Here is a 54916-nt window from a genome sequence, read left to right as displayed (position 1 = left end):
CGAGCTGCGCGGTCCCCGGGGTGAAGCGCTCGGTGTTGAACAGGACGGTACGGCCGTCCGGGGTGATCGCGCAGCCGTCGTCCGGGTGCGCGTCACGGGTCAGGAACGTCGTGGCGCCGGTGGCCGGGTCGACGAGCGCGACGTCCGTCGTCCAGACCCCGTCGACCGTGCGCTCCCCCACGATCGCGGCGAGCGCGCTGCCGTCCGGGGCGATGCCGTGCAGGTAGTACTTCCGGACGACCGGCAGCACGGCCGCGGTGTCGGTCAGGCGCTCCGCCGAGCCGCCGTCGGGCAGGGGCACCCGGTACAGCTCACCGTCGCGGGCGCTCACCACGACGGAGGTCCCGGAGGGGTCGAGCACGTGGTCGTTGTTGATCTCCGTGACCCCGGGCATCGGCACGCGGACGAGCGCGGACTCGTCGAGCACGACGTCGCTCCCGGGGTCGGGCAGGCGCAGCAGCCAGAGGTCACCGTCGCCGTTCAGCACGAGGGTGCGCTCGTCGAGCACGTTCGGCGCCTCGACGAGCACGGTCCGCGACGCGAACACGGGTCGGCTCGTCCGCGACGCGAGGTCGTACACGTGCACGCGGCTCGTCTGTCCGGGCAGCAGCTGCCGCCCGCGGGTGGTGTCGGTCATGCGTCCATCCTGTCGTCGTCGTGGAACGAGACTCGGCCCGGCGGACGGTTCCGCGGCCCTCAGGCCACGAAACCGTCCGCCGAGCCGAGTCTCGGGCAGGCGGGCAGCCGCCCCTACTTCACCGCACCCGCGGTCAGGCCGGCCACGAACTGGCGCTGCACGATGAGGAACGCCACCACGACGGGGATCGAGACGACGAGCGACGCCGCCATGATCTGGTTCCAGTACACGTTGGTCTGCGTCGAGTACTGCTGCAGACCGACCGCCAGGGTGGACCCGTTGCCGTTCGTCATGACCGAGGCGAACAGCACCTCACCCCACGCCGTCATGAACGAGTAGATGCCGACCGCGACCAGACCCGGACGGGCCGAGGGCAGGATCACCCGGAACAGGGCACCCATCGGACCCGAGCCGTCGACCATCGCGGCCTCGTCGAGCTCCCGCGGGATGGTCTCGAAGTACCCCGCGAGCATCCAGATCGAGAACGGCAGCGTGAAGGTCAGGTAGGTGATGATCAGGCCGGTCCACGACCCGACGAGCTGGATGCCGAGCGCGTTCCCGAGGTTCGTGAAGATCAGGAACAGCGGGAGCAGGAACAGCACACCGGGGAACATCTGGGTGGAGAGCACCGCGGTGGTGAAGGTGCTCTTGCCCGTGAAGTTCCACCGGGAGACCCCGTAGGCGGCGAACGTCGCGATGATGAGCGAGAACACCGTCGCGACCGTGCAGACCACGAGCGAGTTGATGAAGTACTGCCCGAGCGGCACCGTCGACCACATGTCGATGAACGGCTGCAGGGTGATGTTCGTCGGGATCCACGTGAAGTCGTTCTGGACGTCGCCGAGCGGCTTGATCGCCGTCGTGATCATCACGTAGAGCGGGACGACCGTGAACAGGGTCAGCAGGACGAGGGTGACGACCTTGAAGGACTTGGCGCCGAATGTCTCACGCACGGACGGACCTCCGGTTGGTCACGGCGAGGTAGATGCCCGTGACGATGAGCAGGAAGATGAGGAGCAGCACGCTCATCGCGGCACCGGAGCCGAAGTTCCAGGTGATGAACGACGCGTTGTAGATGTGGAAGCTGAGCAGGTCGGCGGCCGGCGGCTGCGCGGTCGAACCGAACAGCACGAACGGCGTGTTGAAGTCGTTGAACGTCCAGAGGAACATCACGAGCACGAGCGTCACGTTGACCGGGCGGACCATCGGCAGCGTGATCGAGCGCCACTGCCGGAACGGCTTCGCGCCGTCGACCGAGGCGGCCTCGTAGACATCGTTCGGCACCGACTGCAGGCCGGCCATGAGCATGAGGAACGCGAACGGCCAGGTCTTCCAGATCGCCACGACGACGACCGAGACGAAGGCGTTCGACCCGATCAGCCAGAACGGCCCCTGCCCCATCAGGTGCAGCTGGTCGACCAGGATGTGGTTGATCGCGCCGGAGTCACGCTGGAACATGAACTTCCACGTGATGATGCCGGCGTACATCGGCAGCGCGTAGGGCACCAGGAACAGCGTGCGGAACAGGCCGCGACCCTTGAAGGGCTTCTGCAGCGCGACCGCGGCGGCCATGCCGAACGTCCACGAGAGCCCGACCACCAGGACGGTGAACCCGCACGTGATCAGGAACGAGTTGAGGACGCCCTTGCCGATCGCCTGGTCGAAGTCGACGACGACCGAGTAGTTCCGGAAGCCTGCGAACGGTGCGGCGCCCCAGTTCGCGATGAAGTACTTGGTGAGCTGGATGAAGGAGATCCAGATGCCGACGAGCATCGGCACGATGTGGATGAGCAGCTCGAACAGGATCGCCGGTGCGACGAGCGCGTACGGCAGCCAGTGTCGCTTGGGCTTACGGCCGGGCTGCGGCCCCGACAGGGTCGGCGCCTTCGTGTGCGTCAGGTCGATGCGCTCGGATTCGGGCAGGACCGAGGTGGTCATGGGTGGTGGCCTTCCGGCGAGGATGGGATCGGGTGCTTCGCGTCTCGTGACCGCGGTGGCGGTCGGGCCGTGGCAGCGGCCTGGAGGCGCGGCATGCGTGAGCCGATCGGCTCACCCCCGGCACGCGGCCGGGTGCGGAGGGGCGGGGCCCGGGACGCGTCCTGCGGACGCGCCCCGGGCCTCCAGGCCGACTAACCGGCCGCCTGCGAGACCTGGTCCTGCGCGGTCTGCAGCGCCGACTTGATGTCGCTGTCCGACACCGTCGAGCCGGTGGCGATCTTGGCGAACATGTCGTTCATCGCCTTGCCGACAGTCGACTCGAACTGGTCCTCGGCGGGCACCAGCGGGAGGGGCTTCGCCTTGTTGTTGTAGATGTCGAGGAAGGTCTTCGTCTGCTCGTCGGTAACCGAGTCCGCAGCCGAGGCCAGCACCGGCAGGGCCGCGTACGGCTTGTCCAGCGTGGTCTGGGTCTCCTCGCTCGTCATGTACTTGACGAACTTCAGGGCGCCGTCCTTGTTCTTCGTGTTCTTGAAGATCGACAGGTTGATGCCGGCCGGGAAGGACGCGATGTCCTTGCCGTCAGCGGTCGTCGGGAAGGGGACGACACCGAACTCGTCGGTGGTCATGCCCTGCGACGTGATGGTGGCGTTCGCGTTGTTCTGCGTCAGCATCATCGCGGCCTTCTTGTTCGCGAAGTCCGAGACCGCCTGCGTGCCGTTGTCGTACTGCGCGTTCGACGGGTTGACGACCTTGTCCGACTGCATCAGGTCGAGGTAGCGCTTGATGCCGTCGACGTTCGCCTTCTCGGTGAAGGTCGGCTTGCCGCTCTTGTCGAACCACTCGCCGCCGTTCTGCGCCGAGGTGATGAACGCGAAGTGCGAGTTCTCGGTGTACGAACCACCGGCGATGGTGAAGCCGTACTTGTCGCCCGAGGTGAGCTTCTTGGCGTCCGCCGTGAGGTCCTCCCACGTCGTCGGCGCCTCGAGACCGGCGTCCTTGAACATCTGCTTGTTGTAGTACAGGCCGTAGGCGAGGCCGTAGAGCGGGACGCTCGTGACGGTCTTGCCGGGCGCACCACCGGTGGAGAGTGCGACCTTGCCGAACTTGTCGGCGCCGCCGATCGCCTTCATCTCCGAGTCACCGAACTCCTGGAAGGCGCCGGTGGCCTGGAGCGAGGTGGCCCAGGTGTTGCCGATGTTGACGACGTCCGGGCCCTGGCCCGAGGTGACGGCGGTCTGGATCTTGTTCTGCAGGTCGTTCCAGCCGATGACCTGGAGGTTCACCTTGATCCCGGTCTCCTTGGTGAACTTCTCGAGGACGGGGGTGAGCACCTCCTTGTCGTTCTGGAGCGACGTGCCCTGGTTCGACGCCCAGTACGTGAGCGTCTTCCCGTCGCCGGAGGAACCGGACGACCCGGATGAGCAGGCCGCCAGGCCGGTCACGGTGAGTGCCGCGGCCGCGGTGATGGCCAGTGCGCGGATGGCAGTGCGCATGACTCTCTACTTTCTCGTCGTTGAGATGGTGCTGAGGGTGGTGCGTGTCGGGTGCTGCTGTGTGGGTGCGGGCCGGCCGTGTGGCCGACGCGCGGGCCGGAGCGGGCCCGTCCTGGGGTCAGGACAGGGTCTGCTCCGCGGGGTCCCAACCCTCGGGGAGGGTCGGGGAGGGCTCGACCGTGCTCTCCACGAGCACGGTCTCACCACGTTCGGCCGCCTCGGCGATGGAGACCATCACGTCGAGGACGTGGAAGGCGAGGGCACCGGGGACCCGGTTGCCCTCCCCGGCGCGGAGCGAGCGGGCGAGGTCGACCACGCCCGTGCCGCGCGAGTAGGTGGAGCCGACCGCGGGGATCGTCTCGGGGCCGTCGGCACCGTGCGCGTACAGCTCGGTGTCGCCGTCGAAGTTGTTCGGGTCCGGGAACACGACCGTGCCGGTCTCCCCCGCGATCTCGACGAAGCCGGTGCGCCCGCGGTCCGACTCGAACGAGAAGACGCTCTGCGCGCTCCCGCCGTCCTCGAACTGGATGAGCGCGGAGTGGTTCGTCGGCACCTCGACCGGGAAGTCCGTGCCGGCCTTCGGGCCGGAGCCGATCGTCCGGGTGGCGCGGGACTTCGACGCCGTCGCGGTCACCTTGGCGACCGGGCCGAAGGCCTGCACGAGCGTCGTGATGTAGTACGGGCCGATGTCGAACAGCGGACCGGCACCGTACGCGAACAGGAACTCGGGGCTCGGGTGCCACGACTCCGGTCCGGGGCTCTGGAAGAGCGTCAGGCCGTTGAGCGGCGTGCCGATGCGGCCCTCGCGGATCGTGCGGAGGGCGGTCTGCAGCCCGGCGCCGAGGAACGTGTCCGGGGCGACGCTCACGGTCCTGCCCGCGGCGGCCGCGGCGTCGCGGAGCTGCGCGGCGCTCTCCCGGTCGAGCGCGTAGGGCTTCTCGCCCCAGACGTGCTTGCCGGCGGCGAGGGCCTGCAGGGCGACCTCGACGTGCGCGGCCGGGATCGTCAGGTTGACGACGATCTCGACGTCGTCGTCCGCCAGGAGCTCGGCGACCGAGCCGGAGCCGGGGACGCCCCACTTCTCGGCCTGTGCGGCGGCGCGCGGCTCGTCGATGTCCGCGATGAACCGGACCTGCAGGTCGGGGAACGCGGTGAGGTTCGACAGGTACTGGTCGGAGATGACCCCGGCGCCGATGACGCCGACGCCGACGCCGACGGGACCGGTGCGGCGGGCGCTGTCGGTCGACGCGGCTGCGGTCGTGGTGGTGTCGGTCATGCTCGGGCCCCCTGGAGGAACGTGTAGGAGTCGGCGACGGCCTGGAACACGTCGCCCTCGTGGTCGTCGAGCTCGACGACGTGCTGGGCGTCGGGAGCGGCGGCGACGATGTCGCGGATCGGCATGATGCCGTTGCCGACCGCGACCTGCTGCTTGTCGTCGTGCGAGCCGTCGCCGTCCTTGACGTGCAGGAACTGCACCTTGTCGCCGTACTTGCCGAGCACCGCGACGGGGTCGTCGCCACCGACGGTCACCCAGTAGGTGTCGAGCTCGAGCACGACGTCGTCGGAGAGCGCGTCGGCGAAGACCTCGTAGGCCGAGACGCCGTCGATGCGGTTCGAGAACTCGAACGCGTGGTTGTGGTAGCCGAGCGTCAGACCGTGGTCGGCCGCACGCGGGGCGAGGGCGCTGAGCTCGCGGGCGATCGCCTCGACGTCCTCGCGGGTCGTCCAGCGGGCCTCGTCGATGTGCGGGTCGATGAGCGTCCCGAGGCCGATCGTGGTGCTGGCGTGGAAGATGCGCTCGAGGTCCTGCTCACCGGCGTCCAGCAGTCGGGCGTGGCCGCTCGGGGAACGGAGGCCGGACTCGCCGAGTGCGTCGCGCAGGGCTTCGGCGCGGTCCACGAAGCCGAAGGCCTCGACGTCCGTGTAGCCGATGCCCGCGATGCGCTGCAGCGTGCCGAGCAGGTCCGCCGAGAGCGCGTCGCGCACCGTGTAGAGCTGGACCGAGAGGGGTTGCGTCACCAGGGGTTCTCCTCGTCGAGATGGTGGATCGTCACTGACCGAGCGTCACACTATGACCGCTTCTGTCGGCGGTCAAGCAAAAGTTGTGACTTCGTCGACGATCTTCGTTGCGTGGCGCGATCGATGTGTGGTTCACTCCCGACATGGTCGACACGACACGGACGGCAGCGTCGCCTCCGGTCGGGACGAGCGAGCTGTTCCAGATCCTCCGCGACGGAGTGCCGCGGACCCGCGGGGAGCTCGCCGCCCTGACGGGACTCGCACGCTCGACCATCGCCGTGCGCCTGGACGCCCTCATCGAGGTCGGACTCGTCGGCCCCGTCGAGACCGCCGCCTCCACGGGCGGCCGCCCACCCGCGCAGGTCGCACTCGTCCCCCGCGCCCGACTCGTCGTCGCCGCCGACCTCGGTGCCTCGCACGGCCGGGTCGCGGTGACCGACCTCGTCGCCACTCCGCTCGCCACGCGCGAGGCCGCGATCGACATCGCCGCCGGCCCCGTACCGACCCTGACCTGGCTCGTCGAGACCATCGACGCGCTCCTCGACGAGGTCGGCCGCGCCCGCGAGGACGTCATCGCGATCGGCATCGGCGTCCCCGGTCCCGTCGAGTTCTCCACCGGGCGTCCGGCCAACCCGCCGATCATGCCCGGGTGGGACGGCTTCGACGTCCCCGCGTGGCTCCGCGCGCACGTGCCCGCCCACGTCCTGGTCGACAACGACGTGAACATCGCCGCGCTCGGCGAACGCGGACACGGCTGGTCCGGCGTCGACCACCTGCTCTTCGTCAAGGTCGCGACCGGCATCGGCTCCGGCATCGTCTCCGACGGCGCACTGCAGCGCGGCGCGCAGGGCACCGCGGGCGACATCGGCCACGTGCGGGTGTCCCGCGCGGAGGACGTGCCGTGCCACTGCGGCAACACCGGGTGCCTCGAGGCCGTCGCCTCCGGTCCCGCGATCGCCCGTGCCCTCCGGGCGAAGGGGCACGACGTGCACACGAGCGGCGACGTCATCGACCTGGTGAACCGCGCGGAGCTCGACGCGATCGGCGCCGTGCGCCAGGCCGGGCGCGACATCGGCGAGGTGCTCGCGACCTGCGTCTCCCTGATGAACCCGTCGGTGATCGTGCTCGGCGGGTCGATCACCCGCGCCGGGGAGCACCTGCTCGCCGGCGTCCGCGAGGTCGTCTACTCCCGCTCGATGCCCCTCGCCACCGAGCACCTCGTCATCGCCCAGTCGCACGCGGGATCGCTCGCGGCACTCCACGGCGCCGCCGCCCTGGCGATCAACTACGCCCTCTCCCCTGCCGGGGTCGACGAACTCGTCGTCTTCGCGGAGCGCCGGGCTCTCGTCTCCTGACCGCGCGCTGCGCGCGTCGGTCATCGCGCTGTCGCCGGGCGCCGCGCGCGTCGGTTACCGCGCTGTCGGCGCGCGGGGTGAGAATCGTCAGGTGACGATCGTGCAGCCCACCCTGTGGGGCGACCTGGACCCCGGCCTGGAGGATCGCCCCGCGTCCGCCACGCCGGTCGCCCCGGCCGCGGCGGCACGACACGACGCCTTCACCGCGCTGCGAGGGCACACCGAGCGGATCGTCGCGCACTCCTCCGACCGGGTCGCCTGGTTGCGGGCGCGCGCGATGGGCATCACCGCGACCGACGTCGCGCGGCTCGCGTCACCCCGCGCGGTCGAGGCGGTCGTCACCGACAAGCGCTACGGCTCCCGGTTCTCCGGCAACGCCTTCACCGAGCACGGCAAGGACCGCGAACCCGTGATCGCCGCCTGGGTCGCCGCCACGCACGGCATCGAGCCCTCGGCACACCTGTTCCACGCGAGCACGAACCGCGCACACCTGGCCACCCCGGACGGTGTCGGGTTCGATGCGTCGGAGCGACTCGTCCTCGCCGAGATCAAGACCACGGGCAAGGCATGGCGGAGCATCCCGCGGCACTACCTGCGGCAGGTCTGGTGGCAGCAGTACGTGCTCGGCGCCGACCGCACGCTGTTCGTCTGGGAGCGCCACGACGGGTTCGTCCCCGTCGCCGACGAGCCGGAGTGCCGGTGGATCGACCGCGACGACGACCAGATCCGCGGCCTCGTACAGCTCGCCGATCTGGTGCTGGACAAGCTGCGGGCGTTCCGCACCTGACCGGCGTCAGACCTTCACGATCCGCAACCTGCTCATCCCCACCACCAGGATGCCCATCAGCCCGATGAAGACGGCGACCCCGAGGCAGTACAGGCTCACCACCCCGTAGCCCTGTTCCGGGTTCAGGAACGGGTACGGCACCCACCCGTCGGTCGCGCCACGGATCAGGACGACCGCGAGCCACACGGCCGGGTAGACCAGGAACCACCAGACGTGCCGTAGCAGCAGGCGCGCCCGGTCCGAGAAGAGCAGCCAGTCGAGCACCGCGTACAGCGGGATCCACTTGTGCAGCAGGTCGTTGGACCACGGCACCGTGTTCTCGACAGCTGCCCCGACGAGCAGCGTGTTGTAGACGACGCCGGTCGTGGCGATGTAGACCGTCGCCGCACCGCGGACCCCGCTGACGAGGACGTCGCCGCGCTTCCGGCGAGCAGCGGCGACGAGCGTCAGCGCGAGGGCCACCGCGATGAGGATGTTCGACTGGATCGTGAAGTACCCGAAGAAGTTCCAGAACAGGTAGTCGTGGGACTTCGAGCTGACGAGCCACTGGGCCAGCACTGCCGCCACGATGGCGATCACGGCGATCAGCCGGAGCGAGTTGACGATGGTCCGCACGACACCACGCTATCCGGACCCGGGCCGGAACGCAGGAGACCCGCACCGGAAGCGGTGCGGGTCTCCTGGTCGATCAGATTCAGATCGCGTCGACGTCCAACGGGATGGCCTGAACCAGCCCTGTGCCGAAGGTCGTCAGATCGCGTTGACGTCCAGCGGGATGGCCTGAACCAGCCCTGTGCCGAAGGTCGTCAGATCGCGTCGACGTCCAGCGGGATGGCCTGAACCAGCCCTGTGCCGAAGGTCGTCAGATCGCGTTGACGTCCAGCGGGATGCCGGGGCCGAAGGTCGTCGAGACGGCGCCCTTCGTGATGTAACGGCCCTTGGAGGCGGACGGCTTGAGACGGACGATCTCCTCGAGCGCGGTCGAGATGTTCTCGTCGAGCTGCTCCGGCGTGAACGAGGCCTTGCCGACGACGAAGTGCACGTTGGCGTGCTTGTCGACGCGGAACTCGATCTTGCCGCCCTTGATGTCGTTCACGGCCTGGGCCACGTTCGGCGTCACGGTGCCGGTCTTGGGGTTCGGCATGAGGCCACGCGGGCCGAGCACCTTGCCGAGTCGACCGACCTTGCCCATGAGGTCCGGGGTCGCGACGGCCGAGTCGAAGGCGGTGTAGCCCTCGGCGACCTTCGCGATGAGCTCGTCGCCACCGACCTCGTCGGCACCGGCGGCGATGGCGGCCTCGGCCGCAGCGCCCACGGCGAAGACGATGACGCGGGCGGTCTTGCCCGTGCCGTGCGGCAGGATGACCGTGCCGCGGACCATCTGGTCCGCCTTGCGCGGGTCGACGCCGAGCTTGAGCGCGACCTCGATGGTCGAGTCGGTCTTGGCCGACCCGGTCTCCTTCGCGAGGGCGACGGCCTCGGTCGGGGTGTAGAACTTGTCGGCCTCGATCTTCGCGGCCGCGGCCTGGTAGGCCTTGGACTTCTTCGCCATGGTGTTCTCCTCAGGAGCTACGTGGTTGACGAGCCGGCGAGGCTCTCCCACGGAAAGGTTGGGGTGTGTGTGGCGCTGAGGCTCAGGCCTCGACCGTGATGCCCATCGAACGAGCGGTGCCGGCGATGATCTTCGCGGCCTGCTCGATGTCGTTGGCGTTCAGGTCGGCCTGCTTCGTCTCGGCGATCTGACGGACCTGGTCCATCGAGATCTTCGCGACCTTGACCGTGTGCGGGGTCGAGGACCCCTTCTGCACACCCGCAGCCTTCTTGATGAGCTCCGCGGCCGGCGGGGTCTTGAGGACGAACGTGAACGAACGGTCCTCGTAGACGGTGATCTCGACCGGCACGACGTTCCCGCGCTGCGACTCGGTCGCGGCGTTGTACGCCTTGCAGAACTCCATGATGTTCACGCCGTGCTGACCGAGCGCCGGACCGATCGGCGGGGCCGGGTTGGCGGCGCCCGCGTTGATCTGCAGCTTGATCAGGCCCGTGACCTTCTTCTTCGGTGCCATTCTTCGCTTTCCTCCTGGAATCGAACGCACGGGGACCCGTGCACTCTCCCGCTGGTCCGGCGGATCCGGACCGCGGTGAAGCCCCGCACGCGTCAGCGCACGGGGCCAAACCTCAGTAGTCTACCCGATCTCGCGGATCGGACTAGAGCTTGGTGACCTGGTCGAAGCTGAGCTCGACCGGCGTCTCGCGCTCGAACAGCGAGACGAGGACGGTGAGCTTGCCGCTCTCGGGCTTGATCTCGGAGATCGAACCGGGCAGACCCGCGAACGAGCCCTCCTTGATGGTGATCGTCTCGCCGATCTCGAAGTCGACCTCGGCCTGCGGCTGGGCCTGCGCGAAGCCGCTGCCCTTGGCGCCACCCTTGGTGGGGGCCGCCTCGGCGACCTGCACGAGGGACTTCAGCATGCCGAACGCCTCGTCGAAGCGGAGCGGCGTGGGGTTGTGCGCGTTGCCGACGAAGCCGGTGACGCCCGGGGTGTGGCGGACGACCGACCACGAGTCCTCGTTGAGGTCCATGCGGACGAGCACGTACGAGGGGATCCGGACGCGGGTGACCAGCTTGCGCTGTCCGTTCTTGATCTCGACGACGTCCTCCATGGGGACCTCGACCTGGTAGATCGAGTCCTCCATCGACATCGAGACCATGCGGTTCTCGATGTTCGACTTCACGCGGCGCTCGAAGCCCGCGTAGGAGTGGATGACGTACCACTTGCCCGGCTTCATCCGCAGCTCGGCCTTGAACGCCTCGTACGGGTCGACCTCGGTGTCGTCGTCAGCGTCGAGGGCTTCGTCCGCGGCGATCGTCTCGTTCGCCTCGGCGGCGGTCTCCGCCTCGAGCTCGGTCTCTTCCTCGTCCTCGACGGCCTCGACGGCGGCCTCGGCCTCGTCCAGGGTGTCGACGTCGAGTGCGTCGTCCACGACAGCGTCCGCCTCGGGGTCGCGGGACTCCTGCAGCGCCGTGAGCGCCTCGTCGATGGAGGCGTCGACCGTGCCGTCGTCGGGCTCGTCGCTCAGACCGAGGGAATCGTCGTCCTCGTCCTCGTCCTCGACGGAGATCGCACGCTCCTCGGCGGACTCGACCGAGCGGCCCTCGCTCGTCTCGACGTCGCCTTCCTGGTTCTCCTCGACCTCCGAGGACTGCTCGGCAGCCGTGGCGAGGTCGATGTCGTCGCGGGAGTTGTCAGACACTGCGGTTCTTTCCGTTCGGTGGTGCGGATCGGGTGTGCGGTCGGAGCGGTGCGCGTCCGGTTCCGTCTCGGGCGACCGTACTCCTGTCGGATGACGCCCAGACCAGCCGGACGCCCGCAGGGGCCCGTCGGATCAGACCGTCGGACCGTTGCCGAAGACGTAACCGACGCCGAGACCGAACACGAAGTCGAGGATCGACACGAGGATCATCATCACGATGACGAAGACCAGCACGACGCCGGTGTAGCTGAAGAGCTCCTTGCGGGTCGGTGTGACGACCTTGCGGAGCTCGCCGATGACCTGGCGGATGAAGAGGGCGATGGCGGCGAACGGACCGCCGCGCTGAGCGCGATCGGCCTTGGCCTTCGCGACGACGTCGTCCGTCGTCGTCTCCATGTCCTTGCTCGCCAACTTCACACCTTCCAGACTTGCAGGGCGGACAGGACTCGAACCTGCAACCTGCGGTTTTGGAGACCGCTGCTCTACCAATTGAGCCACCGCCCTAGGGGGAACACCCCGTGGCCACGTTCCGCAGAGCGTTCCGTGCGCCGGTGGTCGAGTGTACGGGAGTCCGTCACACGCTGTCCACTTGACGGATGCTCCGGCGCGCCGCGTCGGTAGGCTGGGGGCCGTGAGCACCGCAGCCCCCGGCCCCGAGTCCACCACCCCCGAGCCCGCCGCGCAGGCGGACCGACCGCGCATCGCCTCGCGCGTCGCGGCGATCGCCGAGTCCGCCACGCTCAAGGTCGACGCGAAGGCCAAGGCGCTCAAGGCCGCCGGCCGCCCGGTCGTCTCCTTCGCCGCGGGTGAGCCCGACTTCGCGACGCCGCAGCACGTCGTCGACGCCGCCGTCCAGGCCGCGCAGGACCCGAAGAACCACCGGTACACGCCGGCGACCGGACTCCCCGAGCTCAAGCAGGCCATCGCCGACAAGACCGCGCGCGAGTCCGGCGTGACCGTCGACCCCGCGCAGGTGATCGTCACGAACGGCGGCAAGCAGGCCGTCTACCAGGCGTTCCAGACGATCGTCGACGCCGGCGACGAGGTCCTGCTGCCCGCCCCGTACTGGACCACCTACCCCGAGGCCATCCGGCTCGCCGGCGGCGTCCCGGTCGAGGTCTTCGCCGGCAGCGACCAGGACTACCTCGTCACCGTTGAGCAGCTCGAGGCCGCCAGGACCCCCGCGACGAAGGCGCTGCTGTTCTGCTCGCCGTCGAACCCAACCGGCTCGGTCTACACCGCCGAGCAGACGAAGGCCATCGGTGAGTGGGCCCTCGAGCACGGCATCTGGGTGATCAGCGACGAGATCTACCAGGACCTCGTCTACGACGGCGTCCGCTTCACCGGCATCCTCGAGGCGGTCCCGACCCTCGCCGACACCACGATCCTGGTGAACGGCGTCGCGAAGACCTACGCCATGACCGGCTGGCGCGTCGGGTGGTTCATCGGCCCGGCCGACGCCGTCAAGGCCGCGTCGAACCTGCAGTCGCACCTGTCCTCGAACGTGTCGAACGTGTCCCAGCGCGCCGCGATCGCCGCACTGACCGGCCCGCAGGAGCCCGTCGCCGCGATGCGCGATGCGTTCGACCGCCGTCGCCGCTCGATCGTCGACGGCCTCAACGCCATCCCGGGCTTCGTCACGCCGACCCCGCAGGGTGCGTTCTACGTCTACCCCGACGTGACGGCGCTGCTCGGTCGCGAGTGGGCCGGTTCCACCCCCACGACGACGCTCGAGCTCGCCGACCTGATCCTCGAGCACGCCGAGGTCGCGGTCGTCCCCGGCGAGGCGTTCGGCCCCTCCGGCTACCTGCGACTGTCCTACGCCCTGGGAGACGACGACATCGCCGAGGGCGTCCGTCGCCTGGCGGCGTTCTTCTCCGCCTGATCGTCGCACCCCGTCGACGACGTCGCGCCCCGCTGCAGCGGGGCGCGACGTCGTTCCGGGGGCGCGGTCCGTCAGACCGGTTGCGGGACGGCCGGGAGGATCGTGGCGATCAGGCGGTCAGGTCACCGACCACGACGGGCTCGGGCACGAGCGCGACCCCGAAGCGGTTCAGGACGGTCGCCTGCACGTAGCGCGCGAGCTCCGCGACCTGCGCCGCGGTCGCGTCGCCCCGGTTCGTCAGCGCGAGGGTGTGCTTGGAGGAGATCCCCGCGCGGGACCCCGGGACCGCGTAACCGCGGTGCACTCCGGCGTGCTCGATGAGCCAGGCGGCGCTGAGCTTGACGTCGTCGCCGGCGGGCCAGCGCGGCGCCTCCGGCGGGAGCGTCTCGGCGAAGGCGGCGGAGACGATCGGGTTCGTGAAGAACGACCCGGCGCTCCACGTGTCGGGGTCGGCGTCGTCCAGGACCATGCCCTTCGACGCACGGAGCCGCAGCACGGTCGCGCGGATCGTCGCCGGGTCGACCGGCGTGCCGAGGTCGACTCCCAGCGAGCCCGCGAGCTGGGCGTACCGGACCGGCACCCCGGCCTCGGGAGCCGAGCCGAGACGGAACTCGACGGCGAGGACGACCCCGCGCCGGCCGTGCTTGAGCGTCGACGTGCGGTAGCCGAGCGCCAGCTCGGCGGCCGGGACCCACGCGCGCTCCCCCGTCGACGCGTCGAGGAAGTCGATCGCGGTGAGCACGTCGGACAGCTCGACCCCGTAGGCGCCGATGTTCTGCACGGGGGCGGCGCCGACCGTGCCCGGGATGCCGCTCAGTGCCTCCAGTCCGGTCCATCCCTCGGCGACGGTGGTGGCGACGAACGCGTCCCACGGCTCACCGGCCGCGACGCGGACGGTGACGCCGTCCGAATGGGATTCGGCGGTGACGCCGCGGGTGCGGACCAGCACGACGGTGCCGTCGAAGCCGTCGTCGGCGACCAGCAGGTTGCTGCCGCCGCCGACGACCAGCCACTCGTCGTCCGCCCAGGCCGTGTGCGCGTGCGCGACGAGCTCGTCGGCGGTCTCGGCGGTCAGGAGCGTCCTGGCGGGACCCCCGACGCGGAACGTCGTCAGGTCGGCGAGACGCGTCGACCCGGTCAGCGGAGCACCACCGTGACCTGCGCCTTGCCGAGCACGGTCTGCCCGCCGGCGGTCACGGTGAGGTCGATGCGCTGGGGGCGACCGTCCGCGTCGACCGTGCCGACCTTCGCGACGACGGCGACGTCGGCGCCCTGTTCCGGGTCGACGACGACGGGGCGGGTGAACCGCACGCCGTAGCGCTGGACGGTCCCGCGGTCTCCGAGCCACTCGGACACCGGCTGGACCGCGAGACCCATCGTCAGCATGCCGTGCGCGAGGACACCGGGGAGACCGACCGAGGCGGCGACGTCGTCGCGGTAGTGGATCGGGTTGAAGTCCCCGGAGGCCCCGGCGTAGCGGACGAGCGAGTCGCGGGTGAGGTGGACCGTGCGCTCGGCGACGACGGTGCCGACCTCGACGGCGGTGAGCGGTGCGGCGGTCATGCGTCGTCTCCTCGGACCACGAGGGTGGAGGTCGCCGTGACGACGTGCTCCCCGGTGGCGTCCTGCATCGTGCTCTCGGCGGTGACCATGGCGTTGCCGCCGAGGGACTTCACGCTCGTGACGGTCAGCGTCGCGGTGAGCTCGTCGCCCGCGACGATCGGCCGCTCGTACGTGAAGGACTGCTCGCCGTGCACGACGCGCGAGAAGTCGATCCCGGCGTCGGGCTCGGCGAGGAGCTGCGCGAGCGTGGCTTCCTGCACGACGACGGCGAAGGTCGGCGGTGCGACGACGTCGGCGTACCCGGCGTTCCGGGCGGCGTCGGGGTCGTGGTGGATCGGGTTCGTCGCGAAGACGGCCCGCGAGAACTCGCGCACCTTCTCGCGACCGACCAGGTAGGGCTGGGCCGGCGGGAACGTCCTGCCGACGAGCTCGGGGTTCACTGACACGTCCGGGAGTCTACCGACGCCCCGCGACACACTGCCCGGAACTGAGACGGTTTCGGCTATGCTGCCGCGAACGGCTTCGGGGGAAGTCGTCGGGTCGCTGTGCCGACCCCGGGGGTGGGGAGGAACGATGGAGACGACGACCGAGTTCGCGGTGCACACGGGTGACCGCTGCACGGCCATGGAGGTCGCGGGCGCCGCACTGCGCCAGGCCGGCCACCGCGTGGAGTCCACCGGCGGCACGCTCACCGCGACGTCGGGCAGCCGCGCGCTGACGATCCTGCTCGGGGCCCTGGTGCACCCGTCGCGGCAGTTCCGCCGCTACGAGCTGTCCTCCACCGTCACGGGGACCTCGACCACGATCACCCTGCGGCACGCCGTGCACGGCACCGCGGTGTCCGGCGGGAGCATCGGCGCCGGACGACGCCGCTCGGCGTGGCAGCAGGTGAACGCGACGCTCGAGCGCTCCCTGCGCGCGGCCGGCCTGCTCACCGCTCCCCCACGCTGACCCGAGGCCGATCCGCGTGTAGGAGGCCGATCCGCGCGTAGGAGGCCGTTCCGCGCAAGGCAGGTCGTCCTTTCCAGCGCCCTACGAGCGGATCGGCATCTCATGTCGAGCGTGATGGGCAGGAACGCGCACCCGTACCCGGCAACATCGGGCATCCCTGGTGCTCCGGGACGACCAGGGATGCCCGGAACGACCAGGCGCGCGGATTGGCGTCACCGGAGCGCGCAGCGGAACCAGCACAGCCCGAGATCAGCACGGCCCGCGACAGGCACAGCCCGAGACAGGCACAGCCCGACACCAGCACAGCCCGACACCAGCACAGCCCGGGAACGACGAAAGCCCGGCGAGCGGATCGCCGGGCCTGTGGTAGCGAGGACGGGACTTGAACCCGTGACCCCACGATTATGAGTCGTGTGCTCTAACCAACTGAGCTACCCCGCCAGAGATCCGGAGCGCACAGCTCCGGGTCGGAGCCCCGAGTCAGGATTGAACTGACGACCCCTTCCTTACCATGGAAGTGCTCTACCACTGAGCTATCGGGGCGAGTGCCGCTCGGCGGCACCAGACGAGAGTAGCAGACCCGCGACGGTGGTCGGGAACCGGACGTGACGCCCGGGCGTGCCGCCGCTGGACCGCTAGTTCGCGTTCGCCCGGAGCCACGCCAGCGGGTCCACGGGGACTCCGTCGACGTGGATCTCGAGGTGCAGGTGCGGCCCGGTCGAGTTGCCCGTCGAGCCGACCTGGCCGAGGACCTGACCGACCTCGATCTGCTGGCCGCGGACGACCTCGAACGTGTTGTCCTTCATGTGGCCGTAGACGCTGACGAACTGCTTGCCGTCGACGTCGTGCTGCACCCAGACGTCGTTGCCGAAGCCGCCGTCGTGCGCCTGCACCTTGATGACCGTGCCGGCGGCGACCGAACGGATCGGGGTGCCTTCGCCCGGGGCGAAGTCGACGCCCATGTGGTTCGTCGAGCAGAAGGAGCAGCCCTCCACCTGGCGGCCGCCGAACCCGGACGTGATCGGGACACCGGTGAGGAACGGCCACTGGATGGTGCCGTTCGCGTCGTTCGTGAACGAGGACGCGTCGACGTTCTTGTACTGCGCAGCACTCGACACCGAGTACTGGTCGCGCGTGGTCTCCGCGTCGGTCGCGCCGTCGCCGACCGCGAGGGTCTGGGCGGCGCCGCTGCCGGTACGCTCGGCCGTCGTGCTCGTCGGGACCCAGAGCGCCTGCGCCGGGAGCGACGTCGACACGACGAGTCCGGCGGCGAAGAGCAGGGCACCGACCGCGGTGATGCGCGACGCGGTCCGGCGGAAGGACGAGCCGGTGGACGCGGTGGCCGCAGCCGGGGCAGCCGGGACCGCGGGGATGTGCCTGGTCGCCCGGTCCGCCGTGGTGACGACGGGACGTGCGGCACGACCGGCCCTGCGGACGGCAGCCTGACCGACGACCGGCGAGGTGGGAGCCGGCGGAGTGACCGCGCCGGCAGAGGGCTCGGGACGCACGGGCGACGCGGGTGCCAGGTCGATCGGCGACGCCGGCGCGGGCGGGGTCACGGGCGCGGCGACCTCGGCACGGACCGGGGCTGCGACCGGTCCGCCTGCTGCTGCCGCTCGTCGCTCGGCGGCGATGCGCTCGCGTCGGGTGAGGTGGACGACCGGCTCGGGAGCGGCGTCGACGTCGGCGGTGCGGGTGGGCGTCACGGGAGCGTGGGGCATGCGTTCGGGGCTGATCCTGGTTCGGCGGGAGTTCGGGGCACGGAGCGCTCGTGGGTCGGGAGCACGAGCGTGGGGCAGGGCTCCCGTTGGTAACGAGCAGGTAACGGGACTGGAGCACGCTAGCAGGACGTACAGCTCCTCGCCAGTCGCGTGCACGTCCGTGCAGGTCGCCCGGAGCGCTCAGCCGCCGAGCACCTCCCGCTCGAGCCGTCGGACGAGTGCCTCGAGTCCGTCGGCCACCGCTGGCGCGGCGAACAGGAAGGACCGGGTCCCGCCCGCGTCCCAGATGCGGACCGTGGCGCCGGCCTCGGCCGCGACGACCGCGCCGCCGGCCATGTCCCACGGGTTGATCCCCCGCTCGTAGTAGGCGTCGACGGTCCCGGCGCCCACCGCGCAGCAGTCGAGCGACGCTGCTCCCCCGCGTCGGACGTCCCGCACCTCGCCGATGAGCCCGGCGAGCACGGCGACCTGCTCCCGACGACGGTCCGCCGTGTACCCGAAGCCGGTGGCGACGAGCGTCTCGGCGAGCGACGCCGGCGCCGCCACGCGGAGCGGCACCCCGTCGCGGGTCGCCCCGGCGCCGACCGCGCCGCGGAAGACGGTGCCGGTCGCGGGCTGCACCACGATGCCGGCGACCGGCTCCCACGTCGTCGGGTCCGGCTCCCCGCGGACGACGCCGATGCTGACGCCGTACGCGTCACTGCCGTAGAGGTAGTTGACGGTCCCGTCGATCGGGTCGACGACCCACGTGTAGCCGGACGTCCCGGTGCCCGAGCCGGACTCCTCGCCGTGGAAGCCGTCGTCGGGACGGGCCTCGGCGATGCGGCGACGGATCAGCTCCTCGACCTCGCGGTCGGCCGCGGTGACGACGTCGACGATGCTCGACTTGCGGTCCGCGACCTCGACCCCCTCGGCACGACGACGGGCGGCGAGGGCAGCTCCTTCGCGTGCGATCGACTCGGCGAGGTCGGCGAACTGGACTGGGGTGAGCGCGTCGGACACGACCCCAGCATGCCGGAACGCGACGCGTGCCGGAACGCGAACGGCCCCGTCCGAGGAGGACGGGGCCGGTTCATCGAGTGGCGAGTGAGGGATTCGAACCCCCGAAGGCTACGCCGGCTGATTTACAGTCAGATCCCTTTGGCCGCTTGGGTAACTCGCCATGTGCGCACCCGGCTCGTGTGATCACCAACCGAAGGCGCTCCAAGAGCATAGCGGATCACCGGGGGTGGTCGTGACCACCGCCCACCGCAGCCGGCGTGCCGGACCCGAACCGTGCCTCCCGTCCGCCGTTAGGCTGTCCGGCATGGCAGACAGTTCCTTCGACGTGGTGAGCAAGGTCGACAAGATGGAGGCGGAGAACGCCGTCAACCAGGCAGCCAAGGAGATCGAGCAGCGCTACGACTTCAAGGGCGCCGCGGCCTCGATCGCGTTCAGCGGCGAGGACGTCCTCATCAAGGCGAACTCCGAGGAGCGCGCGAAGGCCGTCCTCGACGTCCTGCAGACCAAGGCGATCAAGCGCAACATCAGCCTGAAGAGCCTGGACGCCGGCGACCCCTTCCCCTCGGGCAAGGAGTACCGCATCGAGGTGAAGTTCAAGAACGGCATCGAGCAGGACGTCGCGAAGAAGATCGGCGCGTTCCTCCGCGCGAACGCCCCGAAGAGCGTGAAGAACCAGATCCAGGGCGACGAGCTGCGCGTCTCCTCGAAGAGCCGTGACGACCTGCAGAACACGATCCAGCTCCTCAAGGGTGAAGAGTTCGACGTGCCGCTGCAGTTCATCAACTTCCGGTAGCGCCGCACCCCGTGGAGCACTGGCTCAGCGTCGCGATCGCCGTCCTCCTGGTCCTGCTGGACCTGGCGATCCGTGTCTTCTCGATCATCTACGTCCCGTACAACCGGAAGCCGCAGACCGCGACCGCCTGGCTCCTCGCGATCTTCCTGATCCCCTACATCGGGTTCATCGTCTTCCTGGTGATCGGGTCGACGAAGCTGCCGAAGGCCCGGCGCGAGAAGCAGACGGAGATCAACGCGTACATCCTCGAGCAGACCGAGGGCATCGAGCGCGTGCGACGGGACCACCCGTGGCCGCCGTGGCTCGAGAGCATCACGAAGCTCAACCGCGAGCTCGGCGCGATGCCCCTGGTCGGCGGCAACTCGGCGGAGCTCTACCCGGACTCGTACGAGTCGGTGCAGGAGATGACCCGCGCGATCGACCAGTCGCGCCGGTTCGTCCACGTCGAGTTCTACATCGCGACGATCGACGACACGACGCGGCCGTACTTCGAGGCCCTCGCCCGTGCGCAGGCCCGCGGTGTGACGGTGCGGTTCCTCCTCGACCACTGGGCGAGCCGCGGCTACCCGGGCTACAAGGACACGCTCGCGTTCCTCGACCAGGCCGGCATCGAGTGGCACCTCATGCTCCCCCTGCAGCCGCTGCAGGGGAAGTTCCAGCGCCCGGACCTCCGCAACCACCGGAAGATCATGGTGATCGACGGCTCGGTCGCGTTCACCGGGTCGCAGAACCTCATCGACCCGTCCTACGACCTGCCGTCGCACATCGAGAAGGGCATGGTCTACAAGGACCTGTTCGCCCGCTTCGAGGGTCCGGTCGTCGCCGGCCTCAACGCCCTGTTCGTCACCGACTGGTACAGCGAGACGGATGAGCTCCTGCTCCGCGAGAGCGACCCGGTGCAGCGCGCCGACCGCGGGGACGCCCTCGACTGCCAGGTGGTCCCCTCCGGCCCCGGGTTCGACGGCGAGAACAACCTGCGCCTGTTCAACGCGCTGCTCTACTCCGCCCAGGAGAAGGTGTCGATCACGTCGCCGTACTTCGTGCCGGACGACTCGATGCTCTACGCGATCACGACGACGGCGCAGCGCGGGGTCGAGGTCGAGCTGTTCGTCGGCGAGATGGGCGACCACGCGATGACCTGGCACGCGCAGCGCTCCTACTACGAGGAGCTCCTGCGTGCCGGCGTGAAGATCTGGCTGTACCGCGCCCCGACGATCCTGCACGCGAAGCACTTCACGATCGACGACGACGTGTCCGTCATCGGGTCGAGCAACATGGATATGCGGTCGTTCAGCCTGAACCTCGAGGTCTCGGTGATGGTCCGCGGGCGCCGGTTCGTGGACGCGCTGCGCGGAGTGCAGGCCGCCTACAAGGAGGCCTCGTTCGAGCTCACGCTGGACGCGTGGCTCGAACGTCCGCGTCGGTCCCAGGTGCTCGACAACGTCGCGCGGCTGACGGCAGCCCTGCAGTAGGGCCAGCCGGGAGGCACGGTGCGGGTCCGCCCCGCCCGACCCGTCGGACGTCGGTGCCGGCCCGGCACCGCGGGGTCAGCGTGCTTCCGCCACCAGTCGGGTGAGCCGCGCCACGAGCCGCTCGAGCGGGCCGCGTCCCAGGACCGCCCGCCACGTCATCGCGAACAGCACCGAGCCGACGGCGAACCAGCCCCACGCGGTCGCGGACTCCGGGTACTCGGGCAGCGCCGCGATGACGACGAGGTGGCCGGCGTACACGGTCAGCGGCATCGACCCGACCGCCGCGAGCGGGAACGCGACCCGGGCGACCGTCCGACCACGTCCGTCGAACACGAGCGTGCACAGGGCGACGACCGCGACGGCGATCCCGGCCGTCGCCACGACGTCCACGACCGAGGACGAGTGGTCCCGGGGCGACGCGAAGTACTGCGCGAGCACCTGCCCCGGCGTGCTGTCGTCCGGAGCGTACGGCAGCCCCGGGAACGCGTACTCGGCGTCCGTCGGGACCGGGGCGACCAGGTTCCCGACCACGTAGGCGGTGGCGGCGACCAGCGCGCCGGACGCGAGGAGCAGGACCTGCCGGACACGATCCTCCAGACCGCTCCTGGCGACCGCGAGTCCGACCAGGACGTACGCCAGGAACGTGACCACCGGGTAGACCAGCCCGAGCTGCACCCCGAACATGCCGGCGTCCGCGTAGAGCGGGACGACCGCGAGGGCAGCCACCGGCGACGCGAGCGCACACACCGCGGCGAGGACGAACAGCCACCGTGCGCGCAGCCGCAGGACCGGTACGACGAGCAGGAAGAGCGCCCCGTAGGTCGGCAGGATGACGTAGACGGGCGTGTCGAGCGCCATGAGCAGCAGCCCGATCGCGACGACGACCACCGCTCGGACCGCCAGCCGGGCGCGGACCCGGCCGATCGCCGGCGGCCCGGGCGGAGTGGTGCGGCCGCTCGTCAGGCCGATCGACACCCCGGCGAGGACCGCGAACAGCGTCGACGGCCGACCGTTCGCGACGGCGGACCACGTCGCGCCGTCGGCCCAGTCGAACGCGTCCGCGACGCCGCCGACGTGCGCTGCCATCATGCCGAGCAGCGCGAGGGCGCGCGCCACGTCGACGCCCTGCAGCCGTCCGGGCGCGACGAGCACGCCCCGCATCGCGGCGGGCGGTGCGGGGCGGGCGGTGGTCATCGCGGTGCGGGGAGCGCGGTGGTCGTCGGGGCGGTCAGCTCGTCGGCTGGTCGACGCGACGGAGCGACACGTCGACCATCTCGTCGCGCGGGACGACCTTGATGCGCTCGCGACCCTCGGCGCCGCCGAGTGCCTGCTCGTGCTCGTCGAGCGCGTGCCAGCCGTCGAGGTCCGTGAACTCCACGCCGCGCTCGCGGAGCAGCGCCGGGACGGCCTCGGGCGACGGGTCGGCCGGGCTCCACCACGACGCCTGGTCGGTGACGATGTGCTGGACGGTCTCCATCGCGTCGGACTTGGTGTGTCCGATGAGCCCGACGGGTCCGCGCTTGATCCAGCCGGTGGCGTAGATGCCGGGGAGCTGGTGGCCGTCGGCATCGAGGACCTGGCCCTCGTGGTTCGGGATGACACCGGTGCGCTCGTCGAACGGCACGCCCGGGAGCGGGGACCCGAAGTATCCGACCGCGCGGTACACGGCCTGCACCGGGAGCTCGCGGACCTCGCCGGTGCCCTCGACCCCGCCGAGACCGTCGGGGCGGGTGCGCTCGTAGCGGATCGCCGTGACGTGGCCGTCCTCGCCGACGAGCTCGAGGGGCTTCGCGTAGAAGTGCAGGTGCAGGCGGCGGCTGGCGGTGCCGGTCTCGCGCTGGCGCCACTGCTCGAGCACGCGGTTCATCACCATGACCTGCTTGTTCGTGGCGATGGCGGTCTTCGAGGCCTCGTCATGGTCGAAGTCCTCGTCGTACACGACCATGTCGACGTCGCGGAGCTCACCGAGCTCGCGGAGCTCGAGCGGCGTGAACTTCACCTGCGCCGGACCGCGGCGGCCGAAGACGTGCACGTCGGTGACGGGGCTGGCCTTGAGGCCGTCGTAGACGTTCGCGGGGATCTCGGTCGGCAGCAGGTCGTCGGCGTGCTTCGCGAGGATACGGGAGACGTCGAGTGCGACGTTGCCGTTGCCGATCACCGCGACGCTCTCGGCCTCGAGCGGCCAGGTGCGCGGGACGTCCGGGTGCCCGTCGAACCAGCTGACGAAGTCCGCCGCGCCGTAGGAGCCCTCGAGCTCGACGCCGGGGACGTCCAGGTCGGCGTCCTTGATGGCACCCGTCGAGAAGAGCACCGCGTGGTAGTGCTGCTGCAGGTCGTCGAGCGTGATGTCCTCGCCGAACCGCACGTTGCCGAACAGCCGGACGACGCCGCGGTCGAGCACGTCACGGAGCGCGTTGACGATGCCCTTGATGCGGGGGTGGTCCGGTGCGACGCCGTAGCGGACCAGGCCGTACGGCGCCGGGAGCTGCTCGAACAGGTCGATCGAGACGTCGAACCCGCGGGCCTCCCGCAACAGGATGTCCGCGGCGTAGATGCCGGCGGGACCGGCGCCGACGATGGCGAGTCGGAGGGTGGGCACTGGTGTCTCCAGTTCGTTCGTGCGGGGTGCTACCGGGGGTGTCGGCTGGTGTGCCGGCGAGGTCATCGGCTCCGCTCGACGACCGACTCGGCGAAGCGGGTGAGTGCGCGCTTCACGGTGCCGTCGGGCAGCGGGGCGAGGGCCTCGACGGCTTCCTCTGCCCAGCGCACGGCGACGGCGCGTGTGGCGGTGGTCGCCTGGTGCGCCCGGAGCGCGGCGACCGCGGACTGGTACGGCGTGGAGTCGACGGCGTCGTCCGGGGCGTCCTTGACGTCGCGTTCGATACGGCCGAGCAGCGCGGCGGCCTCGGCGTCGTCACCCGCGAGTCGGCGGAGCTGGAGCAGGGGCAGGGTGTCGACGCCGGCGCGGAGGTCGTTGCCGGCGATCTTGCCGGTCTTGTCCGTCGCGGGCGCCAGGTCGATCACGTCGTCGACGAGCTGGAACGCGACGCCCACCTTCTCGCCGAAGGTGCCGACGGCGTCGAGGTACGCCCGGTCGGCGCCCGAGAACATCACGCCGGCGCGGGCCGCGGTGGCGATGAGCGAGCCGGTCTTGTCGCTGAGCACCTGGATGTAGTGCTCGACGGGGTCGTCCTCGGGCTGCGGGCCGGTGGTCTCGTGGAGCTGCCCCATGCAGAGGCGCTGGAAGGTCTCGGCCTGCATCCGGATGCCCTCGGCGCCGAGGTCCGCGGTGATGAGGCTCGCACGGGCGAACAGCAGGTCTCCCGTCAGGATGGCGACGTTGTTGCCGTAGGTCACGTGTGCCGCGGGGACACCGCGGCGCACCGGGGCCTCGTCCATGACGTCGTCGTGGTAGAGCGACGCGAGGTGTGTGGTCTCGATGCTCACCGCGGCCTTGACCACGGCGTCCGTCACGCCCAGGCCGAGCTGCGCGATGAGGAGCGTCAGCGTCGGACGGATCCGCTTGCCACCGGCCGACAGCAGGTAGCGGCTCGTCGTGTCGGCGAGGGTGTCGGTGGACCGCATCGCGACCTCGAGCTGCTCCTCGACGAGCTCGAGACCGTCGTCGACGGCGGTGATGAAGCGGCGCTCCGACGGCGTGGCGAAGAGTCGCTCGCCGATGCCCAACGACGCGCGGAGACTCGGTGCGCGACGTGCGACCGGGACGCTCGGGTTCAAGTGCTGCTCCGTGTTCGGGGGTGGGGGCCGTCAGGCGTCCGTGCCGGGCTGCTCAGCGCCGGGGTCGATCACGCTGGGCTGCTCGCCCGTGTGCTGGTGCTCCCGACGGGCCTTGGCTCGACGGGCCACCGACTCGCGGACGGTGCCGGCGACCGGCTTCCGGCCGCGGTGCAGCGCGACGATGCCGGCGGTCAGGTTGCGGTGCGCGACCATCGTGAAGCCGACGCCGCGCAGCCACTGGCTGAGGACCTGCTGGTCGGGCCAGGCCTCGATGGACTCGGCGAGGTAGCGGTAGGCGGCCGGGTTGCTGCTCGACAGCCGCGCGATGCCCGGGAGCACGCGCTTGAGGTAGGCGCCGTAGCCGAAGCGCAGCAGCGCCATCGGCGGGGTGGAGAACTCGCAGATCACGACGCGACCGCCGGGCTTGAGCACCCGGAGCATCTCGGTGATGGCCTGCATCGGGTCGTTCACGTTGCGGAGGCCGAACGAGATCGTCACGGCGTCGAACGAGTCGTCGTCGAAGGGCAGGTGCTCGGCGTCGCCCTCGACGAAGGTGATCTCGGGGTGGCGCTCACGCCCGACGGCGATCATGCCCGCGGACAGGTCGAGCGCGGTGACCTCGGCACCCTTCTTGGCGAGTGCCGCAGCGCTCGTGCCCGTGCCGGCGGCGATGTCGAGGACGCGCTCCCCCGGCTGCGGGTCGACCGCACGGACCGTCGCGACGCGCCACAGCGGGGCGTTGCCCGCCGACAGGATGTCGTTCGTGAGGTCGTACTTCGCGGCGACGTCGTCGAACATGGCCGCCACTTCAGCCGGCTGCTTGCTCAGGTCCGCTCTGCTCACCGCACCATCCTAGAGGTCGCGCCCGAGGGTGTCCCCGACGCCGGGCCGGGGCCCGTGCACCCCGTCCGCGCGTACGATCGGTGCGTGACCCGAACCACCACGGCGGCTCCCACGCTCACGGTCTCGACCCGCATCCTCGACGATCCCGGCGACGTGCTGCGGCACACCCTGCGGGACGCTCCGCTCGCGTTCGTGCGGGGCGGCGACGGCATCGTCGGGATCGGCGAGGCCCTGCGCTGCGAGTTCTCCGGACCGGACCGGATGCGCGACGCCGCAGCGGTCTGGCGGGACGTCGTCGGCAGCGCCGTGGTCGACGACCCGGTGCAGCTCCGCGGGACCGGGCTCGTGGCGTTCGGCTCCTTCACCTTCGCGGACGACTCCGCCGAGCGCAGCGTGCTGGTCGTCCCCCGGGTGGTCATCGGCAAGCGCCGCGGCAAGGCCTGGCTCACCGCCGTCGACACGACCCCGGACCCGGCTCCGCTCGCGTTCACCCGGACCTCGGTCCCGGTGCCCGCGGTGGGTGGGCACGTCTCGGTCGCCTTCGGCCCCGGCCGGGTCGACGAGGACGCCTACGCCGCGAACGTCGCCGAGGCCGTCCGCCGGATCACCGCGGGCCGCGCCGACAAGGTCGTGCTCGCGCGCGACCTCGTCGGCACCCTGCCGGACGGCGCCGACCGCCGGGCGATCCTGCTCGACCTCGCCGCCGCCTACCCGCAGTGCGTCACGTTCGCCGTGGACGGGCTCGTCGGCGCGACACCCGAGACCCTCGCCCGGACGGACGGCACCGAGCTGTCCGCGCGGGTGCTCGCCGGCAGCGCCGCGCGCGGAACCGACCCGGTGTCCGACCGCGCCGCCGCCGAGGCCCTGGCGTCGAGCGCGAAGGACGTCGAGGAGCACGGCTTCGCGATCGCGAGCCTGCTGGCGGCGCTCCGACCGATCGCCACCGACCTGCGGGCCGACCCGGAGCCGTTCCGGCTGCAGCTGCCGAACCTCTGGCACCTCGCGACCGACGTGCACGCGACGCTCCCCGCCGGGACGACCTCGCTCGACGTCGCCGACGCGCTGCACCCGACGGCCGCGGTCGCCGGGACGCCGACCGACGTGGCCGTGCGGCTCGTCGCCGAGCTCGAGGGCGTCGACCGGGGCCGCTACGCCGGACCCGTCGGTTGGCTCGGGGCGAACGGCGACGGCGAGTGGATGCTCGCGCTCCGCAGCGCTCGCATCGAGGACGACGGGACCGTCCGCGCCTGGGCCGGCGCAGGCATCGTCGCCGGCTCCGACCCGGCGCGCGAGGTCGCCGAGACGGCGCTCAAGTTCCGCCCGGTGCGCGACGCCCTGGCCTGAGCGCGCGCCGGCAGGCGGGCGGGTGCCGATCCGCGCGTCGGGTGCCGATCCGCGCACGGGAGACCGATCCGCGCGTGGGCAGTCGTTCCTTCCGGCCTCCGACGCGCGGATCGGCTTCCCATGTCGGGTGCGATGGGCGGGAACGTCACCCGGGTGACCGCGCCCGGACGGGAGGATCGTGGCGGGCCCGCACCGTGCCTCCCGTCCGGTGCCACCCGGCCACACGGCGGACGCGAGACGCCCGCGTCCGCGCGAGACGCACCGCCACACGCGAGACGCCCCCGGATCCGGCGGCGTCTCGACGCGACCGGACCGTCTCGACGAGACGAGACGAAAGCCCACGAGCGGGCTCCGGCCCGTCAGCCCAGCGGTACCTCAACCACCAGTCGCTGCGCGGGATCGGTGAGCACCGCCTCGAGGTCACCCCACGTCGCCGCCCGCCGGTAGGACCACCCGAGCCCCGTCACCACACGCTCGACGTCCACCTGCTGCGGCGTCGTCATCATCCGTCGCATGTCCTGCTCGGGCGTGGTCGCGGCGACCTCGAGCCCGCGGAAGATCGCGCCCCCGCCGTCGTTCCCGACCACGACCTGCACGCGGTGCCGCCGTTCCTCGGTCCCGGTGACGAACGCGCCGATGTCGTGCAGGAACGTCAGGTCCCCCACGAGCACCCGCGTCGTGCCGATCGAGTCCGGTGACCGCTCCAGCGCCGCCGCGATCCCGAGCGCCGTCGACACCGTGCCGTCGATGCCCGCGAGCCCGCGGTTGGCGTGCACCCGGAGCTTCTTGCCGGCGACGTGCGCGTCCGCGACCCGGATGAGCTGCGAGGCGCCGAGCACGAGCCGGTCGTGCGGCCACGTCGCGCCCCACACCGCCTCGACGAGCATCTCGCGGTCGACGGCGCGGCGGCGCAGCGCGACCTCGTCGCGCAGGAATCGGTTGCGCTCGGTCCGGTCGGCGGACCGCTTGGCGTCCAGGTCCGGACCGGCGTCGCCGTCGCCGAGGAGCGCGCGGCTCGTCGCCACCCAGCGCCCCACCCACGCCCGGTGTGCCGGGGTGGTCCGGCCCGTCACGCGGACGTCGGACACGAAGGTGGTCTCGGCGGACGGACGGGAGGCACGGGCCGGGTCGTACGGGTCGGCCCCCGGTCCGCGGACCACGACGGTCTCGACGTCGTCGCGCTGCAGGAGCGCGGGGACCTCGCGGCTGAGCGTGGGGTGGCCGAGCACGACCGCGCGACGGACCGCCCCGCCGAAGTCGGCGTCGCGGAGCAGGTCACGGTAGGCGACGACGAGGTTCCGCCCGAAGCGCGCTCCGCTCGACACCTCGGCCAGCAGCGGCGCACCGAGCTCCCACGCGATCCGCTCGGCGTCCTCGCCGGCGTCGTGTCCTGCGACGACGACGGTCCCGGGGACCTCGTCGGGCGCGAGCTCCGCGACGGGCAGGTCCGTGTGCACCCGGCGCCGGGCGTGCTCGAGGTCGACCTCGTCGTCGGGGACGCCCTGGACGTCCTCGGCGCGGAGCCCCGCGGACAGCGGCTCGCGGAAGGCCACGTTGAGCTGCACCGGACCCGGCTGACCGGTGTGGCCGGCGGCGACGGCGACGGCCTCGCGGGCGAGGGACCGGACGGCGTCGTGGTCGATCCCACCCGCTGTCGGCGCCTGCACGTCGCGCACGAAGGCGACCGCAGGGCCGAACAGCCCCGGCTGCACGGTCGTCTGGTTGCTGCCGATGCCGCGGAGCTCGTCCGGACGGTCGGCGCTGAGCACGACCATCGGTACGCCGGAGTGGTGCGCCTCGAGCACGGCGGGGTGCAGGTTCGCGACGGCGGTGCCCGAGGTCGTCACGACCGCGGCGGGCCGGCCGCTCTCGACGGCGAGCCCGAGGGCGAAGAACCCGGCGGTGCGCTCGTCGAGCCGGACGTGCACCGTGACCCCGCCGGCCCGTTCGAGGGCGACGGCGGCGAGGGCGAGGGCCTGCGAGCGGGAACCGGGGCTGACGACGACGTCGGTGACGCCGGAGCGCGCGAGGGCGCCGAGGAGCGCGAGGGCGAAGTCGGTCGCCGGGCTGCCGGATCCCGCGGGGCCGTCAGCGATCGGCGGGGCCGTCGTCGTCACGCTCGTGGAACTGTTCTTCGAGGTCTCGGAGGGTCTCGTCGTCCTGGTCCTTGTCCGTGCGGTGGGGCTCGGGGGCGCGGGGGCCACCGAGGAAGTCCGGGTCGTCTTCGGGTCCACGGTAGCGGGGGCCCGGGCCGCTGGCCGCCGGGGCCCGGCCGAGCAGGAACCACAGCACGGCGCCGAGGACGGGCAGGACGAGCACGAGGAGGATCCACCAGCCCTTGCGGAGCGACCGGATGCGCTGCCGGGGCATGGTCGCGCAGTCGATGACCGCGTAGACCGTGAAGGCCACGGCGGCGACGACGACGATCAACCACAGACGGACCATGGACGGAGTCTAGGTTCGGCGCCTGGGATGCGCCTGCCCGTCAGCCGCCGTGCGCCGTGGGGTCCGTAGACTCGTCGGGTGAAAGCGTGGCTCGTCTACACCCTGGCCCGGCTCGGCATCTTCGCCGTGGCCCTCGTCGTCCTGTTCGTGATCGGTCTGCCCTGGTACTGGGCGACGATCGGTGCGGCGCTCATCGGCCTGCTCGTCTCGTACATCGCGCTCCCGGGACTGCGCGGTCAGGTCACCTCGAGCCTCGCGTCCCGTCGGCCCCGCAAGGAGCACGACGCGGACAGCGACTTCGAGGACGACTTCGTCGACGCCGCCGACTCCGACTCCCCCGCGCCGCGTCCGGTGTCCGATGCCGAGCGGCACGAGGTCCGTCGGGAGTCCGGCGAGGAGTGACTCGCTGCCACCGGCCGTGCCCGGCGCCGCTCGGGCCTGACCGCCGCAGCGGCCGCTACGGCTGGACGGCGAGCGTGACGCCGAGCACGACGCCGTAGGCCAGCGACGCGAAGGACGACAGCTGGAGCGCGGTGATGAGCTCCCGCGGCTTCCGCGACGACACCCCGATCGCCAGCGCAGGCAGGGCAAGCAGCAGCGAGAAGTACGCGAAGCCGGTCCGGAAGTACAGCAGCGTGAACCAGAGCAGCGCGACGTAGGGCAGCAGCAGGAACAGCGCGAAGAGCACGCGGGCCACCGGACGGCCGACGACGACCGCGAGGGTGCGCTTGCCCGCCTGCTGGTCCTCGTCGATGTCGCGGATGTTGTTCACCATGAGCACCGCGCACGCGAACAGGCCCGCGGCGACGGCCGCCGCCCACCCGCTCGTCGTGACCGCGCGGATCTGCACGAACTCGGTACCGAGCACGGCGACGAGCCCGAAGAACACGAAGACGAACACCTCGCCGAGGGCGTTGTACCCGTAGGGCCGCTTGCCCCCGGTGTAGAACCAGGCGGCGACGATCGCGGCGGCGCCGACGAGCAGCAGCCACCACAGCCCGGTGAGCACGACGATGACGAGACCCGCGACCGCGGCCAGGCCGAAGAACGTCAGCGCGACGGTGAGCACGGTGCGCGGCTTCGCGAGCCCGGCCCCGGTCAGACGCGCGGGTCCGACGCGGAACTCGTCGGTGCCTCGGACGCCGTCCGAGTAGTCGTTGCTGTAGTTCACGCCGATCTGCAGGAACAGCGCGACCGCGAGGGCGAGCAGGGCCACGACGAGGTGGTGGTCCTTCGCCAGGTACGCACCGAAGTCGCCGGGTTCGCCGCTGTCGACGAACGCGACGCCCGTCCCCAGCACGACCGGGACGACACCGAGCGTCAGGGTGCGCAGGCGCGCCCCGCCGATCCAGTCGCGTGCGGTCGCGCGCCGCTTCGTGCGCTGCGGCGCAGCGGCCTTCGCGGGGTTGCCGCTGCGGCGCTTCGCCGGGGTCGTGTTCTTCGTACGTGCCACGGCCGACCATCGTACCGACGTCGACCGGGAGGCACGGCGCACCTCCGCCACGCCGGCCCCGGTCCGTCAGGCGGCCCGGCCGTCAGGACGAACGGCCCGTCAGCCGGCGGAGTCGGCGATCGCGCGCACCGCCCGGCGGTCCGGCTTGCCCGACGCGAGCATCGGCAGGCGGTCCACGACGACCACGTCGGCGGGCCGAGCGGCCCGGCCGAGGACGTCGCCGACGACGGCGCGCACGGTGTCCAGGTCGAGCGACCGCTCCGTCACGACGACGGGCACCTCGCCCCACTCCGCGGACGCGCGGCGCGTCACCACCGCGCTCTCCTGTCCGGCGATGCCGCGCACGATCCGTTCGACCGCACCGAGCGGGACCTTCTCACCACCGGAGATCACGACGTCGTCGAGCCGCCCGAGCACGCGGACGCGGCCGTCCTCGACCTGCCCGGCATCGCCCGTCCGGTACCAGCGGAGGCCGTCGCGCTCCGTGAAGGTCCGCGCCGTCCGCTCGTCGTCGCCGAGGTACCCCTCGGCGAGCACCGGCCCGGCGAGCAGCAGCTCCCCGTCGTCGACCGCGGCCCGCACCGGCCCGAGGGGAACGCCGTCGTACACGCAGCCGCCGCTCGTCTCGCTCGCGCCGTAGGTCGTGACGACACGGACGCCGGCGGCACGGGCACGCTCGCGGAGGGGCACCGGGGTGGCCTGCCCCCCGACGAGCACCGCGTCGAGCGTCGCCGCGGCCGCGATCGCCCGGGGGTCGTCGAGCACCCGCGCCAGCTGCACCGGGACGAGCGAGGTGTAGCGTCGCGGGGCGGCCGGACCGACGTCGAGCCGGTCCACCGCGTCCGCGAAGGCCGCGGGGTCGAAGTGGCCGACGGGCAGCACGACCGGGGTCGTCCCGGCGGTGATCGACCGCGTCAGGACGTTGAGGCCGGCGATGTAGTGCGTCGGCAACGCGAGGAGCCACGCGCCCGGTCCGCCGAGGGTCGCGTCCGCGGCCGCCGCACCCGCGAGGACGGCGTCGGACGACAGTGCCACCCGCTTGCCGGTCCCCGTCGAGCCGCTCGTCTCGACGACCAGGGCGACCCGCTGCTCGACGTGGGACGGTGGTGCGGTCGGCAGGGCCGGGGCGTCCTCCGCGACGGGGAGCAGCGCGGGGCCGCCGGCGAGCGCTGCCTCCAGGCCGCGCAGCACGGCCGACGGGTCAGACGCCCCCAGCGCGACCAGCGGACGGGCCATCAGAAGTGCCAGGGGAAGGCGGTCCAGTCGGGCTCGCGCTTCTGCAGGAACGAGTCGCGGCCCTCGACCGCCTCGTCCGTGCCGTAGGCGAGGCGCGTGGCCTCGCCCGCGAAGACCTGCTGGCCGACCATCCCGTCGTCCACCGCGTTGAAGGCGTACTTGAGCATCCGGATCGCGGTCGGCGACTTGCCCAGGATCGTCTCGCCCCACGCGATGGCCTCGCGCTCCAGGTCGGCGTGCGGCACCACCTTGTTCACCGCACCCATCTCGTAGGCACGCTGGGCGGAGTACTCCTCGGCGAGGAAGAAGACCTCGCGCGCGAGCTTCTGGCCGATCTGGCGGGCGTAGTAGGCGCTGCCGTACCCGCCGTCGAACGAGCCGACGTCGGCGTCGGTCTGCTTGAACTTCCCGTGCTCGGCGCTCGCGATCGTCAGGTCGCAGATCGCGTGCAGCGAGTGCCCGCCGCCGGCCGCCCAGCCCGGGACGACCGCGATGACGACCTTCGGCATCATGCGGATGAGGCGCTGCACCTCGAGGATGTGCAGGCGGCCCATCGACGCCTGCGCCGCGGCGGGGTCGACGCCCTCGGGCGGGGCACCCTCGTCGCCGACGTACTGGTAGCCGCTCCGTCCACGGATGCGCTGGTCGCCGCCGGAGCAGAACGCCCACCCGCCGTCCTTCGGGCTCGGGCCGTTGCCGGTGAGCATGACGACGCCGACGCGGGGGTCCTGGCGGGCGTCGTCCAGGGCGCGGTACAGCTCGTCGACCGTGCGGGGACGGAAGGCGTTCCGGACCTCGGGGCGGTCGAAGGCGACGCGGACGATGCCCTGCGACACGTGCTTGTGGTACGTGATGTCGGTGAAGTGCTCCGCGATCGGAGCCGCGGTCCAGACGTCGGGGTCGAACAGGTCGGAGACGGGGGCGGGCATGCCTCCACCGTATCGCCGTCGCCCGGGCAGGCGGTCGTGCTCGTGCTGGTGGTGCGTCGGGCCGCGTCGTGCTCGTGGTGCGGCGTGCTCGTGGTGCGTCGGGCCGGTCACATGGTGGTGAGCGCTTCGGGCGCCACCACCACCAGCAGGACGATGAGGATCACCGGGTTCGCGAAGAACGCCAGGACGACCCCGATCGCGCCGTACCAGCGGCCGAACGACCCGACCGCGGCGACGAAGCCGAGCACCGCGGCGATCAGCGTCAGGAACACCACGACGAAGCAGATGCCGAACGCGAAGGTGGTGTCGCCGCCCATGAACACCGCGAAGGCGCTGGCGTCCACCGCGGCCGAGACGATCGCGAGGCCGAGGGCGATCTTGCCGGCCATCGGGTTCTTGCGCCGGCGGGCCCGCTGCGCGAGGGTCCGAGCGTCGACGGTGTTGCGCTGCATGAGGCGCTCGAAGTCGCTCGTGCCGCTCCCGGCCGGACGGGCGCCCACCCGCTGGTTCGTGGCGCCGCGGGCCTGCTTGCCCTGCGCGGCTCGGAGCTGCTTGTCCGGCGCCGTGCGGACCTGCTTGTCCTGCGTCGTGCGGGCCGGTGCGGGGGCGGGTCGCCGCTGCGCGCTCGTCGCGGGCGCGGCTGCTCGCTGCGCGCGCTGCTGCGGTTCCGGCGGCACCGGCCCTCCAATCGTCACAGGGTGCGTCGCGGTCGTCGCCGCGACGTCGGTCACGTGGTGCACGTGCGTCGGCGCTGGCCGACCGTCGCATGCTAATGGCCGGCCCTGGCGGTCCGCTCCGAGGAACCGGCGGACGCGCTGGACGTGTCCGGACCGTGACCTGCGGTGGGCCCGAGCGCGCTCGCGGTCCCTGCGGGAGGATGGACCGTGCTCCCCGACCTCGCCGACCTGACCGCCGACGCCCACGTCGTCGCCCTGCCGATGCGGGTGCGCTTCCGCGGCATCACCACCCGCGAGGCCCTCGTGCTCCGCGGTCCCGCCGGTTGGACGGAGTTCTCGCCGTTCGTCGAGTACGACGACGCCGAGGCCGCCGCGTGGCTCCGCGCGGCGATCGACTTCGGCTGGACCGACCACGAGCCGGCGGCCGACTCCGTCCCGGTGAACGCCACCGTCCCGGCCGTTCCCGCCGACGCCGTCGCCGAGGTCCTCGCCCGCTACCCCGGCTGCACGACCGCGAAGGTCAAGGTCGCCGAACCCGGGACGACCCTGGACGACGACGTCGCCCGGGTCGCCGCGGTCCGTCGTGTGATGGGTCCCGACGCCGCCGTCCGGGTCGACGCGAACGGCCTGTGGACCGTCGACCAGGCGGTCCGGGCGCTCGAGTCCCTCGCGCCCCTCGACCTGCAGTACGTCGAACAGCCGGTCCGGACCGTGCCCGAGCTCGCCGAGCTCCGCCGCCGGACCTCCGGACTCGGGGTCGCGATCGCCGCCGACGAGAGCGTCCGCCGTGCCGCCGATCCCCTCGCGGTGGCACGGGCCGGCGCTGCCGACGTCCTGGTCGTGAAGGCGCAGCCGCTCGGGGGCGTGACCGCTGCGCAGCGGATCGTCGCCGAGGCCGGTCTACCGTGCGTGGTGTCCAGCGCGCTCGACACCTCGGTCGGACTCGGGATGGGGGCGTTCCTCGCGGCTGCGGCGATGTCCCCGGGCTACGCCGCCGGACTCGGCACGGCGGCGATGTTCGAGGCCGACGTGACCGCGACCCCGCTCCTGCCGGTCGGCGGGCGCGTCGCCGTCCGGCGGGCCGAGGTGTCGGTCGAGCTGCTCGAGCGGCACGCCGCGGCCCCGGAGCGCCGGGCGTGGTGGCTCGACCGGCTCCGGCGGACGCACGCCCTGCTCGCCGCGGCCTGACCCGCGGGCGGCGGCGCGTGCGCCCTTGTGGCGCGCCGAGCGGGCGCCGAGCGGGCAGGACACGCCGCGCGCGTTCGCCGCGCGGGCGCAATCCGTCGCCGGGCGACGTCGAGCGGCCCAGATGTGGCCCGCTCGAGCGCACCCCAGCCCGAGCGAGCACGCGACCGCCGGGCCGCACCCGTGACGGACGGGAGGCGCGGTGCCAGCCGGCACCGCGCCTCCCGTCCGTCACGGATCCTGGTCCGTCACCGCACTCGACGGCTCACAGGCCGGAGTAGCTGTGCAGCCCCTTGAAGAACACGTTCACGACGGCGAAGTTGAACATCACCGCGGCGAACCCGATGAGCGCCAGCCAGGACGAGCGCGCCCCGCGCCAACCGCGCGTCGCACGGGCGTGGATGTACCCGGCGTAGAGGGTCCAGATGATGAAGGTCCAGACCTCCTTCGTGTCCCAGCCCCAGTAGCGGCCCCACGCTCGCTCGGCCCAGATGGCACCGGCGATCAGCGTGAAGGTCCAGAGGACGAAGCCGACCAGGATGACCCGGTAGCTCAGGACCTCGAGCCGGTCGGCGTCCGGCAGGGTCTCCATGAACCGCAGCTTGGTCGCGAGACCGCGGCTCTGTCGGGACGTCTGCACGAGCTGCGCCACCGCGAGCCCGGCGCCGAGGGCGAAGAACCCGGTCCCGGCGATCGCCACGAACACGTGGATGACGAGCCAGTACGACTCGAGCGCCGGCACGAGCGGCCGGACGGGCACGTAGTAGTTCACCGTGGCGATGCCGAGCAGGATGATCGTCAGGCCGCTGATGAAGACACCGAGGAACTTCAGGTTCTGCCAGAACTGCACGAGCAGGAAGATCAGCGTGATGAGCGCCGTGCCCGTGAGCGAGAACTCGAACATGTTGCCCCACGGCACACGGTCGGCCGCGATGCCCCGGAGGACGACCGCCCCGACGTGCAGCACGAGCGCGAGGATCGTCACGGCCATGCCGACGCGCTCGAACTTCGTGCCGCGGTCCGACCGATCAGCCGACTCGGCGACCTTCTCGAGCACGACCGTGCCGCCCTGGACGGTGGCGACCGTCCGCTCGGCCGCCGCGGTGGACGCCCCGGCAGCGGCGGCGGTGACCTCACCCGAGCGCTTCGCCATGTCCAGCGCGAACGCGATGAACGCGATGACGTACACGGCGATCGCCGAGTAGGTCAGCACGACCGAGTAGGTCGCGAGGTTGGTCGTCATGTCCGGGTTCACGCAGGGATCCTAACTCCGAGGTCCGACAGGTGGCGTCGAGCGATGTCCGCGACCGCTCGTTCGAGGTTGGGGTCCTCGCCGCGGGCGAGCCCGGCGTACTCCAGGTCGTACTCGCCGTGTTCCGCACCGCGACGCGGGACCGCCTTCACCCACACACGTCGGCGCGGGACGAACAGCGAGGTGAGCAGACCGAGCACGGCGAGGACCGCGAAGCCGGCGACGAAGAGCTGCGACGGGTCGTGGTGCACGTCGAGCGACACGTAGCGCTTGACGCCGTCGAACGTGATCGAGCCCGTGCCGTCGGGGAGCTCCTTCGACTGCCCGGGCTTCAGCTCGATGCTCGCCGCCTTCGACTGGCGTCCGGCGATCTGCTCGAGCCCACTCGTGTCGAGCGAGTAGACGCTCTGCGGCACGCCGCTGTCGAGCCCGAGGTCGCCGCGGTAGACCTGCAGCGTCAGCAGCGGGTTCTGCGCGTCCGGGTAGGCGCTCGCGAACGCACCGGAGCCGAGCTTCGACGCCGTCGGGTAGAAGAACCCGACCATGCCGAGCTGCGACGGCTTCGCGTCCGGGACCTTGATGACGCCGGTGGACGTGTAGTTCGCGTCCTCGGGCAGGAACGGCACGACGTCCTTGAACGCCACGTTCCCGTCGCCGTCGCGCACCGTCACCTGCATCGCGTAGCCGTTGCCGAGCAGGTACACGTTGGTGCCGCCGATGGACAGCGGCTCGTTGACGCCGAGGCGCTCCGTGCGCTCCTGGCCGTCCTTCTGACGTGCGGTGATCGTCGCCGAGTAGTCGAGCGCCTGGCCGAGGGCGTCGAGGTTGCGTTCCTCGTACGTCGTGGTGAACTTGTCGAGCGTCAGGTTGTAGCCCTGCAGGTCGGACTGGGTGAACCAGCGACCCGGGTTGAACGAGTCGTAGGAGCCGAGGACGTTCGAGAACGTCTGGCCCTCGACGAGCAGCCGCTGTCCGGTGTAGCTGAAGCCACCGCCGAGCCCGACGGCGACGAGCACACCGACGAGGGCCGCGTGGAACACGAGGTTGCCGGTCTCGCGCAGGTAGCCGCGCTCCGCGCTGACCGAGTCGCCGAAGCGCTCGACGCGGTAGCCGGACCGCTTCAGGAGCGCGGCGGCTCGCGTCACGGCGTGGTCGACGGACGGGAGGCTCGTGGCTGCGTCCGTCGCACCGCCCACGTCGGTCGTCCGGTCGCCCTGGAGCGCCGCTGCTTCGACCGGGACGGAGCGGTAGCCCGCCAGGCGACCGAGCCGCACCGGGGTCCGCGGCGGGCGGGTGCGGAGGGCCTGCCAGTGGTGCTTCGTCCGCGGCACGATGCAGCCGATGAGGGACACGAACAGCAGCAGGTAGATCGCCGAGAACCACACCGAGGTGTAGGTGTCGAAGACCTGGAGCGTGTCGAGCACCGGGAAGAGCTGCGGGTGGTCGGCCTTGTACTGCACGACGCCGTTCGGGTCCGCGGTCCGCTGCGGCACGAGGGAGCCGGGGATCGCCGCGAGCGCGAGGAGCATGAGCAGGAACAGTGCGGTCCGCATGCTGGTCAGCTGCCGCCAGAAGAAGCGCAGGTAGCCGACGAACCCGAGCTTCGGCTGCGTCACCCCGCCGTCGGCGTCGTCCGCGGCCGCGGCGGCGGTGCTGTCGACGTGGTCCGACGGTCGCATGGGGTCGCCGCCGGAGACGGTGTCGTCGGGTGCGGTGGCGTCGGTCGCGGTGGCGTCCGTTGGGGCGTCGGCGCGCGCGGTGTCGTCGGCGTCGCGGTCAGACTGCGGGGACAAAGCTCTGGATCACCGCCCCGAGACTCGACATGACGGCCGACCAGATGCCGGTGACCATGAGCAGACCGATGACGATCAGGATCGCTCCTCCGATGATGTTGACGACACGCATGTGGCGCTTGACGGCGCGGATCGCCCCGGTGGCCCAGCCGGCGCCGAGCGCCACGAGGACGAACGGGACGCCGAGGCCCAGGCAGTACGCGACGCCGAGCCACATGCCCTGCCAGGCGCTGCCCGACTGCACGCTGAGCAGGTTGATCGCGGCGAGCGTCGGGCCCAGGCAGGGGGTCCAGCCGAGGCCGAACACGATGCCGAGGAGCGGCGCGCCGACGAGACCCGTCGCGGGCGTCCACGACGGCTTGAGCGTGCGCTGCAGGAACGTGAACCGGCCGACGAACACCAGCCCCATCGCGATGACCACGACGCCGAGCACCTGCGTGATGAGGTCGCGCCAGCGGACGAGCCAGAAGCCGAGCGCACCGAAGACGGTCGTGTACGCGACGAACACGGCGGTGAAGCCGAGGATGAACAGCAGCACCCCGAGCACCACACGGCCGCGACGCTGCCCGCCCTCGGCGACGCCGCCGACGTACCCGAGGTAGCCCGGGACGAGCGGCAGCACGCACGGCGACAGGAACGACACGAGCCCTGCGAGCGCGGCCACGGGCAGCGCGACGACCATCTGGCCGCTGAGGATCGCGTCGGCGAAGGGGTTGCCGGACACGGGTCAGGAGGCCTTGCCGTGCAGCTCGTCGCCGACCAGGGTCTGCAGGATGCTCGGACCGTCGACCGCGCCGAGCACACGGGCGGCGACGCGACCCTGCTTGTCGAGCACGATCGTCGCGGGCACGGCGTTCGGGGCGATCTGCCCGGAGAGCGCGAGCTGCATCGTGCCCGTCCCCGCGTCGAGCACGTTCGGGTAGTCGACCTTGAAGGTGCGCTCGAACGCGGCGGCGGTACCGGCCTCGTCCCGGACGTTGACACCCACGAAGGCGACGTCCTGGTCGGCGTACTGGTCGTGCACCTGGTTGAGGTACTTCGCCTCGGCACGGCACGGCGGGCAGCCGGCGTACCAGAAGTTCAGGACGACGACCTTGCCGCGGAGCGCCTTCGACGAGATGGTGTCGCCGTCGGAGTCCTTCGCGCTGAACTCGACCGGGTCGGTGCGCTTGTCGGCGGCGACCTCGGTCACCGCGCCGTCGCCGGAGATGTAGTTCTGCGTGGTCCCGCTGCCGTACTGCTTGGACAGCGAGTCGTTCGACGACGAGCACCCGGCGAGCGCCAGGGCGGCGATCACCGCCGTCGCCGCGAGGGTGGCGAACCGGGTTCGGGTGGACATCAGACAGCTCCTTCGTCGACGGCGGATCCGCGCAACGCGTGCGCCGGGTCCGCGTACCCGACCTCGGTGAAGCGGCCGGACGAGGTGGCGGGCACACGCTCGACGGTCGTGATGCTGGACAGGTCGCACCGGCGCTTGCGCGGGTCGTGCCACAGGGGCTCCCCCGCGAGCTTGCGGTGCACCGTCCAGATCGGCAGCTGGTGGCTCACGAGGACGACGTCGCCCTCGTCGACGCTCTCCCACGCCGTGGTGACGGCGGCGAGCATGCGGCCCGCGATGGACTCGTACGCCTCGCCCCAGCTCGGTCGGAACGGGTTCGCGATCCAGGGCCACTCCGTCGGGCGACCGAGCGACCGCTTCGTGAAGCCGGGACGCTGCCCCTCGTACCGGTTCGTCGGCTCGATGAGGCGCTCGTCGAGCGAGACGTCGAGGCCGTAGGCCTGGGCCCACGGCGCTGCGGACTCCTGCGTGCGCTGGAGCGGGGACGCCACGATCCGGCGAACATCGACGCCGGCTTCCTTCCACGCGGTCGCCGACGCCGCGGCCATCCGGGCGCCGAGGTCGCTCAGGCCGAAGCCGGGCAGACGGCCGTAGAGCACTCGCCCCGGGTTGTGGACCTCGCCGTGCCGGACGAGGTGGATCCGTGTCGCGGGCATGGGTTCCAGTCTAGGTCGCTCCGCTGTTCCCACCCGCCCCACAGCGGATTCACGGATGCGGGGACGTTCAGCCGAGGCGCCCGGTCAGGCGTCCGTGCAGGGCGACCGACCCGGTGTTGAGGTTCACGACCTCGACCGTCGAACCGTGCTTCATGAAGCGCTGCTCCACGCCGTCGAGCGCGGCGACGGTGCTCGCGTCGAATACGTGCGCGTCGCTCATGTCGACGATGACGTGCTCGGGGTCCTCGGCGTACGAGAACCTGGTGACGAGGTCGTTCGACGACGCGAAGAACAGCGCGCCGCGGACCCGGTAGCGGACGGTGCGCTCGTCCACCGGCTCCCGCACGACCGTGACGAGGTGCGCCGCCCGCCGCGCGAAGACGAGTGCGGCGACGACCACCCCGACGAGCACGCCGGTGGCGAGGTTGTCGGTCGCGACGACCACCACGACCGTGATCAGCATGACGGCGGTCTCGCCGAGCGGCATCCGCCCGAGGGTGCGCGGTCGGATGCTGTGCCAGTCGAAGGTCGCGACGCACACCATGAGCATCACGGCGGTGAGCGCCGCCATCGGGATCTGCGCGACCAGGTCGTGCAGCACGATCGTCAGCACGAGCACCGAGACGCCGGCCACGAACGTCGAGATCCGGGTGCGCGCGCCGGCGGTCTTCACGTTGATGACCGTCTGGCCGATCATCGCGCAGCCGCCCGTGCCGCCGAAGAACGCGGACGCGATGTTCGCGATGCCCTGCCCCCAGGACTCCCGCCAGGCGCTCGACCGGGTCTCGGTGATCGAGTCGACGAGCTGTGCCGTGAGGAGTGTCTCGATGAGTCCGACGATCGCGACGCCGAACGCGTACGGCGCGACGATCTGCAGCGTCTCGAACGTGATCGGGACGGTGATCCCGCCGAAGCCGGGCAGTGCCGTCGGCAGGGCCCCCTCGTCGCCGACGGTCGGCACGGCGATGCCGAAGACGATCGTGATCGCCGTGACGACGACCACGGCGACGAGCGGCGCGGGGACGGCCTTCGTGAGGAACGGGAACCCGACGACGATGCCGACGCCGAGCGCGGTGAGCGGCCACACCACGACGGGCACGTCCCCGCCGAACAGGTTCGGCAGCTGCGCGGTGAAGATGAGGATGGCCAGCGCGTTCACGAACGCGACGTTGACGCTCCGCGGGATGAAGCGCATCAGCCGTGCGACCCCGAGGAACCCGAGGACGAGCTGGAACACGCCGCCGAGCACCACCGCGGGGACGAGGTAGGCGATCCCGTGGTCGCGCACGAGCGGAGCGATCACCAGGGCGACCGACCCTGCGGCGGCCGAGACCATCGCGGGGCGACCGCCGACGAACGCGATCACCACGGCGATGACGACGCTCGAGAACAGCCCGACGGCGGGGTCGACGCCGGCGACGACCGAGAACGAGATCGCCTCGGGGATTAGGGCGAGCGCGGTGACGACGCCGGCGAGGACCTCGCGCGTCAGCATCCGCGGCGATCGGAGGGCATCGAGGACGCGCGGCGGCGTGGGGGCATGGGTGATCACGGTCATCGCGGGCAACCCTACCCTCACGTGAGGGTAGGGTTGGACGATGAGCGATGCCGGCCTCCCTGCGACCATGCACATCGGCGAGCTGGCCGAGCGTGCGGGGATGTCCCTCCGGACGATCCGGCACTACGACGAGGTCGGGCTCCTCGTCCCGAGCGGCCGCACCACCGGGGGCTTCCGCGTCTACACGGGCGACGACCTCGAGCGCCTGCTCGTGATCCGACGGATGAAGCCCCTCGGGTTCACCCTCGACGAGATGGCCGAGCTGCTCCGGGTCGTCGACGGCCTGCGCGACGCCGACCCGGACGATGCCAGGACCCGCGCCGCCCGACTCGACGCGTTCCTGGACGACGCCCGGGCTCGCCACGCGAAGCTCGTCGAGCGTGCCGGCATGGCGGAGGAGTTCATCGGGACGCTGAGCACCCTCCGCGCATCACTCCCGTGATGCCGGGAGCAACCCCGCCGCCACGAGCCGCGCGCGCTCACGCCGCGCAGCCCGGGTCTCCTCGAGGTGCCGGATGAGCGTGTCGTGCCGCTCGAGCACGCGTCGGGCGCGCCACGGCCGCAGCCGGTACTGCCGCCGGACACGCTCCCGGAACTCCTCCCGCCGTCGCAGGATGAGTGCGTCGATCGGGTCCTCCACCGTCATCTGCCGTTCCTTCCCGTGATGATCTCGAGCACGATGCTGCCGACGGTCGCGTCGTCCTCGCGAAGAATCTGCATGTCGTACATCGCTTCGGCGCTCGCGCAACCGAGTTCCGCGCGCCCGACGTCCGCGGCGCAGGCCTGGTCGACGGTCCAGACGAAGCGTGACCACGCACGGTCGCGCTCTTCCCTCGCTACGTCCCGACGCCACCGCACGACCGCCCAGCACCCGCCGACGACCCCCACCAGCAGCGTCAGCGTCGTCGCGACGAGCGCCGCCACGACCGTCGCCACCGCGAGGGGCGGCCAGGCCGCGAGCCCCACTCCCCCTGCCGTCACCCGGTCCCCTCTCGACTCGCGACCCGACCACGCACCCGACCCTACGGACCAGGCGGACCCGACCCGTGCCTCCCGTCCGGACCTGTGGAGGACCACCCGCGGAACCCTCCCTGTGGAGGAGGCCGTAGACTCGACGACCGTGATCGAACGCACCCGTATCGCCGACCTCGCCGCCCTCCCCGACGGCCCCGTTGCCGTCGCCGGATGGGTGGAGACCGTCCGTGACCAGAAGAAGGTCCAGTTCGTCGTCCTGCGCGACGAGACCGGTGCCGCGCAGCTGGTGAACCCGGCCACGCGCGAGGCGGAGGACGGCGACGACGCCGCCCAGGCCGCCCTCGGCATCACGAACGCGATCTCCGGTCTCGCCCACGGCACCTTCGTGCACGTGCGCGGCACCCTGAAGCACGACGAGCGCGTGAAGCTCGGCGGGCTCGAGGTCAAGGTCGGCTCGCTCGAGGTGGTGAGCGCCGCGATCCCGGAGACCCCGATCGCCGACGACTCGTCCCTGGACAAGCGTCTCGACTGGCGGTTCCTGGACCTGCGCAACCGCAAGCAGAACCTGATCTTCCGCATCCAGACGACGATGGAGCACGCGTTCCGCACGTACTGGGTCGAGCGCGACTACATCGAGATCCACACCCCGAAGCTGATGGCGTCGGCGTCGGAGTCCCGCGCCGAGCTCTTCCAGCTCGAGTACTTCGAGACGACGGCCTACCTGGCGCAGTCGCCGCAGAACTTCAAGCAGATGGCGCAGCCCGCCGGCTTCGGCGCGGTGTTCGAGATCGCCGACGCCTTCCGCGCGGACCCGTCGTTCACGAGCCGGCACGCCACCGAGTTCACGAGCGTCGACGCCGAGATCTCGTGGGTCGAGTCGCACGCCGACGTCATGGCCATGCACGAGGAGCTGCTCGTCGCCGGCTTCACCGCCGTCAAGGAGAAGTACGGCGAGGAGATCGAGGAGGTCTTCGGCTTCGAGTTCGTCGTGCCGACCGCCCCGTTCCCCCGCGTCACCCTCGCCGAGGCCCGGAAGATCGTGGCCGAAAGCGGCTACGAGGTCGTGCGCGCCGACGGTGATCTGGACCCCGAGGGCGAGCGCCGCGTGAGCGCCTGGGCGAAGGAGACGCACGGCTCCGAGTTCGTGTTCGTCACCGACTACGACGCCACGATCCGGCCCTACTACCACATGCGCCACGAGGACGACCCGACGCTCACGAACAGCTACGACCTGCTGTTCAACGGCGCCGAGATCTCGACCGGCGCGCAGCGCGAGCACCGCGTCGAGCGCCTCGCGGCACAGGCCGAGGAGAAGGGTCTCGACACCGCCGAGATCGACTGGTACCTCGACTTCTTCCGCTACGGCGTCCCGCCGCACGGCGGCTTCGGCATGGGTCTGGCCCGCGTGCTCATGCTCGCGCTGCACGAGCCGTCGATCCGCGAGGTCACGTACCTGTTCCGCGGGCCGACGCGGCTCACCCCGTAACCTGCGACGACACGAGAACGGCCGCCCTCCTGCAGGAGGGTGGCCGTTCTCGTGTCCACGACCGGGACGGTCCCGGCTGGTCGCACGTCATGGACGAGAGGCGCGGATCACCGCTCCCAGTCGATGGCCGCCCGCGACGTGACGAGTCCGCGGATCTCCGCTGCCGCCGCCTGGTGGTCGGGGTGCACCTGGTACGCGTCCAGCCCGACGAGGTCGTCGAACGTCGCGACGACCGCGACGTCCTGGTTCTTCCCCGGGTAGGCGACGTTCTCGACGACCTCGAGGGAGCGGATCGCCTCGACGGTGCCGACCAGGCCGGTCAGCAGTTCGCGGATGCGGTCGATCGACGCCGAGCGGTCGAGGTCCTCCCGCAGGGTCCATGAGACGACGTGGTGGATCATGCGCGGGCCTCGGCCTTCTCGAGTGCACGGTGGAGCCGGTCGGCGTCCACGTGCCAGTTGCTGTGGACCCGCCCGTCGACCAGGACGACCGGGATGTCCTCGGCGTACTGCTCGCGCAGCGCGTCGTCGTCCAGGATCGACCGCTCCTGCAGGATGGTGCCGGGATGGTCGGCCACGACCCGCTGGACGATCGGTCGGGCGTCGTCGCAGAGGTGGCAGCCGGGCTTCGTCAACAGGGTCACGGCGGGCATGTCATCACCCTAGCCCGCAGGGGGACCGGCGCCCGGACACACGAAAGCCCCGGCGGACCGGGGCTTCGGGTGCAAGTACTGGACTTACTTCTTGTTGCGACGCTGGTGACGCGTCTTGCGCAGGAGCTTGCGGTGCTTCTTCTTCGCCATGCGCTTGCGACGCTTCTTGATGACAGAACCCATAGTGGACCTCGCTCGGAACGATGCTGATGTGTGGACACCGGGCCCGAAGAGACCGCGGAAAATCAACCCGGCCGAGTCTAGCGGAGCGCAGCGGTCCTGTCGAACGAGCGGCGTGGCCGGGCGGACGGGCGCTAGCCGACGTCGGCGACCCCGCCGCCGCGCAGGACGTCGGCGACCGCGGACTCCGGGACGCGGAACGACCGGCCGAAGCGGATCGCGGGCAGCTCACCGGCGTGCACCATCCGGTAGACCGTCATCTTGGAGACGCGCATCATCTCGGCGACCTCTGCGACGGTGAGGAAGCGCACGTCGTCGAAACTGCCGCTCATGGTGGTCCTTCGGGTGACCCGCGCTCCCGCGCGGGATGGGTGTGACCTGTGTGGTCTCTGGTAACTGTAGGGGCCGACGGGACGACGTGTCCAGGCACTTCCGAGGCTCGGGGCCGAACCGTGACGTCAGTCGTCCTCGCCCCGTCGGGTGAAGCGCTTCCGACTGCTCTCGACGACGCGCTCCCAGCCCTGCTGCGCCCCGCTGAACGCCGCGGTCGCGCGGTAGGACGCCTCGGCCATCACGCGGCCGAGCTCCGTGCCGACCTCGACCGTGGCCTTGCCGGCGGTGCCGTTGCGGCGGATCGAGACCGGCTGGCCGTCGAGCGTCCAGGCCGTCGTGGCGGGGGTGCCGTCGGCGTCCACCGCGCCGGTGAACGGGACGACCCACTCCTCGAGCCGGACGAGGGGCTCGGGGTCGAGACGGTAGAAGCGGTGCTGACCCTCCTCGCGCGTGGAGACGAGGCCGTTGTCCCGCAGGACCCTGAGGTGCTTCGACACGGTCGGCTGACTCACGCCGAGCTTCGTGACGAGCTGCCCGACGCTGAGTTCGCCGCCGGTGCTGTCCGACCCGTACGCGGCGAGCAGCGCACCGAGCAGTTCGCGCCGGGTCGGGTCCGCCACGACGGTGAAGATGTCGGCCATGCGGCAAGGCTAGTCGGGCGGGCGCGGATGTACCATGACCGCTGTCCCGCCCATGTCCCCGGAGGCATACGATGCTCGACCGCACCGAGCCGCTCCCGCCCCAAGTGAGCGCCTCCCGGCGACAGGTGAGCCGGATCGCCGCGGTGCTGAGGTCCTCGCCCTCCCGACTGGCGATCCTCGTCTTCATCGCGCTGGTGTTCCTGTTCACGCTGCTGTTCATGACGCCGATGGCCTCGGCGGACGGCACGACGACGCACTTCTCGGACGCCCTGTTCACCGCCGCGTCGGTCGTCTGCGTGACCGGGCTGGCCACGGTCGACATGGCCACGCACTGGTCGGTGTTCGGCAAGACCCTCGTGGTGATCGGCACGCAGATCGGCGCGGTCGGCGTCCTGACCTTCGCGTCGATCCTCGGGCTCGTGGTGACCCGTCGGCTCGGGCTCCGCGCGAAGCTCATCGCCGCGGGCGACTCGAACCCGCTCCGCACCCACCACGGCGCCGTGCCGGAGGGCCAGGCGGTCCGGCTCGGCGAGGTCGGCACGCTCCTGCTGACGGTGGCGGTGAGCACGCTGACCATCGAGATCGCGGTCGGGCTCCTGCTCCTGCCGTCGGTGCTCGTCGCCGGGTACCCGTTCTGGACGGCGGTGGGCGACTCCTTCTACTACGCGGCGATGGCGTTCACGAACACGGGGTTCGCGCCGAACGCCGACGGCCTCGCGCCGTTCACCCACGACTACTGGTTCCTGTCGCTGCTCATGGTCGCCGTCGTCCTCGGGTCGATCGGCTTCCCGGTCATCCGGACGCTCACCAAGCAGCTCCGCTCCCCGCGGCGGTGGCCCATCCACGTCAAGCTCACGCTGACCACGAGTGCGGTGCTGCTGCTCCTCGGCGCCGTCGTCTACACCGCGCTCGAGGCCTCGAACCCCCGCACGCTCGGGTCCGAGGGCGCCGGCCACACCGCGTTCCAGGCGCTCTTCTTCTCGACGATGACCCGATCGGGCGGCTTCGCGACGATCGACGTCGAGCAGATGCACGGCGCGAGCCTGCTCGTCACCGACATGCTCATGTTCATCGGCGGCGGCTCGGCCTCGACCGCTGGTGGCATCAAGGTGACCACCCTCGCCGTGCTGTTCCTCGCCGCCGTCGCCGAGGCGCGGGGGCGCCGCAGCATGGAGGCGTTCGGCCGCCGCATCCCGAGCGACGTCCTCCGCGTCGCCGTCGCCGTCGTGCTGTGGGGCGCGACGATCGTCGCCGTCGCCACCGTCGTGCTCCTGCAGATCACCGGCGACTCCCTGGACCGCGTGCTGTTCGAGGTCATCTCGGCCTTCGCCACGTGCGGCCTGTCCTCCGGGATCTCGGCCGAGCTGCCCGAGTCCGGCAAGTACGTGCTCGCCGCCACCATGTTCCTCGGCCGGGTCGGTACAGTGACGATCGCCGCAGCCCTGGCCGCCAGCCAGAGCCGGCAGCTGTTCCGCCGACCCGAAGAGAGGCCCATCGTTGGCTGACCGACGCGCCGACCGCCGTGCGCCCCACCCCGTCACCGGAGCCGTGAGCCACGACGCCCCCGTGCTCGTCCTCGGCCTCGGCCGCTTCGGCGCCGCGACCGCCGGGCAGCTCGAGCGCCAGAACCGCGAGGTCCTCGTCGTCGACACCGACGCCGCGCTGGTGCAGAAGTGGTCGGACCGGGTCACCCACGCCGTGCAGGCGGACGCCACCGACATCGACGCCCTGCGGCAGATCGGTGCGCAGGACTTCGCGATCGCCGTGGTCGCGGTCGGCTCGCACCTGGAGTCGAGCGTCCTCATCACCTCGAACCTCGTCGACCTCGGGATCCCGCAGATCTGGGCGAAGGCCGTCAGCCGGTCGCACGGCACGATCCTGTCCCGCATCGGCGCGAACCACGTCGTCTACCCGGAGCGCGAGGCCGGCGAGCGGACCGCCCACCTGGTCTCGGGACGCATGCTCGACTTCATCGAGTTCGACGACGACTTCGCGGTGGTCAAGATGCACCCGCCCCGCGCGGTGCGCGGCAAGGACCTCGCCACGACGGTCATCCGCACGCGGCACGGACTCACCGTGCTCGGCATCAAGTCGCCGGGGCGGGCGTTCGTGCCGGCGACGCCGGACAGCGTGATCGGCGAGGACGACGTGATCATCGTCTCCGGCACCGAGACGGACCTGGAACGCTTCGCTGCGCTCGAGTGACCCGCTGACGGCCTGGAGGCTCGTGGCGGGGCCCGCCACGATCCTCCCGTCCGGTGTTCGTCGCCCCCGGCGACGCGAGGGCTGGACCGCACGGTGTCAGGACCGCGCGATCTCCTCGGCCCGTGCGATCGCCGCGCGCGACGCGCGCTCCAGGGTCGCGGCGAGGTCCGCGTCCTGCAGGACGGCGACGGCGCGCTCGGTCGTGCCGGCCGGGCTGGTGACCGCCCGCCGGAGGTCCGCGGGCTCCCGCCCGGAGGCGGCCAGCAGCTCGACCGCGCCGCGGAGCGTCCCCTGCACCATCGCGGCGGCCTGCTCGTGGTCGAAGCCGAGGCGCTCGGCGGCCTCCTGCCACTGCTCGACGAGCAGGAAGACGTAGGCGGGTCCGGAACCGGAGACCGCGGACAGGGCGTCGAGCCGGTCCTCGGGCACGGTGAGCACGGTGCCGGAGGCACTGAACACGGACGACGCGAGCGCGACCGCGGCGTCGTCGGCGGTCGCGCCGGCGCTGATGCCGGTGACGCCGTGCCCGACGCCGATCGGAGTGTTCGGCAGCGCGCGGACGACGCGGACGCCGGCGGGCACGCGAGTCTCCATCGCTGCGGTGGTCGTGCCGACGGCGACGCTGACGACCACGGCGCCCGGGTGCAGGGACGCGGCGACCTCGTCGAGCACGTCGGCCACCATGTACGGCTTGACCCCGAGCACCACGAGGTCGGCGCCGCGGACCGCGTGCCGGTTGGCGTCCGGGTCCGTGTCGGTGGCGAGGGCGTCGAGCCCGCGCTCCCGCAGTGCCGCAGCCGAGCCCTCGGACTTCGTCGTGAGCGTCACGGTCGCCGGGTCGAGCCCCGCGGCGAGCAGGCCGTCGAGGACCGCGCCGGACATGGAGCCGACGCCGAGCATGGCGGTGCGGGGCAGTTCGATCGTCATGCTCATGACCCTATCCAGCGACCTCGCGCACCGGTCGCGCCTAGGATCGGGGCACGTCGGGAGAAGGGACACCTGTGAGCGCTTCGGGAGGCACGAGGGCGATCCTCGCCGCACTGGCCGCGAACGTCGGGATCGCGATCGTCAAGTTCGTCGCGGCGGCGATCAGCGGGTCCGCGGCGATGCTCGCGGAGGGCGTGCACTCCCTGGCCGACTCCGCGAACCAGCTCCTGCTGCTGCTCGGCGGACGGCGCGCGCGGAAGGCGGCCGACCAGGAGCACCCCTTCGGCCACGGGCGCGAACGGTACGTGTACGCGTTCGTCGTGTCGATCATCCTGTTCACCGTCGGCGGGGTCTTCTCGCTGTACGAGGGGCTCGAGAAGCTCGCGGCGCCGCACCCGCTCGAGAACTGGTGGCTGCCGGTCGCCGTGCTCGTCGTCGCGATCGGGCTCGAGGGCTTCTCGCTCCGCACGGCGCTGCGGGAGGCCCGCCCGCACAAGGGGTCGCAGTCGTGGGTGCAGTTCGTGCGCCGGGCGAAGGCGCCCGAACTCCCCGTCGTCATGCTCGAGGACACGGCGGCCCTGACCGGCCTGGTGTTCGCGCTGCTCGGCGTCGGGCTGACGGTGGTCACCGGCAACGGGGTGTTCGACGCGGCCGGCACGATCCTGATCGCCCTGCTCCTCATCGCGGTGGCGGTCGTGCTCGGCATCGAGACGAAGAGCCTGCTCGTGGGCGAGGGAGCGAACGACGCCGACGTCGAACGCATCCGGACCGCGACGCTCGACGGGCCGGAGGTCGACTCGATCGTGCACCTCAAGACCCTGTACCTCGGCCCGGACGAGCTCATGGTCGGCATGAAGGTCGCCGTCGACGGCGACCGGCGGCTCGGCGACGTCGCGGCGGGCATCGACGCCGTGGAGCAGCGGATCCGCGCAGCGGTCCCGGCCGCACGGGTGATCTACGTCGAGCCGGACGTGCTCCGGACCGGACCACGACCGCCGACCGAGGCGATCGTCATCCGCGCCGCCGACTGAGGGCAGCCTTGCTGGCGGAGGACCACCCGCTTCCGCCAGGCTCGTGTCCATGACGGCGCTCTCCTCGGTCCTGCTCATCCTGCACTTCCTCGGCCTCGCGGCCGTGATCGGCGCGTTCCTCGTGCAGGTGCGCCGGAAGGGCGGGTTCCAGACCGGCTGGATGGTCATCGGGCTCGTCACGCAGCTCGTCACGGGCCTCGCGATGATGGGCATCCTCGATGCCACGACGGACGGCGGGGCGAACCACGCGAAGCTCGGCGTGAAGCTGGCCGTCGCGGTGGTCGCGCTCGTCCTGGCGCTCGTCGCCCGGGCGCGTCAGGCGCAGGCCGACGCCGGGAAGGCGAAGGCGAAGGCCGCGCTGCCGTTCTTCCACTCGGCCGGGGCGCTGGCGATCATCAACGTGCTCGTCGCGGTGCTCTGGAAGTAGGGCGCTCCGCGGTCCGCGGTTCGTGGTCCGCGGTCCGCGGTCCGCGGTCCGCGGGGTCAGCGTCGTTCGTGGAAGAACGCGTCGAGCAGTGCGGCGCAGGCCGCCTCCCGCACGCCGCCGACGACCTCGGACCGGTGCGGCAGCCGGCGGTCCCGCGCGATGTCGTAGACGCTCCCCGACGCCCCGGCCTTCGGGTCCCACGCCCCGAACACGATCCGCGGCACCCGGGCGGCGAGCGCGGCACCGGCGCACATGGGGCACGGCTCCAGCGTCACCACGAGCGTGTGCTCCGCGAGGTGCCAGTCCCCCGTGACCGCGGCCGCGGCCCGGAGCGCCAGGACCTCGGCGTGGGCGGTCGGGTCCTGCCGCGCCTCGCGCTCGTTGCGCCCCACCGCCACGACGTCGCCGTCGGCGTCGAGCACGACGGCCCCGACCGGGACGTCACCGGTGGCCAGGCACGCGCGTGCCTCGGCGAGGGCACGGTCCATGGCGGCGGTGAACGGGCGGCCGGCGGGGTCTTCCACGCGTCGATCCTGCCCCATCGGCACGGTACGCTCGACTCCATGCGAGTCCACGTCGCCGACCACCCGCTCATCACCCACAAGCTCTCGGTGCTCCGCGACCGGACCACACCGTCCCCCACGTTCCGCGCCCTGACCGAGGAGCTCGTCACGCTCCTCGCGTACGAGGCGACGCGCAACGTCCGCGTCACGGCCACGCCGATCGACACCCCGGTGGCGCACACCATGGGCGTCTCCATCGCGAAGCCCCGCCCGCTCGTCGTCCCGATCCTCCGCGCGGGCCTCGGCATGCTCGAGGGCATGGTCAAGCTCGTCCCCACGGCCGAGGTCGGCTTCCTCGGCATGGCGCGCAACGAGACCACGCTCGAGCCCCAGACCTACGCCGAGCGCCTGCCCGACGACCTGTCCGGCCGCCAGTGCTTCGTGCTCGACCCGATGCTCGCGACGGGCGGTACCCTCGCGGCGGCGATCGACTTCCTGTTCGACCGCGGCGCGGAGGAGGTCACGTGCGTGTGCATCCTGGGCGCTCCCGAGGGCCTGGCCGCCGTCGAGCAGGCCGTCGGCGACCGCAACGTCACGATCGTGCTCGGCGCCCTCGACGAGAAGCTCGACGAGAACGGGTACATCGTCCCGGGCCTCGGCGACGCCGGCGACCGCCTGTACGGGCTGGCCGAGTAGCACCACCGACGCGACGCCCCCGCTCGCGCGAGACCCTGCCGGAAGGCGTGGCGTCCCGCGTGGTCGGGGGCGTCCTGCATCCCGGGGGCCGGACCGCGCACCGTCCGCACGGACGGTTGACACGGGGTTGGTATACCGCTGATACTCGTCCCATGACTGCGAACCCGTCCACCCGCGTCCTCGAGACGTGCTCCTCCCGAGGGGCAGTGGGGACCGTCGGCACGATGATGCCGACGACGGCGGTCATGCGTTGTCGAATGTGTGCCTGATCGGTACCCGTTCCAGCTGGATCCCCCGCGACACCACCCCGGTCGCGAGCGTGTGATCCCCGGGTGACACCGAATCGACGACGCACAGCGTCCGGCGACGGACAGCGACCGTGCTCGAGACGGTGCACCCGTACCCCCGGGAAGGCCCCGGTCCACCGACGGACCGCAGGGCGACACGGCGATCCGCCGAACCCGGACCGACGCATTCGACACCGCCGCGCCGCACGCAGCGCAGCAACCCGCACGGAAGAACCGCCATGTCGCTCACCATCGCCCAGCCCCGCACCGCTCACCGCTCCCCCGCGTCCGTGTCGACGGACCTCGGCACCGTGACGTCGATCCGGTCCCGTCGCGCGCCGGCCGCCCCGCCGGTCCCGGACGGCATCCCGACCAGCCCGGTCGTCGCGCCGCAGCGCAACCGGTCGCTGCCCGAGGGCACCGAGGCCCGCGGCTTCGCGCTGTACGTCGGCATCGACGAGGCGCAGGCCGCCGCCGCGGGCACGTCGCTCGCCGCGGTGGTCGAGCAGCTCAAGGCCCTCACCGCGCAGCTCGTGCCGACCTCGGAGACGTACGCCGCCGTGGCCGTCGCCGCCGAGGGCTCCGGTGGCCGTGACGTCGACGTCGTCCGGCTCGCCCTGCAGGACCGCTCCGCCGTCGCTGCCCGCAAGCAGGCCGAGAAGTCCGAGCCCGAGGAGACCGGGGTCGTCATCGACATCTCCCGCAAGCGCGTCACGCTCGACGGCGAGGCCGCTCCCCTGACGTACAAGGAGTTCGAGCTCCTGCAGTTCCTCGTCCTCCGCGAGGGACAGACCGTCGACCGCGCGGCCATCATCGAGGGCCTGTGGTCGGACGGCGAGGACGAGACCCCGAACGAGCGCACGATCGACGTGCACGTCCGTCGGCTCCGTTCGAAGCTCGGCGCGTTCGAGGAGATCGTCCGCACCGTGCGGGGTGTCGGCTACCGGTTCGACCGGCACGCCGACGTCGCGGTGCGCTACGCCTCGACGCCCTCGCCCGACCTCTTCTGATCCGCTCGGCGTCCTCCCGGTGAACTCGCAGCGAACGACCTCGTCACACGCTGGCGCGCCGTTACCTCGCCGTTATACAGTCCTTCTTGCAGACAGTGTTTGCTGTGGCACTGGCTGCGGAATGTGATTGCAGGACACTCTTGGTGCAAGGGAGAGGGCCGGTCGCCCAGAAGGCGACCGGCCCTCGTTGCGTCTGCCGACCCGTCCGCGGGCGTGTCCCCCGTCTGCACGGCGCGCTCGTGCTCCGTCGCTAGTGTGGGTTGACCGCACGACCGAAGGGGCCGCACCGTGGACGAGTCACGCCGCAGCGACAAGGCGACCGCCGTCGCGGCCTGGGAAGCACTGTTCCGGGCGCAGGTGACGGTCATGCGGGCGCTCAACGCCGACTTCCCGAGCGCGGAGATCTCGTTCAACGAGTACGACGTGTGCTTCAACCTGTCGACGCAGCCCGGCCGTCGGTGCCGGATGCGCGAGCTCACCGGACACCTGCTGCTCACCCAGCCGAGCGTCAGCCGACTCGTCGAGCGCCTGGCATCGAAGGGCATCGTCGAGAAGCAGCCGGACCCGAGCGACGCCCGCGGGGTCATCGTCGCCCTCACGGCGCACGGGTTCGACGTCTACCGCTCGGTCGCCGTGCAGCACGCGCAGACCATCGCGGAGCAGGTCGGCGCCGGTCTCGACGACGACGAGCTCCAGACGCTCACCGCCCTGTGCACGAAGCTCCGGGTCGCGGCGGACGCACCGGGGCGGAGCACCACCCGCGTCCCGCGTGACCGGGCCACGGTGGACGCATGAGCGGCGCGGTCGTCTGGCTGCGGGAGGACCTGCGGCTCGCCGACAACCCCGCGCTCCGTGCCGCGATCGACCACGGTGGACCCGTCACGGTCGCGGTCGTCCTCGACGAGGAGACCGACGGCATCCGACCGGTCGGGGCCGCGAGCCGCTGGTGGCTGCACCACTCGCTCGCGGCGCTCGACGGCGAGCTGCGGGACCGGGGGTCACGACTCGTGCTCCGGAAGGGCGCTGCTGCCGACGTGGTGCCGGCCCTGGTCCGCGACGCCGGTGCGGACGCGGTCTACTGGAACCGTCGCTATGGCCGGGTCGAGCGCGACCTGGACGCCGGCATCAAGAGCGGCCTGACCGACGCCGGTACCGAGGCGCACAGCTTCGCGGCGAACCTGCTCTGGGAGCCGTGGACCGTCCTGACCGGCCAGGGCGAGCCGTTCAAGGTCTTCACGCCGTTCTGGCGCGCGGCGCAGGCGATGCCCGAACCCCGGCACCCGCTGCCGAAGCCCCGCGACCTGCCGGCGCCGGCGGACGTGGACGGCGACGACCTGGACGACTGGGCCCTGCTGCCGACCGCTCCGGACTGGGCCGGCGGGCTCCGCGACGCCTGGGAGCCGGGCGAGGCCGGGGCGCACCGGAAGCTCGAACGGTTCGTCCACGACGCGCTCGAGGACTACGACCAGCGCGATGAGCCCGCGATGGCGGCGACGAGCGACCTGTCCCCGCACCTTCGCTGGGGCGAGGTCAGCCCGTACCAGGTGTGGCACCGACTGCACGGCGAACTCGAGCCCGAGCAGCGTCGGCAGGCGCCGGCCTTCCTCCGACAGCTCGCGTGGCGCGAGTTCAACTGGAACGAGTACTTCCACTGCGACGACATCGCCACCGTGAACGTCCGCCGTGAGTTCGACGCCTTCCCGTGGCGCGACGCCGACCAGGACGAGATCGACCGCTGGCGGCACGGCTGCACGGGCTTCGACCTGGTCGACGCGGGGATGCGGGAGCTCTGGCACTCCGGCGCGATGCACAACCGGGTTCGGCTGGCGGCGGCGAGCTTCCTCGTGAAGAACCTGCTCGTCGACTGGCGGATCGGCGAGCAGTGGTTCTGGGACACCCTCGTCGACGCCGACCCGGCCAACAACGCGGGCAACTGGCAGTGGGTCGCCGGTTCCGGGTTCGACGCGGCGCCGTACTTCCGCGTCTTCAACCCCGACCGGCAGCTCGAGCGGTTCGACCCGCACCGCGAGTACGTGCACCGCTGGGTCCCCGCGGACGAGGACCGGCCGGAGCCGATGGTCGACCTCAAGGCGAGCCGGCAGCGCGCCCTCGACGCCTACGACAGGATGCGCCGCGGATGAGCCTGCCCGACGACCTGCTGGCCGAGGTCGACGCGCTGTTCCGCGACCGCGTCGCGGCCCGGACGGCCCCGAGCAGCGTCTGGGGCGTGTTCGACCGCGACGG

General features: G+C 71.6%; 61 protein-coding genes and 4 tRNA genes (2 of these 65 cut by a window edge). 20 read left to right on the top strand and 45 right to left on the bottom strand.

The features are described from left to right. The 6 genes from HUN58_RS13545 to HUN58_RS13520 form a co-directional block, all read right to left on the bottom strand. Positions 1-637 carry the 5' portion of a hypothetical protein gene (locus HUN58_RS13545; RefSeq protein WP_180224928.1) on the bottom strand. The gene continues 308 nt to the left of window position 1, outside the view, so the window shows 637 of its 945 coding nt (coding positions 1-637); it begins with the start codon at positions 635-637; the stop codon falls past the left edge of the window. Between the two features lie 113 nt (positions 638-750). After that, complete coding sequence (locus HUN58_RS13540) at positions 751-1590, bottom strand: carbohydrate ABC transporter permease (protein ID WP_180224927.1); 840 nt, start codon at positions 1588-1590, stop codon at positions 751-753. Next, positions 1583-2575 (bottom strand): carbohydrate ABC transporter permease, encoded by a 993-nt coding sequence (locus HUN58_RS13535; protein ID WP_174777935.1) that lies wholly within the window; start codon positions 2573-2575, stop codon positions 1583-1585. The genes HUN58_RS13540 and HUN58_RS13535 overlap by 8 nt, the downstream gene beginning before the upstream one ends. 191 nt (positions 2576-2766) lie before the next feature. Beyond that, positions 2767-4068: an ABC transporter substrate-binding protein gene (locus HUN58_RS13530; protein ID WP_058741939.1), complete on the bottom strand. Its 1302-nt coding sequence runs from the start codon at positions 4066-4068 to the stop codon at positions 2767-2769. 118 nt (positions 4069-4186) lie between these two features. Then, positions 4187-5344 carry a Gfo/Idh/MocA family protein gene (locus HUN58_RS13525; RefSeq protein WP_180224926.1) on the bottom strand — a complete coding sequence of 386 codons (1158 nt, stop codon included), beginning with the start codon at positions 5342-5344 and terminating at the stop codon, positions 4187-4189. Then, positions 5341-6087 carry a sugar phosphate isomerase/epimerase gene (locus tag HUN58_RS13520; RefSeq protein WP_180224925.1) on the bottom strand — a complete coding sequence of 249 codons (747 nt, stop codon included), beginning with the start codon at positions 6085-6087 and terminating at the stop codon, positions 5341-5343. The genes HUN58_RS13525 and HUN58_RS13520 overlap by 4 nt, the downstream gene beginning before the upstream one ends. A 143-nt stretch (positions 6088-6230) precedes the next feature. On the opposite strand from HUN58_RS13520, the gene HUN58_RS13515 reads away from it, so the two are divergent. Continuing rightward, entirely contained in the window at positions 6231-7442 is a 1212-nt protein-coding gene (locus tag HUN58_RS13515; RefSeq protein WP_180224924.1) for an ROK family transcriptional regulator, read from the top strand. Between the two features lie 208 nt (positions 7443-7650). Further along, positions 7651-8229, top strand: a complete 579-nt coding sequence (locus tag HUN58_RS13510; protein WP_254631693.1) for a YqaJ viral recombinase family protein — start codon at positions 7651-7653, stop codon at positions 8227-8229. A 6-nt stretch (positions 8230-8235) separates the two neighbouring features. On the opposite strand, the gene HUN58_RS13505 is transcribed toward HUN58_RS13510, so the two are convergent. The 6 genes from HUN58_RS13505 to HUN58_RS13480 form a co-directional block, all read right to left on the bottom strand. Beyond that, positions 8236-8844 (bottom strand): Pr6Pr family membrane protein, encoded by a 609-nt coding sequence (locus HUN58_RS13505; RefSeq protein WP_114849701.1) that lies wholly within the window; start codon positions 8842-8844, stop codon positions 8236-8238. 247 nt (positions 8845-9091) lie between these two features. Then, entirely contained in the window at positions 9092-9781 is a 690-nt protein-coding gene (gene rplA / locus HUN58_RS13500; protein WP_058741945.1) for a 50S ribosomal protein L1, read from the bottom strand. Between the two features lie 82 nt (positions 9782-9863). Then, positions 9864-10295 (bottom strand): 50S ribosomal protein L11, encoded by a 432-nt coding sequence (gene rplK / locus HUN58_RS13495; protein WP_017888638.1) that lies wholly within the window; start codon positions 10293-10295, stop codon positions 9864-9866. 142 nt (positions 10296-10437) lie between these two features. After that, entirely contained in the window at positions 10438-11484 is a 1047-nt protein-coding gene (gene nusG, locus HUN58_RS13490) for a transcription termination/antitermination protein NusG (RefSeq protein ID WP_180224922.1), read from the bottom strand. 132 nt (positions 11485-11616) lie between these two features. Further along, positions 11617-11895 (bottom strand): preprotein translocase subunit SecE, encoded by a 279-nt coding sequence (gene secE / locus HUN58_RS13485; RefSeq protein WP_058741959.1) that lies wholly within the window; start codon positions 11893-11895, stop codon positions 11617-11619. A gap of 20 nt (positions 11896-11915) precedes the next feature. Further along, a tRNA-Trp gene (locus tag HUN58_RS13480) sits at positions 11916-11988 on the bottom strand. 196 nt (positions 11989-12184) lie between these two features. Here HUN58_RS13480 and HUN58_RS13475 point away from each other — a divergent pair. After that, positions 12185-13369: a pyridoxal phosphate-dependent aminotransferase gene (locus HUN58_RS13475; RefSeq protein ID WP_180226155.1), complete on the top strand. Its 1185-nt coding sequence runs from the start codon at positions 12185-12187 to the stop codon at positions 13367-13369. A gap of 109 nt (positions 13370-13478) precedes the next feature. Here HUN58_RS13475 and HUN58_RS13470 read toward each other — a convergent pair whose 3' ends face one another. From HUN58_RS13470 to HUN58_RS13460, 3 genes are read right to left on the bottom strand one after another with little or no spacing between them, the layout of a single operon-like run. Continuing rightward, entirely contained in the window at positions 13479-14510 is a 1032-nt protein-coding gene (locus tag HUN58_RS13470; protein WP_180226154.1) for a UDP-N-acetylmuramate dehydrogenase, read from the bottom strand. Then, a complete protein-coding gene (locus HUN58_RS13465; protein ID WP_180224921.1) occupies positions 14507-14932 on the bottom strand; it encodes a MaoC/PaaZ C-terminal domain-containing protein in 426 nt (141 codons plus the stop codon). The genes HUN58_RS13470 and HUN58_RS13465 overlap by 4 nt, the downstream gene beginning before the upstream one ends. Continuing rightward, positions 14929-15378 (bottom strand): MaoC family dehydratase N-terminal domain-containing protein, encoded by a 450-nt coding sequence (locus tag HUN58_RS13460; protein ID WP_114849705.1) that lies wholly within the window; start codon positions 15376-15378, stop codon positions 14929-14931. Before HUN58_RS13460 ends, HUN58_RS13465 begins: the two co-directional genes overlap by 4 nt. Positions 15379-15505: 127 nt before the next feature. On the opposite strand from HUN58_RS13460, the gene HUN58_RS13455 reads away from it, so the two are divergent. Beyond that, positions 15506-15883, top strand: coding sequence for a hypothetical protein (locus HUN58_RS13455; RefSeq protein ID WP_058741949.1), 378 nt, complete (start codon positions 15506-15508; stop codon positions 15881-15883). A 364-nt stretch (positions 15884-16247) separates the two neighbouring features. On the opposite strand, the gene HUN58_RS13450 is transcribed toward HUN58_RS13455, so the two are convergent. From HUN58_RS13450 to HUN58_RS13430, 5 genes are all read right to left on the bottom strand, one after another. Next, positions 16248-16324 (bottom strand) — tRNA-Met (locus HUN58_RS13450). Between the two features lie 30 nt (positions 16325-16354). Next, positions 16355-16426 (bottom strand) — tRNA-Thr (locus HUN58_RS13445). 92 nt (positions 16427-16518) lie between these two features. Further along, complete coding sequence (locus HUN58_RS13440; RefSeq protein ID WP_141862268.1) at positions 16519-17604, bottom strand: M23 family metallopeptidase; 1086 nt, start codon at positions 17602-17604, stop codon at positions 16519-16521. 180 nt (positions 17605-17784) lie between these two features. Further along, positions 17785-18606 (bottom strand): inositol monophosphatase family protein, encoded by an 822-nt coding sequence (locus tag HUN58_RS13435; protein WP_180224920.1) that lies wholly within the window; start codon positions 18604-18606, stop codon positions 17785-17787. Between the two features lie 78 nt (positions 18607-18684). Next, positions 18685-18766 (bottom strand) — tRNA-Tyr (locus HUN58_RS13430). A 144-nt stretch (positions 18767-18910) separates the two neighbouring features. Between HUN58_RS13430 and HUN58_RS13425 the strand changes: the two genes are divergently transcribed. Then, positions 18911-19399 carry a YajQ family cyclic di-GMP-binding protein gene (locus tag HUN58_RS13425; protein WP_114849708.1) on the top strand — a complete coding sequence of 163 codons (489 nt, stop codon included), beginning with the start codon at positions 18911-18913 and terminating at the stop codon, positions 19397-19399. A gap of 11 nt (positions 19400-19410) precedes the next feature. Then, positions 19411-20871, top strand: a complete 1461-nt coding sequence (cls, locus tag HUN58_RS13420) for a cardiolipin synthase (protein ID WP_114849709.1) — start codon at positions 19411-19413, stop codon at positions 20869-20871. Between the two features lie 75 nt (positions 20872-20946). Here cls and HUN58_RS13415 read toward each other — a convergent pair whose 3' ends face one another. From HUN58_RS13415 to HUN58_RS13400, 4 genes are all read right to left on the bottom strand, one after another. After that, positions 20947-22065, bottom strand: coding sequence for a heparan-alpha-glucosaminide N-acetyltransferase domain-containing protein (locus HUN58_RS13415; protein WP_180224919.1), 1119 nt, complete (start codon positions 22063-22065; stop codon positions 20947-20949). 34 nt (positions 22066-22099) lie between these two features. Beyond that, positions 22100-23470, bottom strand: coding sequence for an FAD-dependent oxidoreductase (locus HUN58_RS13410; protein ID WP_141862276.1), 1371 nt, complete (start codon positions 23468-23470; stop codon positions 22100-22102). A 62-nt stretch (positions 23471-23532) separates the two neighbouring features. Next, positions 23533-24609 carry a polyprenyl synthetase family protein gene (locus HUN58_RS13405; RefSeq protein WP_180224918.1) on the bottom strand — a complete coding sequence of 359 codons (1077 nt, stop codon included), beginning with the start codon at positions 24607-24609 and terminating at the stop codon, positions 23533-23535. A 30-nt stretch (positions 24610-24639) separates the two neighbouring features. After that, complete coding sequence (locus HUN58_RS13400) at positions 24640-25452, bottom strand: demethylmenaquinone methyltransferase (protein WP_180224917.1); 813 nt, start codon at positions 25450-25452, stop codon at positions 24640-24642. Positions 25453-25536: 84 nt separating this feature from the next. Here HUN58_RS13400 and HUN58_RS13395 point away from each other — a divergent pair, with 84 nt between their 5' ends. After that, positions 25537-26796, top strand: coding sequence for an isochorismate synthase MenF (locus tag HUN58_RS13395; protein ID WP_180224916.1), 1260 nt, complete (start codon positions 25537-25539; stop codon positions 26794-26796). Between the two features lie 359 nt (positions 26797-27155). Here the strand turns inward: HUN58_RS13395 and menD are convergent, their stop codons facing one another. Further along, the gene (gene menD, locus HUN58_RS13390) at positions 27156-28913 is read right to left on the bottom strand and encodes a 2-succinyl-5-enolpyruvyl-6-hydroxy-3-cyclohexene-1-carboxylic-acid synthase (protein ID WP_180224915.1); all 1758 of its coding nucleotides are present in this window, start codon (positions 28911-28913) and stop codon (positions 27156-27158) included. Then, complete coding sequence (locus HUN58_RS13385; RefSeq protein ID WP_083520054.1) at positions 28885-29241, bottom strand: PLDc N-terminal domain-containing protein; 357 nt, start codon at positions 29239-29241, stop codon at positions 28885-28887. Before HUN58_RS13385 ends, menD begins: the two co-directional genes overlap by 29 nt. Before the next feature lie 78 nt (positions 29242-29319). Between HUN58_RS13385 and HUN58_RS13380 the strand changes: the two genes are divergently transcribed. After that, complete coding sequence (locus HUN58_RS13380) at positions 29320-29643, top strand: DUF4229 domain-containing protein (RefSeq protein ID WP_058742574.1); 324 nt, start codon at positions 29320-29322, stop codon at positions 29641-29643. Between the two features lie 55 nt (positions 29644-29698). Here HUN58_RS13380 and HUN58_RS13375 read toward each other — a convergent pair whose 3' ends face one another. From HUN58_RS13375 to HUN58_RS13360, 4 genes are all read right to left on the bottom strand, one after another. Continuing rightward, positions 29699-30694, bottom strand: coding sequence for a 1,4-dihydroxy-2-naphthoate polyprenyltransferase (locus HUN58_RS13375; RefSeq protein ID WP_174777922.1), 996 nt, complete (start codon positions 30692-30694; stop codon positions 29699-29701). Between the two features lie 99 nt (positions 30695-30793). Further along, the gene (locus tag HUN58_RS13370; RefSeq protein ID WP_180224914.1) at positions 30794-31930 is read right to left on the bottom strand and encodes an AMP-binding protein; all 1137 of its coding nucleotides are present in this window, start codon (positions 31928-31930) and stop codon (positions 30794-30796) included. Then, a complete protein-coding gene (locus HUN58_RS13365) occupies positions 31930-32859 on the bottom strand; it encodes a 1,4-dihydroxy-2-naphthoyl-CoA synthase (RefSeq protein WP_180224913.1) in 930 nt (309 codons plus the stop codon). Before HUN58_RS13365 ends, HUN58_RS13370 begins: the two co-directional genes overlap by 1 nt. A gap of 107 nt (positions 32860-32966) precedes the next feature. Then, a complete protein-coding gene (locus HUN58_RS13360; protein WP_141862289.1) occupies positions 32967-33536 on the bottom strand; it encodes a hypothetical protein in 570 nt (189 codons plus the stop codon). 207 nt (positions 33537-33743) lie between these two features. On the opposite strand from HUN58_RS13360, the gene HUN58_RS13355 reads away from it, so the two are divergent. Further along, entirely contained in the window at positions 33744-34724 is a 981-nt protein-coding gene (locus tag HUN58_RS13355) for an o-succinylbenzoate synthase (RefSeq protein WP_180224912.1), read from the top strand. A gap of 262 nt (positions 34725-34986) precedes the next feature. Here the strand turns inward: HUN58_RS13355 and ccsB are convergent, their stop codons facing one another. The 6 genes from ccsB to HUN58_RS13325 all read right to left on the bottom strand — a co-directional run bounded on the left by ccsB (position 34987) and on the right by HUN58_RS13325 (position 41319). After that, positions 34987-35964, bottom strand: a complete 978-nt coding sequence (gene ccsB / locus HUN58_RS13350) for a c-type cytochrome biogenesis protein CcsB (protein WP_114849873.1) — start codon at positions 35962-35964, stop codon at positions 34987-34989. 8 nt (positions 35965-35972) lie between these two features. Next, positions 35973-37652 (bottom strand): cytochrome c biogenesis protein ResB, encoded by a 1680-nt coding sequence (locus HUN58_RS13345; protein WP_058742577.1) that lies wholly within the window; start codon positions 37650-37652, stop codon positions 35973-35975. 97 nt (positions 37653-37749) lie between these two features. Then, positions 37750-38448: a cytochrome c biogenesis CcdA family protein gene (locus HUN58_RS13340; protein ID WP_114849874.1), complete on the bottom strand. Its 699-nt coding sequence runs from the start codon at positions 38446-38448 to the stop codon at positions 37750-37752. A gap of 45 nt (positions 38449-38493) precedes the next feature. Beyond that, positions 38494-39105, bottom strand: coding sequence for a TlpA disulfide reductase family protein (locus HUN58_RS13335; protein ID WP_114849721.1), 612 nt, complete (start codon positions 39103-39105; stop codon positions 38494-38496). Then, positions 39105-39761: a histidine phosphatase family protein gene (locus tag HUN58_RS13330; RefSeq protein WP_180224911.1), complete on the bottom strand. Its 657-nt coding sequence runs from the start codon at positions 39759-39761 to the stop codon at positions 39105-39107. The genes HUN58_RS13335 and HUN58_RS13330 overlap by 1 nt, the downstream gene beginning before the upstream one ends. A gap of 67 nt (positions 39762-39828) precedes the next feature. Continuing rightward, a complete protein-coding gene (locus HUN58_RS13325; protein WP_180224910.1) occupies positions 39829-41319 on the bottom strand; it encodes a SulP family inorganic anion transporter in 1491 nt (496 codons plus the stop codon). 40 nt (positions 41320-41359) lie between these two features. On the opposite strand from HUN58_RS13325, the gene HUN58_RS13320 reads away from it, so the two are divergent. Further along, a complete protein-coding gene (locus tag HUN58_RS13320) occupies positions 41360-41761 on the top strand; it encodes a MerR family transcriptional regulator (RefSeq protein WP_114849724.1) in 402 nt (133 codons plus the stop codon). Here the strand turns inward: HUN58_RS13320 and HUN58_RS13315 are convergent. Together HUN58_RS13315 and HUN58_RS13310 are read right to left on the bottom strand one after the other, a co-directional pair. Then, complete coding sequence (locus HUN58_RS13315; RefSeq protein WP_114849725.1) at positions 41750-41965, bottom strand: hypothetical protein; 216 nt, start codon at positions 41963-41965, stop codon at positions 41750-41752. The two genes, HUN58_RS13320 and HUN58_RS13315, sit on opposite strands and share 12 nt — an antisense overlap. Next, positions 41962-42300 (bottom strand): hypothetical protein, encoded by a 339-nt coding sequence (locus HUN58_RS13310; RefSeq protein WP_147281416.1) that lies wholly within the window; start codon positions 42298-42300, stop codon positions 41962-41964. Before HUN58_RS13310 ends, HUN58_RS13315 begins: the two co-directional genes overlap by 4 nt. Positions 42301-42439: 139 nt before the next feature. Here HUN58_RS13310 and aspS point away from each other — a divergent pair, with 139 nt between their 5' ends. After that, positions 42440-43780: an aspartate--tRNA(Asn) ligase gene (aspS, locus tag HUN58_RS13305; protein ID WP_114849875.1), complete on the top strand. Its 1341-nt coding sequence runs from the start codon at positions 42440-42442 to the stop codon at positions 43778-43780. 107 nt (positions 43781-43887) lie between these two features. Here aspS and HUN58_RS13300 read toward each other — a convergent pair whose 3' ends face one another. From HUN58_RS13300 to HUN58_RS13280, 5 genes are all read right to left on the bottom strand, one after another. Next, on the bottom strand, positions 43888-44181 hold the full coding sequence (locus tag HUN58_RS13300; protein WP_114849727.1) for a Dabb family protein: 294 nt from the start codon (positions 44179-44181) through the stop codon (positions 43888-43890). Further along, complete coding sequence (locus tag HUN58_RS13295; RefSeq protein WP_180224908.1) at positions 44178-44432, bottom strand: glutaredoxin family protein; 255 nt, start codon at positions 44430-44432, stop codon at positions 44178-44180. Before HUN58_RS13295 ends, HUN58_RS13300 begins: the two co-directional genes overlap by 4 nt. A gap of 84 nt (positions 44433-44516) precedes the next feature. Continuing rightward, a complete protein-coding gene (locus HUN58_RS13290) occupies positions 44517-44615 on the bottom strand; it encodes an AURKAIP1/COX24 domain-containing protein (RefSeq protein ID WP_003792170.1) in 99 nt (32 codons plus the stop codon). A gap of 131 nt (positions 44616-44746) precedes the next feature. Continuing rightward, positions 44747-44944 carry a helix-turn-helix domain-containing protein gene (locus HUN58_RS13285; RefSeq protein ID WP_058741922.1) on the bottom strand — a complete coding sequence of 66 codons (198 nt, stop codon included), beginning with the start codon at positions 44942-44944 and terminating at the stop codon, positions 44747-44749. Between the two features lie 126 nt (positions 44945-45070). Then, positions 45071-45586 carry a helix-turn-helix transcriptional regulator gene (locus HUN58_RS13280; protein WP_083519949.1) on the bottom strand — a complete coding sequence of 172 codons (516 nt, stop codon included), beginning with the start codon at positions 45584-45586 and terminating at the stop codon, positions 45071-45073. 71 nt (positions 45587-45657) lie between these two features. On the opposite strand from HUN58_RS13280, the gene HUN58_RS13275 reads away from it, so the two are divergent. Together HUN58_RS13275 and HUN58_RS13270 are read left to right on the top strand one after the other, a co-directional pair. Then, positions 45658-47091 (top strand): TrkH family potassium uptake protein, encoded by a 1434-nt coding sequence (locus tag HUN58_RS13275; RefSeq protein ID WP_175324946.1) that lies wholly within the window; start codon positions 45658-45660, stop codon positions 47089-47091. 43 nt (positions 47092-47134) lie between these two features. Beyond that, positions 47135-47791, top strand: coding sequence for a TrkA family potassium uptake protein (locus HUN58_RS13270; protein ID WP_174779406.1), 657 nt, complete (start codon positions 47135-47137; stop codon positions 47789-47791). Between the two features lie 96 nt (positions 47792-47887). On the opposite strand, the gene proC is transcribed toward HUN58_RS13270, so the two are convergent. Next, on the bottom strand, positions 47888-48718 hold the full coding sequence (gene proC, locus HUN58_RS13265) for a pyrroline-5-carboxylate reductase (RefSeq protein WP_180224907.1): 831 nt from the start codon (positions 48716-48718) through the stop codon (positions 47888-47890). 74 nt (positions 48719-48792) lie between these two features. Between proC and HUN58_RS13260 the strand changes: the two genes are divergently transcribed. Continuing rightward, positions 48793-49749, top strand: coding sequence for a cation diffusion facilitator family transporter (locus tag HUN58_RS13260; protein ID WP_114849731.1), 957 nt, complete (start codon positions 48793-48795; stop codon positions 49747-49749). Between the two features lie 49 nt (positions 49750-49798). Continuing rightward, complete coding sequence (locus HUN58_RS13255; protein ID WP_114849732.1) at positions 49799-50176, top strand: hypothetical protein; 378 nt, start codon at positions 49799-49801, stop codon at positions 50174-50176. Positions 50177-50232: 56 nt separating this feature from the next. On the opposite strand, the gene HUN58_RS13250 is transcribed toward HUN58_RS13255, so the two are convergent. Next, positions 50233-50664 (bottom strand): nucleoside deaminase, encoded by a 432-nt coding sequence (locus HUN58_RS13250; protein WP_180226153.1) that lies wholly within the window; start codon positions 50662-50664, stop codon positions 50233-50235. Positions 50665-50739: 75 nt separating this feature from the next. On the opposite strand from HUN58_RS13250, the gene upp reads away from it, so the two are divergent. The 5 genes from upp to HUN58_RS13225 all read left to right on the top strand — a co-directional run. Next, positions 50740-51375, top strand: coding sequence for a uracil phosphoribosyltransferase (gene upp / locus HUN58_RS13245; protein ID WP_114849733.1), 636 nt, complete (start codon positions 50740-50742; stop codon positions 51373-51375). 526 nt (positions 51376-51901) lie between these two features. Then, positions 51902-52672: a winged helix-turn-helix domain-containing protein gene (locus tag HUN58_RS13240; RefSeq protein WP_180224906.1), complete on the top strand. Its 771-nt coding sequence runs from the start codon at positions 51902-51904 to the stop codon at positions 52670-52672. Between the two features lie 288 nt (positions 52673-52960). After that, complete coding sequence (locus HUN58_RS13235; protein ID WP_114849734.1) at positions 52961-53467, top strand: MarR family winged helix-turn-helix transcriptional regulator; 507 nt, start codon at positions 52961-52963, stop codon at positions 53465-53467. Next, positions 53464-54813 carry a deoxyribodipyrimidine photo-lyase gene (locus HUN58_RS13230; protein WP_180224905.1) on the top strand — a complete coding sequence of 450 codons (1350 nt, stop codon included), beginning with the start codon at positions 53464-53466 and terminating at the stop codon, positions 54811-54813. The genes HUN58_RS13235 and HUN58_RS13230 overlap by 4 nt, the downstream gene beginning before the upstream one ends. Beyond that, positions 54810-54916: the beginning of a serine hydrolase gene (locus HUN58_RS13225; protein ID WP_180224904.1), read on the top strand. Its footprint extends 1345 nt past the window's final position; only the first 107 of its 1452 coding nucleotides appear in the window; its start codon is at positions 54810-54812; its stop codon lies beyond the right edge, outside the window. The genes HUN58_RS13230 and HUN58_RS13225 overlap by 4 nt, the downstream gene beginning before the upstream one ends.

It is taken from the genome of Curtobacterium sp. Csp1, assembly GCF_013347185.1.
This window is presented reverse-complemented; position numbering and strand designations above follow the sequence as displayed.

What these genes read in the sequence shown, in the direction of transcription:
- HUN58_RS13535 (WP_174777935.1), bottom strand. Translation starts at nt 2,575, where the DNA reads ATGACCACCTCGGTCCTGCCCGAATCCGAGCGCATCGACCTGACGCAC.
- HUN58_RS13530 (WP_058741939.1), bottom strand. Translation starts at nt 4,068, where the DNA reads ATGCGCACTGCCATCCGCGCACTGGCCATCACCGCGGCCGCGGCACTC.
- HUN58_RS13525 (WP_180224926.1), bottom strand. Translation starts at nt 5,344, where the DNA reads ATGACCGACACCACCACGACCGCAGCCGCGTCGACCGACAGCGCCCGC.
- HUN58_RS13515 (WP_180224924.1), top strand. Translation starts at nt 6,231, where the DNA reads ATGGTCGACACGACACGGACGGCAGCGTCGCCTCCGGTCGGGACGAGC.
- rplA (WP_058741945.1), bottom strand. Translation starts at nt 9,781, where the DNA reads ATGGCGAAGAAGTCCAAGGCCTACCAGGCCGCGGCCGCGAAGATCGAG.
- rplK (WP_017888638.1), bottom strand. Translation starts at nt 10,295, where the DNA reads ATGGCACCGAAGAAGAAGGTCACGGGCCTGATCAAGCTGCAGATCAAC.
- HUN58_RS13465 (WP_180224921.1), bottom strand. Translation starts at nt 14,932, where the DNA reads ATGACCGCCGCACCGCTCACCGCCGTCGAGGTCGGCACCGTCGTCGCC.
- HUN58_RS13455 (WP_058741949.1), top strand. Translation starts at nt 15,506, where the DNA reads ATGGAGACGACGACCGAGTTCGCGGTGCACACGGGTGACCGCTGCACG.
- HUN58_RS13440 (WP_141862268.1), bottom strand. Translation starts at nt 17,604, where the DNA reads ATGCCCCACGCTCCCGTGACGCCCACCCGCACCGCCGACGTCGACGCC.
- HUN58_RS13425 (WP_114849708.1), top strand. Translation starts at nt 18,911, where the DNA reads ATGGCAGACAGTTCCTTCGACGTGGTGAGCAAGGTCGACAAGATGGAG.
- HUN58_RS13415 (WP_180224919.1), bottom strand. Translation starts at nt 22,065, where the DNA reads ATGACCACCGCCCGCCCCGCACCGCCCGCCGCGATGCGGGGCGTGCTC.
- HUN58_RS13385 (WP_083520054.1), bottom strand. Translation starts at nt 29,241, where the DNA reads ATGGTCCGTCTGTGGTTGATCGTCGTCGTCGCCGCCGTGGCCTTCACG.
- HUN58_RS13370 (WP_180224914.1), bottom strand. Translation starts at nt 31,930, where the DNA reads ATGGCCCGTCCGCTGGTCGCGCTGGGGGCGTCTGACCCGTCGGCCGTG.
- HUN58_RS13365 (WP_180224913.1), bottom strand. Translation starts at nt 32,859, where the DNA reads ATGCCCGCCCCCGTCTCCGACCTGTTCGACCCCGACGTCTGGACCGCG.
- ccsB (WP_114849873.1), bottom strand. Translation starts at nt 35,964, where the DNA reads ATGACGACCAACCTCGCGACCTACTCGGTCGTGCTGACCTACTCGGCG.
- HUN58_RS13345 (WP_058742577.1), bottom strand. Translation starts at nt 37,652, where the DNA reads ATGCGACCGTCGGACCACGTCGACAGCACCGCCGCCGCGGCCGCGGAC.
- HUN58_RS13340 (WP_114849874.1), bottom strand. Translation starts at nt 38,448, where the DNA reads ATGGTCGTCGCGCTGCCCGTGGCCGCGCTCGCAGGGCTCGTGTCGTTC.
- HUN58_RS13335 (WP_114849721.1), bottom strand. Translation starts at nt 39,105, where the DNA reads ATGTCCACCCGAACCCGGTTCGCCACCCTCGCGGCGACGGCGGTGATC.
- HUN58_RS13330 (WP_180224911.1), bottom strand. Translation starts at nt 39,761, where the DNA reads ATGCCCGCGACACGGATCCACCTCGTCCGGCACGGCGAGGTCCACAAC.
- HUN58_RS13325 (WP_180224910.1), bottom strand. Translation starts at nt 41,319, where the DNA reads ATGACCGTGATCACCCATGCCCCCACGCCGCCGCGCGTCCTCGATGCC.
- HUN58_RS13320 (WP_114849724.1), top strand. Translation starts at nt 41,360, where the DNA reads ATGAGCGATGCCGGCCTCCCTGCGACCATGCACATCGGCGAGCTGGCC.
- HUN58_RS13315 (WP_114849725.1), bottom strand. Translation starts at nt 41,965, where the DNA reads ATGACGGTGGAGGACCCGATCGACGCACTCATCCTGCGACGGCGGGAG.
- HUN58_RS13300 (WP_114849727.1), bottom strand. Translation starts at nt 44,181, where the DNA reads ATGATCCACCACGTCGTCTCATGGACCCTGCGGGAGGACCTCGACCGC.
- HUN58_RS13295 (WP_180224908.1), bottom strand. Translation starts at nt 44,432, where the DNA reads ATGCCCGCCGTGACCCTGTTGACGAAGCCCGGCTGCCACCTCTGCGAC.
- HUN58_RS13290 (WP_003792170.1), bottom strand. Translation starts at nt 44,615, where the DNA reads ATGGGTTCTGTCATCAAGAAGCGTCGCAAGCGCATGGCGAAGAAGAAG.
- HUN58_RS13285 (WP_058741922.1), bottom strand. Translation starts at nt 44,944, where the DNA reads ATGAGCGGCAGTTTCGACGACGTGCGCTTCCTCACCGTCGCAGAGGTC.
- HUN58_RS13280 (WP_083519949.1), bottom strand. Translation starts at nt 45,586, where the DNA reads ATGGCCGACATCTTCACCGTCGTGGCGGACCCGACCCGGCGCGAACTG.
- HUN58_RS13275 (WP_175324946.1), top strand. Translation starts at nt 45,658, where the DNA reads ATGCTCGACCGCACCGAGCCGCTCCCGCCCCAAGTGAGCGCCTCCCGG.
- proC (WP_180224907.1), bottom strand. Translation starts at nt 48,718, where the DNA reads ATGACGATCGAACTGCCCCGCACCGCCATGCTCGGCGTCGGCTCCATG.
- HUN58_RS13255 (WP_114849732.1), top strand. Translation starts at nt 49,799, where the DNA reads ATGACGGCGCTCTCCTCGGTCCTGCTCATCCTGCACTTCCTCGGCCTC.
- HUN58_RS13250 (WP_180226153.1), bottom strand. Translation starts at nt 50,664, where the DNA reads ATGGACCGTGCCCTCGCCGAGGCACGCGCGTGCCTGGCCACCGGTGAC.
- upp (WP_114849733.1), top strand. Translation starts at nt 50,740, where the DNA reads ATGCGAGTCCACGTCGCCGACCACCCGCTCATCACCCACAAGCTCTCG.
- HUN58_RS13240 (WP_180224906.1), top strand. Translation starts at nt 51,902, where the DNA reads ATGTCGCTCACCATCGCCCAGCCCCGCACCGCTCACCGCTCCCCCGCG.
- HUN58_RS13230 (WP_180224905.1), top strand. Translation starts at nt 53,464, where the DNA reads ATGAGCGGCGCGGTCGTCTGGCTGCGGGAGGACCTGCGGCTCGCCGAC.